This window comes from Tahibacter soli (assembly GCF_025717065.2).
GTDB classification, from domain to species: Bacteria; Pseudomonadota; Gammaproteobacteria; order Xanthomonadales; family Rhodanobacteraceae; genus Tahibacter; species Tahibacter soli.
In genome coordinates, this window is record NZ_JAOVZO020000001.1 from 56586 (window position 1) to 113323 (window position 56738).

The window sequence follows — 56738 nt, forward strand, 5'->3', positions numbered from 1 at the left end:
CGGTCAAGGGCCGGCTCCCGGCCCGAGTCGTCGCTCCCTTCGTTCGCTCCAGCCCGCGCCAGCCGTGGGCCTGCGCCGGCCTGCCGCCGCCGCTCCCTTGACCTCGCCTCGCTCCGGGCGGGGGTTCGCCCATTCCGGGCATCGGGACCCCGATGCCCGGGGACCGAGCCAACCGATAAGGAGCGAAGCATGTTTACCGACGCCGATGTGATTCACACCTACACCCGCCGCGAGGCCCTGGACGACGGAGTGCTCATGGATGCGGGTTCCGCGGCGAGCGAGGCCGGGTTCAAAGTGCCGGTCGCCTTGACCGCGAAAGTCTGGGCGACCTGTGTCAGCTGGAGCACGGACGAGAGAACGCCGCAGGACGAATCGGGCCGACTTTGGGATGTCGTCTGGATGGCTTCGCTGGCCGCCCGAGCGGCAGCCCGCCGGGGCGATTCCGGGCGAGTCGAGTTTCAAGTATTGGTCGTGCCACGAGGCGGTCGCCGCCCTCTTTTAACCCAACTGGCTCTCCTCATCGGTCAGGGCGATCAGGGCGAATGCGTCGCCACCATCTTGACCCCCGACGAAGACTGACTGACGCGGGCGAGGAGGGGTACCGGCGGCCACCTCGCCGCTGGTAGCATCCCGCCCGCTCGCACAAAAGCTCGCACAAACGCCTCGCACAAATGAGGCCGGAAACTGCGACCGCTCAAAGGCTTACGGGTGCAGGGATTCGGACCAAGTACAACTGATCCTAGTCTCCCAGCCAAAACAAAAAGGGGCGCCCCAAAAGGGCGCCCCTTTTTGTTTTGGCGTGGGGAGACCAGGATCGAACCGTCAGGTTCGACGAAATCGGCAGGACAGCCGATTTCGAACAGCGGAGCGAAGCGTAGCTGGCCCCGAAGGGGCGGCGCACATGGATGTGCGCCGTATATCCTGGTCTCCCGAAGCAAGAGCGCCCCTTCCGGGGCGTTCTCGCTTCTAGCGTCAGGTTGCGTCGACGCAGAACGAAGACGAGGCTGGTTCGACGAGTTCGGCAGGAAAGCCGAAATCGAACGGCGGAGCGAAGCGGAGCCGGCCCCCGAAGGGGGCGGCGCACAGGGATGTGCGCCGTATATCCTAGTCTCCCGAAGCAAGAGCGCCCCTTCCGGGGCGTTCTTGCTTCTGGCGTCAGGTTGTGTCGATGCCAAACGAAGACGGGGGCAGGTTCGACGATTTCGGCAGGAAAGCCGAAATCGAATGGCCGAGCGAAGCGTAGCCGGCCCCGAAGGGGCGGAGCACAGGGATGTGCGCCGTATATCTTGGTCACCCAGGAGGCGGAATGCCTCTACCGGGGCGTTCCGGCTCCTGCATCAGGTTGAGTCGACGAACGAAGAATGGCAGGTTCGACGATTTCGCCGGGAAATGCAGTGCCGCTGCTTTTCGTCAGTCTTCGTAAAGTCCATCAAGCAGTTGCTCGTCTTCTGAGAAGTGAAGCAGTTCAGGGCTAGTCAGAGCCAGCGGCTTGAGAATCAAATCCTCAACTGTCCGCGGAAGTGGGGGTCACACCACTTTCGGACGGCGCTAGGGCGTTGCCCCAGACCCCGCCTCTCGGCGCAAACCTGCACAAGGTCAGGCCTGTTGTTGTGCGTATACCAGCAACTGCCAGCGAATTGCCCCCTGGGACACTCCATGCTGCTTGTGGTTTTGGGACGGCAACGGATTTCCGGCGTTCGAGGCGATCTCATCTCCGCAGCCGGTGCAGCGGTAAATACCGGAATGCGGCGTGGCGGTTCCCGGTGTATACGTCGCATCAAAAGCAACATCTTTGGAATGAATCAGATGGTTCCCGTGCTTGTAGAGCGCCATATCTGTCTCCAAAAAAGCCCGGCGATCAGCCGGGCTCTGGTTGCTTACTTTTCCTGGAAGTGGTGGTTGTTCTTGCTCGGCGGGAAGGTTTTGTCCTTTTCGACGTAACGGTCAAATTCCGTGCCGGCGTACTTGTCGTCGGGGTCGTGATACTGACCATAGGTAGCGGACTTGGGGCAGGTGTCGCCAGACCAGTATTTCTTTGCCATGAGGGGTCTCAGAAAATAGTTGCTATGAGCGATATGCAGCATAGCGTTTGTGCCGTTTCATGGCACAAAGTGATAGAAACTATATTCATATGGATTCCGCGTTGCAACTGACCATACAATGGCCTTGAATTTTTCCTCGGAAGTAGCTGATTTCTATGCAAACTGAGCAATTGCGCTGGAGCGTGATCCAACGCCTGGCCTTCATCGAGCAGCGCTTGTATTGGGAAGGCCGCCTTCAGAAGGTGGACTTGATGGAGCACTTTTCGATCTCGCTACCCCAGGCGAGTGCCGACATCGCCCAGTATCAGAAGATGTTTCCGGGAAACATGGGCTATGACTTAGGGGAAAAAGCGTTTACGCCCAGCTCCGCGTTCCAGCCGGCTCTGACCACGCCTGATGCTCGTTCTTACCTGAGCCAGTTGCTGCTGCTCGCGGACGACGCCATGGATGCCAAGAGTTCGTGGCTGGGGTCTGTGCCCCCCATGCAGCCATCCCGAAGGTCCGGCGTCGCCTGAATCCTGAGGTGTTGCGCTCCATCGTAAGAGCGATCCGAACGAAGAAGGCGCTAGAGGTCGTGTACCAATCCTTCAGCTCGCCTGAACCTACGGCGCGTTGGATTGCACCGCACGGACTGGCATTTGATGGGTTTCGTTGGCATGCGCGTGCATGGTGCTACAAAAATTCAAGTTTTATAGATTTGGTTCTTGCGCGATTTATCAGTATTGGATCTTCCCGGGCAGCCGAAATAGATGGTTCTGTTGATCGTCAATGGAACGAGATTGTTGTAGTCAAGTTAGCCCCGCATCCGGATCTTCCAGATGCTCACAAGCGCGCTATTGAACTTGACTATGGAATGGAAAGAAACGGATTCATCGCCGTGCCGATGCGGATCGCCTTGTATTACTACTTTGAGCGTCAACTCTGCCTGGACATTGATGCCCCTCCAGCGCGCAAACAGGTTGTGGTGACCAATCCTGAAGAGGTCCAGGCGGCAATTTCTGGTCAATCTGATTCGACTTGACGGAAAATCAGCAAAGGGCTGCTTGATTCTCGTTTAGTTTCCAATAGCTTGACTCGGCATGCCCGTCTACCGCGCCAGCCTTCGTCCCCTGTCGCGCTCGGATGGCCGGGCACTCCCGGTCGAACGGTCAATACCCCTCAAGCGCTGCCATTCGAAAGTAGAGACTGACGTTCCTGCCAACGCCGTCGTAGCGAAGCGGTGCAGAAATGGGCGAGTACGAACGGTGTTGCGTGGCAATTCATCGAGCCGGGTTGTCCGGCGCAGAACGCGTACGTGGAGCGATTCAACGGCACGTTTCGAGTCGAAGTCCTCGACGCGAACCGCTTCCAGACACTGCGCGATGCGCGAGAACAAATAGCGCATTGGATACCGATCTACAACGAGCAGCGATCACACAAAGCCATCGGCAACCTGCCGCCAATGGTCTTCAAGCAGCGATGGCAGGAACGTCAGTCTCTACTTTCGATTGGTAGCGCTTGAGGGGTATTGACCATCTATAGGCGTTCTCTTCCATGTCATCCTAGAATAAATGCATGATTTTAGAAGTCGCTATTGAACGATACCGACCTACGTTACGCTTGTCGGGAGGCGGTCTCACTTTGTAAGATCGATCGATCGCCTGATTGCTGAAATGCGCTCGTCCGGAGAGGCTTGCGGCAACCTCGAGCATTCCCTCTTCGGCCCTCCTCTTTCGACAGGTTCGACGCTGGCACTAGCGATGTCCGTGGCAAATATAGTGACTTTTGTGGACTGGCCGAATAGTTTCGAAGGCAGCTGCCTAGCGCCATGATCATCCCTGACGCTCGCCTCAAATTCTTTCGACGCGTGAAGTCGATCAGGACCTCCACGGGCGACGATCCTGATGCCGGTAGGATCATTCGAGCGATCCTTCATCTTTGGCAGGCACGCAAGTTCCCTGAATTGAAATCTGCGCGTGTGCCTTGGGGTACAGCAGCTTACGTCGCTGACCCCGCGGTCGAGGAGCTTGCGGATTGGGTTAGTCGCCAATCGTTTGGAGATGCCGCGTACTGGATTGCGACGGCGTACGCACTCTTAGTCGACAAGCATACTCGGTCAGAACGCGCCTTGTTCTTCACGCCTCCAATTCTGGCGGACAGGTTGATAAGCAAATTGGTAAGCGCGGGCGCCGATTTAGTAAAAAAACTTGGCACGATCCCGCTTGCGGAGGTTCCGCGTTTCTTGTTCCACTCGCTCTTCGGATGATGAAGGGACTCGAGGAGACCAAGCTCACGGCCAAGCAAAAACTGATCTCGATCGAGAATGCTCTTAGTGGAAATGACATTGACGCAGAGCTGCTCCATCTATCGGCAGCACTTCTTGAGATGGCGACATTTCCACTCATCAGGGAGTCGGGCTACACGCCGACGTTCAATCTGACGATTGGGGACGGCCTGCTTGCTGCCGGATCAGGACCGTATGACACGGTCATTTGCAATCCCCCCTATCGAAAGTTGAAAGCCAATGAGGTTCATGGCTATCGCGAAGCACATCGCGATGTCATCGGAGGTCAGCCAAATATCTACGGGCTTTTCATAAATCGCTCGTTGACTCTTGCAAATCCGAATGGCTTGATTGGCCTTCTAACACCGACAAGTTTCCTATCTGGTGACTCGTTTTCGAAACTGAGAGCGAAGCTTCTAAGGAAAGCCAATGTACTGAGCGTCGATATGCTTGGAAACAGAAAGTCGATGTTCATCGACGTTCTCCAAGAGACGGCAATCACCCTACTCAGGCCCACGGAGGCTGCTCGCGCCGACGCTACGACTCAGATTGTGATCCTCACGGACGACGGAGAGTACCGAGATATTGGAAGATTTCCCCTGCCAAACTCGGGAGGCCCTTGGCCGATTCCTCGGAGCGCAGACGACGCGGCACTAGTAGCTGCCGCCGAGCGTGGTCAATACACGCTCGCGGACTATGGGTACGTGGCTCGCGTCGGCAGCCTTGTGGCCTACAGAGACAAGCGCCCGCGCTTTGCCAAGCGCCCTATTGATCCGAAAGGGCGCCTCGTTGTTCCGCTTGTCTGGGCCACCGACATTGCTCCGAATGGGGCGTTTGAGCATGGGCGGCAACATCGGTCAAGAAAGAGCAGCCCCTTTGTGCAGATCAATGGACTCAATGAGGCAGGAGTAGTCAAGGTCAGATCGGTTCTCTTGCAGCGGCTTACATCGAGTGATCAGCGCAGTCGACTGATTGCAGCTCCGATTTCACCGACGTGGCACACAGAGAACAAAGCGTACGTTTGCGAGAACCATGTCATCGTACTTGAGCCGTCGGATCAGGCGGCCGTTTCAGTTGAACTCATGGCCGCATTACTCAATACGAACGCCATTGACCGCGTTTTTAGAACGATTTCAAGCGCTACAAATGTTGCTTTGTCGGAGCTAAATGTTCTGCTCCTACCCGCCCCTAAGGCTTGGATTGCGGCAACTAGAGAGACGACAGATTTTGAAGCGGCCGCGAGAGCCGCGTATGAGGGCAGTGTTTCCTCGACGAAGAGCGGGGTGAAGCCGTGAAGGGGGGCGGAGCTCCCCGGGAGGGTCGCAGCTGCAAAGCATTCGCTCGGCCCAAGAGCGAAAGGCAAGGATGGCTGCGAGCCTGCTGGGAAAGGCCAAGAGCCAGGAGTCGCCGACAGAAGAGAGTAGGAAGTTGGAGCCGAAGCAAGAGAAGGCTCCAAAAGTTGCCTACCGGCTTCCCGTCGTTGATCGCGCCAGCCTCGGCTTGAGGCTGAGAACGGACGACGTTGATGTTGAGGTCCGCCCAATAATCGCGATCGAAGGCGTGGCCGGCCATCTAATCAATTCCTCCCGGACACGTCATTCTTCCTTCCTATTGCTTTGGCCTGGCTCGCTGCGTTCCCTAACGTTGGCGCACGCCGTAGGCACTGCGTCGCTGTGGCAATCAGGGAATAAGCAAGGGCTGAGGACGATGATCTATCCGGCGAAGGCCAATTTCCTGCATGCGTTGAACCACGCGCACTTGGACAAGTCTGATCTTGTGAAGTTGGCGCTCGATCTGTACGAAAACGCCCAAAAGGCTAACCCAAGAGTCACTGTTTCCTTCCGGGAGAAGGATGCACTCTGGCTTTCCCTCAATAACATCAAAGCGAGCGATGCGGAGCGAGTTCACCCAAGCCTTGCAGAGCTGATCCCACACTTCTTCGCTGATTCTGGTTTCGAAAAGTGGCAGACCTGCGACGGCGACATGCTGCGGCACGTCAAGAGCAGCCTAAAATCTGTGAAGGACAAGCGTCTGTTGGGGAGTTTGGCGACTCAAAGTCTGAGCGAGCCAGATACGGCACCAGACGCCATATTTGCCCTGAGTTGGAGGGCGACGCGCCAAGACATCAGAAATGCGTTGCGCGCCTTGGAGAGGGCGCGGAGGCCAGACGTACTTCTGGTTGATCTGACGAGGGCACTGCGCAAGAAGAATCCGGGATGGAAGGCCAACGCCGTCATGTTCCTTGAGTGCGCGCGCAAGGCTTGGCCAGTCGACACCCCGCCCGTGGTTTTTGTTTCCGATGAGCCGTGGGTGCGCGGCCAACTGCAGCGTCAACTGCTAAAGGCCTCTGTCAAGAAGAGCGATATCCACACCTGGCTAAGTGATGCGGACGTGCCTCTGTATGGCGAGATATGTACGCTCGGCATGGACGGGCTGCTTGAATCTCGCCTCCCCGAAGCAGACAAGCCCTCGGCTAAGGAAATACAGGTAGCTATTACAGATACGGAGGCAGCGGAACTTGTCGCGCAAATCGAGAAGCTGAGCTCCGAACTTGCAGAGGAGCAGTGGATCAGGGCTATAGAGGCGGCTTCTTCCTACGTGGAAACGCTCACTGCTCTGCCGTCGAGCACGAAAATGCTGGTGGCATGGCTTGGCGAGGCAGATGTTCCAATGGCAATCAGGCAGAACTACGCCTGGCCAGTCTATCGATCTCGCCTGGAACAGATCCTCAATGATCCGACGTTTCGGAAGCGAGCGGCACTGAAGCGGATCATTGACCGTGGAAATGCGCTTTGGGAAAACTACTCCAACGGGACACCACTAGCTCGCAAGTTGGCTGACCTGATCGAAGAGCATACGCGAGGCCATGAGAAGTGCAGAGTGGTATTTACTAGGCCAACTGCGAGGCGTCTGGCGGAGCGGTACTTTGAGGAGTACGACGGCTATCCAGAGGGCGCCGGCTTCGAAGTGCTCCGTGACTGCGTTAAGTTCATGGTTTCCCGGGAGCTGGAAACCGAGCTCAAATACGCATCCGGCGACACGCTTATCTTTGCCGGACTAGACGAGGAGTCGCTTCGAACGCTAATACTTAGTGACCGCATTTCGTCGCCAACCTACGTACTTCTAACCCGCCGCAATGCGGCTTACCTGAAGGCAACTCTTCGAGCAATCGACAAGACGGCCGGATTCGATCTCCTTCGGCCGCGAGTCGGAGCAGTTCTGCGTCAACTGCCCGAGTTTCCAGCGGGCGAAGAGAAGACAATATTCACCCGGGCAGACTTCGTGCTCCCAACGTTCTCGTTCGAGCAGGGACTTGCCGCGACATTTTCTGATTGTGACGAGCAAGACAATTCCGCATGGGAACTAATTCTTGATAGCGGCATTACCGTTCGCCGCAATCCCCACTCAAAGCTTTACCTCTACGACCCCTCCCAATCACATGCCGTAACTCGAGGATTCAGGGCTGTCGACGTCAGCACGTTAGAGGCGGGCGACCACGTATTCGTGATGTCATTCGAGCTCCGCGAGCTGACAGAGTCAGCCCTAAAGGCGGCCGGTGCTCCGATTTCCAACGACAAGCATTTCGAGAACGACCTGCGCAAGTATCACGATCGCGTCGGTGAGCTCGTTGCACAAATCCCCGGTGTCACGCTGACTGACAAGGCGAGAAGCATCCAGCGAGCATTGGAAGAAGCCCTGGGTGACGCGGTGAATATGCCGGCCGAAGGCACGCTTAGAAGTTGGTTGGATGTCGAGAGATTTCGCGGCCGTAGTTTTGAGGACGCTAGACCAAGTGCCCCTCGTGTTGAACCGCACTTCCGAGCCCTCGCCCAAGCCATTGGCCTGGATGCCTTCGAGGCGACGTATTTCTGGAGAGTAGTGATCCAACCGCTGCGCGGCGTCCGAAGAGCCGATGGCCGACGAGTCTCTGACGCATACTCAGATTTGTTGCTTGAACCTGAGTCGATCGAGGTACACGGCCGGCTAAGTCATTCTGTCGTTCAGGATCTCTACGCACGAGCCAAAGACAACGTTCATTTGATCGAGGCGATTAACAAGCCTCAAGGGGGCGTGCCGAGTGACCGGTCCAACAACTAGGGTAGACCCGAACTCAATCGCGATGACCCTGAAAGAAGCGGTCGTTGATTCATTGATCAACGTCACCTATTCGCGAATCAGCGGTCGTGGCTCGGAAGGGGATCAGGTTTTTGGGGCAAGGCCTCGCTCCGTCTTTGTATCGGGATTTCTACTCCCCCACTGCTGGACCAGGGGCCTGGTGACGAGGTTACCCAGCCGATTCGCATCAATGCTCACGGACTCGACTTGCAGTTCCAGCGAGCTGCGCGGGGCACAGTCAAGGTTTGCCCAAGCTTGAGTGTCTACGTTCGAGTTTTTCCTTCCCTGACGGACCTGCAGCGACCCGATTGCGCCCCGAGATTTCGCCTCGATGATACGGTTCGGAATCACCTGAAGGCCGAAACTGACGCAGCGCTCAAGTCGAGATGGGAAATGGAGTTCTCCGGCAGGGCGTACAAGGAGCGCTTCAAGGAGGCGAATTGGCCTGAGATCGAAGATTCAGTGCGGACAGCGGTTCTAGCGAAGCTAGGCCTGCCGCTGAAGATCACAACCATTTTTGCCACCGACGACGATGTCGATGTCGCGGGTGAGGGTGATGGAGCGGCGGAAGGTGTTGTCGCTCGAGGCGACGCCTTTCCACCCCTGAACGATGCGCACTTCCGGCCAATGGACGTGCCGCACAAGTGGCTACGCATTGATCTAAGCCACGAAGAGATTCCTTTTCTCGACTTCGACCCTTCGTTGTCTCAAGCCAACCTAAGTGACGTCGTCGACCAAGCCTCTGCAGGGCTAACACGAGCATTAGGCAGCGCCGTCAAGCGCTGGGCGGAGTCAGAGGTCGGCAAAATGTGGTGCTACCGGAAGGGCGTTCGAGTTCTGCCGTCGCAGTACAAGGGGTGGGAGTCATTTCTCGAAGCGGTTCGAGCAGATCAGACTAAGACGCTGACTCTTCCGGATATTGCACTCCGTTGGCATATAAGAGTTGTTCCGGATTGGTCAGATCCGTCACGGGCCAATCTGCACATCAGCCTGGAGAATGCGTCCGTCGAGCCAAAGCGCAACGGCGATACGGTAGACCAAAGTGTTTTTCAGGTTCATCTAGATGTGTCGATGCCCCTTGCAATGCATCGCTATCTTAGATTAGGTAGGGTTGAGCCGTCGTATCGCTACAACGAGTATCTCGACTATCCCGCCATGGGCTTCAATGGCGGCGTACAACGTGTCCAAAGCGGCACATCCGACGAGCTCAGGATTCGAACCACCTGGGCCCCTCGTTACACTCAGCCGAGAGTCATTCCGCGCCAGTATGCGGGCCTCCAGCCAAACATGCGGATGTTGAGCGGAGAGAACAGCCTTGAGCTGGTTCTACCTCTCGCGAAAGTCCTTGAGGATTGGTTCGCATCACTAGATGAGAGGGTAGATCCTTTTGCCGGACTCGGCGCCGACGATGTGGTCGGAAGAGCGAGAGAAACGAGCGGCTTTGCTAAAGACAAGCGAGGATGGCGAAAAGAAATCGATGCTGTTCGGGCCGGTCTCGAGATTCTCTCGGAATCGGAGCGGATCTGGAAACTGACGCGTAAGCGAGGTCCGCAGTCAGACGAGCGAGCTACTGTGTTCGAAGCTTGGCTATCGATGAACGAGACGATGGCCGACATGCTGCGAAGCCGGTTCAAGAATGATGATGGCGAGTGGCGCTTGTTTCAGCTTGCTTTCGTGATCGCGCACATTCCTGCAATTGCAACTCGCATGGATTCTTTTGCCAGTCGCTTTGAACGCGAGCGTGACGACACCGTCACCTTGCTCTACTTCGCCACTGGAGGTGGAAAGTCTGAGGCTTTCTTTGGCTTGCTGGTTCTTGCCTTGTTTCTGGATCGATTGAGGGGGAAGGCCATCGGCGTGACAGCGATGATTCGTTACCCGTTGCGCCTTCTCACCATTCAACAGGCCCAGCGCTGCTCAAAGGTGCTGGCGAGGGCTGAGCTAGTTCGCAGACGACACGAGATTGGAGGCGAACCATTCTCGATCGGGTTTTGGGTCGGCAGCGGAGGCTCGCCCAACAATCACTCTGCGCCTGGCGTCGCCGACATACCCGACATCAAGGATCAGGGCGCCGATCTAAAGACCGAATCGTTGCTATTGAGCCGCGAAATCAACTATGAACTCCAGAAAGCTGCATGGAACAAGATTCCGTCCTGTCCGTTTTGTGACGAGGATACGGTCCTGCGGCGCTTCTCGGCGTTGGGAGGAACGGTTGCACACGTTTGCTCGAGCCTGGGTTGCGCCGCAAATGAAGGTGTGTTCAAACCCCTTCCATTTTTCATCTGTGACGTAGACATCTACGATATCGCTCCGTCGGTCCTCTTAGGGACCGTCGACAAGCTCGCGCTCATCGGCCAGTCCTCGCGAACGATCCGAAGAATCTACGCAATGTTTGGCGCCGCCCCGTGGCAAGAAGAGACAACAGGACGCCTGAAGATCCCCAACGAACCTCGAGCCTTTGAAGGAGGGCCTGAGGCTGCTGGATGCGTTGGTCTCTTCCCTGCCTATCCAGACGGAAAGCGATTGTTTCATGACCCATTTCCGAGCTTACTCATTCAGGACGAAGCACACCTTCTGGATGAGTCGCTTGGCACCTTTGCGGGCTTGTTTGAGTCTGCGTTGGACGCCGTATACGGAGAACTGTCGAAGCCGCTCAAGGCGCTGGTTGCGCATGAGCCGGACAGTCAAACCCGCCGGAGGTCTAAGGTTGTTGCGGCATCGGCCACTGTTTCGGATCCCGATCGCCAACTAGAGCACCTCTATCAGCGTCCCGTACCGGCGATGCAGTTTCCCTACCCAGGTGAAAGTCTGTACGCCTCGTTCTACGCTGCGCCTGCAGAGCCCGCGGACGTACAGCGTTCCAGCCTCCCCGACATTGAGCAAAGGGCGAACTGGGCGCGCGTCTACGTCGGATTCATGACCAACGGTCGCGCCCACACGGCGACCACAGTGGCGGTCCTTTCAAATTTTCATGCTGCAATTTCCGAGCTAATTCTATCCTTCACCTCTAATGACGAGCGTCGTCATCTGTCGGCAAGAGAAATGCTCGCTAGCGTAGCTAGCGAAGGCCATATGCGGGGCGCCTATTCGGAGGCGCTAAGAAAGGCGACGCCGGCTGAGCTAGCTACGCTCGTGGATCTGCACCGGATCGCACTTACGTACGTCACGAATAAGAAGGGCGGTGACCAGATCATGGCTGCCGAGTTTGAGGAAACGCGAAAGCGTCACGCTGAGCGCAACTTGCCTTTGAAGGATCTGCGTACAGACCTAATTACCGGTTCTGTTTCCCAGGGTGATATCCAGAAGACTGTCCAGGACGCCCAGCAGAGACCGAAACCGGGCCAAGTATTTCCCGACTTGGAGACGGTGCTCCGATCCGTGGTCGCCACTTCGGCCGTATCTCATGGCGTGGACGTTGAAGAGTTCAACTCCATGTTCTTCGCCGGTCTGCCATCGGATATCGCGGAGTACATCCAAGCCTCTTCTCGCGTGGGTCGTACCCATGTTGGCTTTGTGGTCCTAGTACCAACGCCGCAACGAAGGCGCGACCGATACGTGGTGGAGGTATTCGACAGCTACCACAGATTCTTGGAACGCATGGTCTCTCCCGCCGCGATTGATAGGTGGGCGGGTCGCGCTGTGGAGCGCGTGCTCCCAAGCCTCATTCAGGCCTATCTCGCCGGTGTCGCCTACATCAACGAGGTGCACGCGGCACCCGCTGACAAGAAGCAAAGCGTCCGAGACCTCTCGTGGATTCCGAATATTGTCAATCTGTACAACGGACAGGCGACCCGAGGGCCGCTCGTGGCAAATCTCTGCAGCTTTGCCGAGAGGGCAATAGGACTGGATAGCGAAACGTTTGCTCCGGGTGGAAAGCAGCACTACCAGGAGTTGATCAAGGATCGCGTCGAGGCGATGTTGTCCGGGTGGGCGCGCGACATGCTCGGTGAGCAGCGTGGACTCGGAGACTTCTTCCGCGCTCAGAGCAGTGTCATGAAGCGACCAATGACCTCGCTGCGTGACGTCGATGAGGCTGGTTTCATCTCCTTCGGGTACCGCGACCTTGATGGTTCCAGGGGAAAAATTGACGACCACGCGGTGAGAAAGGTCATGAAACTTATCCGTGGCGGAGTTGCTGATGGTGGGAACGACGGAGAGTGATATGGCGTTCAAAAAGAAGTTCCGTAGCCCCGATGATCCGCCTGAGCAATCTGCTGCCAAGATGTCACGCTCACGCGGGCAGCTAGCGACCGTCTATGCCCCAGGGGCGCTCTTCACCTTTGAGGGCGGGCTTGGTGCTTGCCTATCGATCTCGGATCAAAGCCAGCACCCCGCGAAGGCCGACGTGTCGCAGGAGACTGCCATCCAGATCCACCTGCGATTGAGGGAAATTTGGCAGAGCTGGTACACGCGAGCAATGCAAGGGGGAACGCAGAATCATCCCGCCGTCGCAACCTTGTGCCTGGATCAGGCTCTTCTGCGCGACGGGGCGTTTCACGCGCCTGCCGCCTCGCGCTTCGAACTCGTCGATCCGAAGGCGATGTGTTACGTGCCTGCCCCGATGGATTTCGTGTGCAATACGTGTGGACGGTTTCGGAAGTTCGATACAGTGCGACAAGCCTCAACCCATCTTGATGATTTGAAACGCGAGAATTGCGACTCGAGATCCGAGGAGCTGAAAGGGAAGTGTCGTTGGCGCCAGCTTGATGTGATCTTCGTGCATTGGTCAGGGAATTGGGAGGCGCCGACCCCGGGACGCTGGGAATGGAGCGTTGCAGAGCAAAAGCTGCTCCCGCCAATCGGATCGTGTCTAATTTGCCATAGTCGCAAGTTCTACTTAATTGACAAATCGCCGCGGATTGGTGAATGGGTTTTCGAGTGCGAGAGGGGGCACAAGCACGGCGACAGTTGGCTGCAAAATGATCCGACTACCACGAAGCTTCTTGGCGATGACACAACTACGCGGCCTCCCCGTTGGCGGCGCATGGAGCCCATCTCTTACCGAGCTACGCCAGCGTTCTACCCGCACTCCGAGCAGTTCGTTGTTTTCGCCTCTGACCAACGCGACTTGTTGACGATGCTGCAAGAAGGCAACGAGGAGCAGCTTGCAGGGTTTGCCGCTGAGCGCTTTGGTGTGGGCGAGCGGCCGCCCAGCGACGAAGAGATTGTCGAGGTACTGAGGAAGGCGGGTTATTCCACCAAGGTTTCGCAATACGAACGCCTCATCGGAATGAAGGCACGGTTGAACGGGACTGCGATGGCAGAAGAAGTTGACGCGCAACTCAGGGACCTGGTTGTGGATTGGAAGGCGACTCCGGGCCTAGTTCCTCTCCAGCATGAGTCTCCGGCTTGGCTCATGCAGCTAGTCGCCAGAAGAATCGAGTTCGGGAGTCGGTACGATCCTTTGGTTCTGGCGGTTGAGCACGAAGCGCTTTCAAGAAGCAAACTTCGCGCGACCACACCTGTCGACGGCCGCTCCCAATTCGTTAGATTTACCCACCCCGATAAGGACCTCGCACCAAGAACGAGACCGGAGCTCGATACTCAAGTTTCGAGGACCACAGATCTCTTTCGCGCCTTGGGGGTTACAGAAATGGGACTCGTGCGCGAGTTCGACCTTTGTCGCTTCACCCATGGCTTCACTCGAATGTCGACCGACCCGTTGATTGAAAAATCGGATCAGCAAACCCTTCGGCTGCCAGTTCGCCTGAACCTGTTCCAAGAGCTCGGTAATCAGAAGATTCCGATCTACGTCGTCAATCAATCGAACGAGGCGATTTACATACGTCTTCGTCCGGAAACAGTCTACCAGTGGCTTCACAGTGCCGGAGTCGGTGACCTCCCGGAGTGGGATGGAGCAAACTCGCTAGAGCTTGGAGCTCACGTACTGGAATCTGCCGCGCCATTCGGAAAGTTCTTCGCGAATCTGACCCCTGGGCCTGCCAACACGTATCGCTACGTCTACACGCTGCTGCACACCTACGCGCACGCAGTAATGAAGGCTGTTGCCGAGTTTTCAGGGCTAGATCTTGGCAGCTTGGGGAGTACCTCTTTCCTGCGGATCTCGCATTCGTCGTTTACCGAAATGGCACGACAATGGATTTGGGCAACCTCTCCGCTCTCTGGAGAAACTACAACATTATCTTCCTTGAACACCTCTTGGCTCCCAGGACGCTCATGTGTGGCGCCGGAAGTCTGTGTGACTCGTTGTCTGGAGGCGCATGCCCGAGCTGTATCGTCATTCCGGAGACGTCATGCATAGCAGCCAACCAGTTGCTTTCGAGGTCCGTGATGCGTTGTGGGCCGGCCCCACGCGAGGATCTGGATCACCATGGGCAAGTAATTCGTGGCTACCTGGACGTCTCAGCACATGTCGCCAGCAATTGAACGCCTCTTTGTGCGTCTCGTCCCTCACGCTTCAGTGTTGGGCGGCATATTTGAACTTGCGGGCCAAGGGCGCCTAGAAGGCACTCACAGCAGCAAGGACGTCGCAAGGCTGGTTGGTCTCGGAACCGTACGTTTGCCAGAGGTGGTCTTAGCCCTGAGAGCTGCAGAGGGCTGCGACGCCGTGCGGCAGATCGCTGGCGATTGGCGCGTCGCTCTTGAGGTCGTAGAAAGCCATCAACTTGGACTCTTGTTGAAGGGCGCAGCGATGTACCGCGATCGAGTGCACGCGGACGTGGACCGAGTGCGGGTTGTGATGTCCAAGCCACCCCACCCGAGTAGGTTTGTGAGCGCGCTAGAGAGCACCTTGGAGGGTAGTTGGGGACTCTTGGCGACGAGCGAGATTCTGGGAGAAATGGCTGATCGCGCTGAGAATCGGTTTACCATCATGACGCCGTTCGTTGACGCCAATGGAGCTGCTCGGATCGTCCAGTTGTTCGGCGCTTCAAAGGCTAGCGTCGCGCGCGAGCTGATTGTTCGGGACCGGATGCCTGCGGCACTTGCTGAACTGGCCGGACACCTAGGACGTCTGGGAGTGAGGGTGTTTGTCTTCCGATTGCCAAGGAGCGACCGTGGAGAAACCGAGACGTTTCACGCCAAAGTGGTTCGCGTCGACGACTCGGAGTGTTACGTCGGATCGTCGAACATGACGCGGTGGAGCTTCGACTATTCTCTCGAGCTTGGCTTCCACGTGACCGGCCGTGCGGCAACGCAAGTCTCGCGAATTGTGGATGCAGTTATAGAGGTGTCCAACCCTGTAGCAATCTAGCGTGTAGATGTAGGAGATTCATCCGCGAGACATCGACCTAAGCTCCATTTTAGCCGTCGATTGCTGCCCGACGGCTGTAGAGCCCGCGCACTGAAGTTGGCTGCCTTGGTTATAGGATGCCGACAACCGCTTTTAAGGGGCGTGCGTGCTATGGCGAAGCACAAGCGATCGGCCATGGCGGTGAAAGGGGGAGCTAGCTTCATCCAAATCAGCTCGCTATAGGTTAAATCGCTGCGAAGATGATTAAGCCTGATCTTCAACCACTGCGTTCTTAGCCGCCCCCTTCACCGCCGCAATCCCCCCATCCCGCGCCGCCGCGCCGGAGTACATCTCGCTCGTCCCAATCACCTGATTGTTCCCCGCCCGCAGATTGAACATCGGGCTGCCGTTCTTCGCGTCCTTCTTCACGTACCGCGCGTCGTCGCCCGCGTTCTCGCGGACCGACGCGATGCCTTTCTCGGCGCTTGCCTTTGACGTGTACAACTCGCTCGTCAGAATCGTCTCGCCGTTGCTCGCCTTCAGCACGAAGCGGTACTGCCCGTCCGCGGCTTTCTTCAGAATGAACTTTGCGCTCATGTCCGGTTCTCCATTCGGTGGCTGACGCGGCGAAATTACTCCTCCGTCGCGGCCGGCGCCAGAGGCGCCGCCGCGTACTTCAACGTTCGGTCGCACGTTGCCCCATTCGCGTCCGTCGTACGCCGGATTCAATTTGACGACGGGGCGGTTGCTTCCGCCGCCTATACCGCGACTGCATGCATTTAGAACGTGACGTATACGATTTTAAAAGTTGGTTGCGGTTGTTGACTTTCCATACGTACGCGTCGGCCCGTAGCGTCGCCACGCCGATCGACAGGGGCATCGGCGACACCTATGTCTACTACTCGAGGTACGTGCAATGCCGCAGAACTTGATTTCTCTCGCCTGGACCGATGCCGAACTGGCCGAAGTCGATCAGGCGCTCACCACCTTGGAAACCCGTCTTGAAGGTCTCGCTTCCCTGTCGAACGCGCAGGTTCGCGCGTTGAACAAGATGGGCGACAAGTCCGAAGCTTTCGTGCGGCAGACCGTCAACGTGCTGGCGATGAACCCGCAGGTGCTGCCGCCGTCGTTCAGCCTCGCCGAAACCCAGGGGGATCTTCGTGCGCTGGATCAGTTGCGGCCGCGCCTGGCCCGGCTCCGGCGGCTGACCGATCGCGCCGACGATACGACGATCGCGCTCGGCAGCGATCTGATGGCCGCTTCGCTCGAAGGCTATGCGCTGTTGAAGGTATCCGGCCGCAACCAGGGGCTGGATTCGCTGCGCCAGGATCTGGCGGCGCGGTTCCGAAAGACGGGAGCGGCGAGCACGCCGGCCGAGGAGGAAACGCCGTCCGCATAGTCTGAGCAGATGGCAGGGCCGATGCCGCCGCACCGCGCCGGCATCCGCTACTGGCTTGGGTCGACGAGGCCGCCGCAAGGGCGGCCTCGTTCGTTGAGGGCCACTGCCGGGATCGGGCCTCGTTTTCGCGGGCTCTTCCCGCGCCCACAGCCCGCCGCAACACGTTTCGAACGCCAATTTTGCCGCGTGAGTATCCAGCAGTCAGCCGTGAGTGATCATCAGTCAGCGTTGAGTGGCCATCACCCGGCGGTGAGTAAAAATCACTCACGCGTGAGTATCCGCATGCTCGGCGCCGAGTGGCCAGCAGTCACGCGTGAGTGAAAATTACTCGACGTCGAGTGCTTGGCACTCACGGGCGAGTAAAAATCACTCGCGCGTGAGTAGTGAGGTACTCACGCGCGAGTGATTTTTACTCGCGGCCGAGTGATTTTCACTCAAGCGTGACTGCTGGCTACTCATCGCGCTTTCTGGCGGTTCGGCCCGGTTTCCGGCCGCTCGTTTCGGCGCCCGGGATCGGGGGCGAGAGACGATGTAAGGCCTTGATTCTTAGGGGGCTTCCGTACACCGAAACCGCAGAACGCGTCGTCACGACCAGATGATCCAGTACCGCCACGCCCAGTGCGCCCAGGTTCACTTGCAGGTACTCGGTAAGCTCGATGTCGAGCTGCGACGGCTCAGCGTACCCGGACGGATGGTTGTGCGCGAAAACCGCCGCGGCCGCGTTGCACGCGAGCGCCGACTTCACGACCTCGCGAAGATGCACCTCCGTACGGTCAATGGTCCCGGCGAACAGTTCGCGAAACTCGATCAGGCGGTGGCGTACGTCGAGCCACGCTACGGCGAACACTTCGCGTTCATACGCGCCGAGCCGCAGCCGGAACCAGTCCGCGACAAGCGACGGCTTCGCCAACAGCGCGCCGGGATCCCGCGCGCGGCTCTCGATGACGGCCAGTGCGCGCTGTATCAACCGATCGTCGCGCGCTTGCTCTTGCCGTTGCTGCTCGGTCGAGATGTAGCGTTCTGATCTGGCTATGCCACGTGCTTCGCCAGCGTGGCGAAGGGCGGGTTGCATCATGCCTGTGCGCTTCCTGCTCATGCCGGCGATGGTGATGCAATCGCATATTTTCCACAATTGAACCACGGTGGTTCATCTCGTGCCCGACATGCAGCGGGCATAGCTTGCCTTCACCGGCCCAGCGGTTATCGATCGACGCCCGATCTCTCCATCCTCCGTGGTACTGTGTCCATACGTAACCGTCTTCTCGGTCGCCATGGACGCTCCCGCAACGCCAGTCGAACACTCGCCGGAGCCTTCGGGCGCAGCCGAGCCGTTCGCGTCGCGGTTTGCAGTCGGCGGCAGCTACTCGAAGAAAGATATCTACGCGCTTTGCAACGTCCCGCGCGAGAGGCAGGGCGGCCCTTGGCATACGGGTTACGCTGAATTCCAAGGCGTGTGGTTCTTGTTCTGCAACGTCGGCGACGTCGCGCGCACGGGCCACGACTACGGTGATCGGTTCGAGGGCGACGTGCTTCAGTGGTATGGCAAGACAGGTTCTCGCCCGAACCATCCGTCGATCCGCGCGCTACTCGACCCCGCAACCCCAGTCCTCATCTTCTACCGTGCCAACAACCGCGACCCCTTCACCTACCGCGGTCGCGCTCGCGCCGTCAGTAGCGACGGCAGCGATCCGGTTCGCGTCGTCTGGGCGTTCGACGACAGCGCTGTGCCGTCGCTAGAAACGCTCGCACAGGAAGTCGTCGACGACGCCACGTCGTACGTCGAAGGCGCCGTAAAGCAAATCACCGTCAACGCGTACGAGCGCAACCCGCAAGCGCGCCGCGCGTGCATCGCGTGCTACGGCGCTACCTGTACGGTGTGCGGCTTTCGCTTCGATACGGTCTACGGCGATATCGGCGCCGGTTTCATCGAAGTGCATCACCTGAAGCCGCTGTCGCTGGCCGGTGGCGAGTACGTACTCGATCCGATCGAAGACCTGCGCCCCGTTTGCTCGAACTGCCATTCGATGCTGCATCGGCATCGGCCACCACTGTCGATCGAAGATCTCATCGATAGATTGCAGCGCGCGAAGAAATAGCGCTTCGAACCCGCGACGCCGGCACGACTCCGCTCGTCTACTGGCCTGCCACCGCTTCGACGCCTCATCTCATCGCAGCAGGACCACCCATGACCCAAAACAACCTCCGCCACCACCTCGCCACCAACCCCACCGTCCGCACCCAGATCGCCGCCCCCGACGACGGCAGCCCCGAAATCGCCTGGGGCGACACGTTCTTCTACGCCTGCGACGCGAGCGGCCGGCCCGCCAAGATGCCGTTTGCGACCATCGTGATCAAAGACTACGCCGGCTTCGACACCGCCTCGCAACTCGATCGCGGTGGCTTGTTTCGCCTCAACATCGAAGTCGGAAAACACAAATTTGAGGAATTGTTCGGCTTCGCGCCGAAGGCGCTCGACGCGCATCGCGACGCGTTCGATTTCACGGCGCTCGACCGGCTGTTCCCGCATCCGCTGTACGGCGCGCACGGCTGGGCGTCGATCATCAATCCGTCGGATGCGTCGCGGGATGCGGTGCTCGCGCTGCTCGACTTCTCGCTGGCTCGCGCGCTCGGTCGTGTGGCGGCTTGAACCTTCTTCGCCGCGGCGTTCTCAAGCGGTCCTTCGCTCTTCGGCCCACGAGCATGTAAAGATTCCGGCGACGATTCTTCGAGCCGATAGTTGCAACGCGTCGCTCCATAAGCCGCATCGCGGTAGCACATTCCGATTCGCGTCACGATTCGACGACCGGAACCCTATGCTCCGCGCCGGCCGATCTCGTCGATACGGCCGCTCGCTCCGGCTTTAGCTCCGGCGCCGACCGTCGGCCAAGAAGTAGGGGATTGCTCGTACTGCCGCGTCACGAGAGCGCATCCTGCCGAGTGCTCCCATGCCGTCGCTGTCCCAACTCGTCTGCGTTACCGCGCTTCTCGCCATCGCACCGCTTGCGACCGCTCAGGATTCGATACTCAACGCTCTTGACGGTCCGATACTGCGCCTTGCCCCAGGCGAATCCGGCACGTTGCGCCTGCGTGTGCAATCCGCAACGCCCGTGTGGACGAAAATGCTCGCGTCCGAAACGACGGACGACGAGTACGAATTCGTGCCGATCGGCGCCGCGGAAGGCTGCGCCGACCTCGAGCCGCAGGATTTCGGCCGCTTCGTCACGTTCGATCCGACCGTCGCCGGCGGCGATATCGAATGTGTCTATGCGGTGCATCGCGCAGTCGATTCGATCAACGATCTGTCAATGGACCTCATGCCGTCGAACGGCAGCGGCTTTCCTATTTCCGGTGGTGTCGCGCTGCGCTTCGGCGTCGTTCCCGACCTGCGGTTCGACGTGCGGCAGGAGTCCGTCGCGTTGCTGCCGGACGGGCGTGCGCAAAGCGTGGTGTCGCTGGTCGTGCGGCAATCGTCCGACGTCGCGTTGACCGGCGTCACTGCCGGGTTCTGCTGGCTCGGGAATGTCCCGGGGTTTCTGATGGACGGCAACTTCCGCGGTGGTTGTCCCGGGCCCGCGCCCGGCGGCGGTTTCTGCTTCAACGGCGGCTACGGGTTTGCGCTGCCGACGTTCGCGCCGCACGAAGCGACGACCTGCCGCGTGCGGCTGACGAGCCTCGAAGCCTATACGACGCCGTTGTCCTATCCGATCCAGTTGATCACGTGGTTGATGCGCGATGCCGCGACGGGCGGCAGTGTCATCGCGTCGTCGGGGACCCTCCGTTTTCTCACGATCGACATGGACGCGATCTTCCGCGACCCGTTCGAATAGCGGCGATCGATCGAAACCCCGCTGTCCCGCCGCGGTGCATCACACCATCCCGGTAGCGACCGTCAGCGCAACAACGCCGCATAGCGACAAGCCACGACGCCCTCGAAGTTGTCGTGAAAAACGACTTCACCAGGCCCCGACGGCGCGCCGTATTCGTACGCGCCCAGGTCCGGCGTATCGGGCCAGACGCGCGCCAGGCCGCGCTGGTCGGTCGCGGGCTGGGCGCTGGCGCAGCCCACGCCCGCATCGATCGCCGCGCTGCCCGCGGGCAGCGCCAGGGTCGGCGTGTCGCCGCCGTTGTCGGCCAGCGCGCCCAGCGTGATCGCGTCCGCCAGCGGCACGGGGCCCTGGGCGTCGTCGTTGTTGTTGACCGAACCGATCAGGTTCGCGCCGACGTAGCGCAGCTGCGCGGCGTTGGTATTGCTGCCGCTGCCGCGAAAGTTGACGACCTGATTCGCGCTCGCGCCGTTGGCGGCGGTATTGCCGGTCACCAGGGAATTGCTCAGGGTCAGCAGGGCGACGCTGGCTGCGCCGTCGGCGATGCGATTGCCGATCGCCACCGAATAGATGCCTGCGCCGTCACCCGGCCCCTGGTCGGCATTGGTCCGGACGATGCTGTTATTGGCAATCGTGGAAAAGTTGACGCTTACCGTGCCGTTGAGGTTGAAGATCGCGCCGCCCAGGCCCGAGCCGTCGCGGCCCGGGTTGGATGAGCCGGCGCCCGCGCCGCCGTTGGCGCTGTTGCCGCTCAAGGTGGTGTTGACCAAGCTCAGCGTGCCGGCGTGATTGAAGATCGCCCCGCCCATGCCCGCGCCGCCGCCGCCGTTGCCGCTGGGGCTTCTGCCCGCGCCGCCGCCGAAACCGCCGCGGCCTTGCGGCGAGCTGCTGAACCCGCCGCCGCCGCCGCCGCCGAAACCGCCGAAACCGCCCGTCACGCCGGAAGGCGCGCCGCACCAGCCGCCGCCGCCGCCGAAACCGCCGCCGCCGCCCGCGCCCACGCTGGACAGGCCACCGTTGCCGAACGCGCCGCCCGCGCCGTTGCCGGAACCGGCACCGGAACCGCCGCCGCCGCCCACGCCGCCGCCGCCCGCGCCGGCGCCTTGTCCCACGTCGCCGCCGCTGCCGCCGTCGCCGGGCGGGATCGAGCCCAGGCGTCCCAGTCCGCCGCCGACGCCGCCGGCGGCAGCGTTGCCGTTGGCGCCGTCGGCGCCGGCCAGGAATCCGCCGCCGCCACCGCCGCCGCCGGAACCGGCCACGCCGCCGTTCCCGCCGTAGCTCGCGCCGAGGGGGCCGCCGAAACCGCCGCCGGTATAGAACTGGCCGTCCTGGCCCATGCCGGCGCCGCCGTAGATGTTGCCTGACGTGTTGCCGCCGCCGCCTTGGGCGACGTTGCCGGTCAACGTCACGCTGTCGAGCGCCAGCGTGCCCTGATTGAAGACCGCGCCGCCCATGCCGGCGCCGCTGCCGCCGAAGCTGCTGTCGCCGCCGCGGGCATAGCCGTCGGCGATGGTCAGGTGATCCAGGCGCAGTTCTCCGGCCGGCAATTGCATGCCGCCGGAAACATAGAAAAAGCGAAAGCCGTTCGCCGCCGTGGTATCGGCGTGCGTGGCCTGCAGGCGCGCGCCGTGGCCGCGGATCGTGATGGTCGAGGCGATCGGCGGCAAGGCATTCGGCCCGTACCAGAAGTTGTTCGCCGCGCCGAAACCGTAGACGCAGCCCGCGCCCAGATCCAGCGTGTCGCCGCCGTTGGCGTTGGCCGCGTCGATGGCGGCGATCAGGGCCGCGCTGTCGCCGACGCCGTCGGTGCAGCCGATCGTCGTGGCGTGCGCGTTCGGCAGCAGTGCGGGCGCGATCAGGATCAGAGCGCCCAGGCGCGCCGGCCATGCGGCGCGCGGCGAGGTGAGGCGAACAACGCGAAAAACCGGGACGATGGCCGACATGCGACAGACTCACGGGAGGCGAGGAATTCTGCTGTGTCTATCGGAATTCGCAGGCCCGAACTGTCGTCGTTTCTCTACCGGTCGCGCGCTATGCCAAAGCCCGCGCGCGGTTGCTCGCCTGCTCCTCACCGGACCAGTCCACGCCGCAACGAGGTTACGAACGCCGATGAAACCACTGGAACTCGCTCGACTTTCTCTCGAAGGCCTGTCGGTCGGCGATGCGTTCGGCCAGTGCTTCTTTGCGCTCGACGATGCGGAGGCCGCGATCGCGTCGCGCCGCCTGCCGGACGCGCCGTGGTACTACACCGACGATACCGAGATGACGTTGTCCGTCATCGCCTCGCTCGCGCGCTACGGTCGAATCGAGCAAGACACACTTGCCGCCGACTTCGCGTCGCGCTACTCGTACGAACGCGCCTACGGTCCGTCCATGCATCGCACGCTGGCCCGTATCCGCGAGGGAGAAGATTGGCGCAATGTTGCCAATGCTGCGTTCGGCGGGCAGGGTTCGTGGGGCAACGGTGCAGCGATGCGCGCTGCGCCGATCGGCGCATTCTTTGCGCACGATCTCGACGTCGTTCGAGAGGAAGCGCGCAGGTCGGCAGTGGTCACGCACGCGCATGACGAAGCCGTTGCCGGCGCTATCGCGGTCGCTCTCGGTGCGGCGCTCTGGGCGCGATGCGGCGTCGACGGTCGCTGCCCGAAGGGTGACGAGTTCCTGGGCGAGGTTGCGTCGCGAGTCCCCGAGAGCGAGGTGAGGTCGCGGTTGCAGCGGGCGATATCGATAGGCTCGAGCGCAACGCCAGGTTTCGCCGTATCCGCACTCGGCAACGGCACCGACATGTCGGCACCCGATACCGTGCCGTTCGCCTTGTGGTGTTGCGCTCATGCAGGCGACAGTTATCCGGGCGCGATGTGGCTTGCGGTCAGCGCGGGCGGCGACCGCGATACGCTCTGCGCCATCGTCGGCGGTATCGTTGCGCTGCGAGTGGGCGTCGCCGGCATACCCTCGTCGTGGATCGCCTGTCGGGAATCGCTGCCGGTCGTTTGATCAATCAGGTTCCGTGAGATGGCGGCACCGATGTTATGGCGACGCCGACCGCGCCGACACGCGCAACTTCCATGCACATCGCTTGACCCGACCCAAAACCTGCGTCGACAGGCGGCCCGGAGCTCTTGTGCGTGTAACGATTCCTGAAACGATTCTTTCGGCCCTGGAATCTGCAACGCGTTGTTCCATAAGGCCGCATCGCCGTAGCGCGTTACGATTCGTGTAACGATTCGACGACTGGAACCTTGTGCTCCGCGCCGGCCGATCTCGTCGATACGGCCTCTCGCTCCGGCTTCGGCTCCAGCACCGACTGGCGGCAAAGAAGTAGGGGCTTGCTCGTGCTGCCGCGTCACGAGAGCGCATCCTGCCGAGCGCTCCCATGTTGTCGCTGCCTCATCTCGTCTGCGTTACCGCACTTCTCGCCATCGCGCCCGTTACGAACGCCCAGGATTCAGTGCTCAGCGCTCCGGACGGTCCGATACTGCGCCTTGCCCCAGGCGAATCCGGCACGTTGCGCCTGCGTGTGCAATCCGCAACGCCCGTGTGGACGAAGATGCTCGCGTCCGAAGCGACGGACGACGAGTACGAATTCGTGCCGATCGGCGCCGCGGAAGGCTGCGCCGATCTCGAGCCGCAGGATTTCGGCCGCTTCGTCACGTTCGATCCGACCGTCGCCGGCGGCGATATCGAATGCGTTTATGCGGTGCATCGCGCAATCGATTCGATCAACGATCTGTCGATGGACCTCATGCCGTCGAACGGCAGCGGCTTTCCGATTTCCGGCGGTGTCGCGCTGCGCTTCGGCGTCGTTCCCGATTTGCGGTTCGATGTGCGGCAGGAGTCCGTCGCGTTGCTGCCGGACGGGCGTGCGCAAAGCGTGGTGTCGCTGGTCGTGTGGCAATCGTCCGACGTCGCGTTGACCGGCGTCACTGCCGGGTTCTGCTGGATCGGGAATGTCCCGGGGTTTCTGATGGACGGCAACTTCCGGGGCGGTTGTCCCGGGCCCGCGCCCGGCGGCGGTTTCTGCTTCGACGGCGGCTACGGTTTTGCGCTGCCGACGTTCGCGCCGCACGAAGCGACGACCTGCCGCGTGCGGCTGACGAGCCTCGAAGCCTATACGACCCCGTTGTCCTATCCGATCCAGTTGATCACGTGGTTGATGCGCGATGCCGCGACGGGCGGCAGTGTCATCGCGTCGTCGGGGGCCATCCATTTTCTCACGATCGACCTGGACGCGATCTTCCGCGACCGGTTCGAATAGCGGCGATCGATTTCGGCCGTTGACTTGCGAGGCACATCCCCGTTCGCGCAACCGAATAGGGCGTTCGATAGCCATGTGGTCGGCACAGCGCCGAAATCCGCGTACAAATCGTGACGCGCTCACTCCGCCAACCGAAACGCCGCAGCCATCCGCGCCTTCTCGCCGGCGTGTAGACCCAGCCGATCGGCGATCGTGCGCCATTGCCGCACAACGCCCCGACTGTTCTCGATGATCCCTTCAGCATCCTTCTTGGACACCCGAAAATGCGACACGACTGATCGTGCGACGTCGAGATCCAGCGCAAGCGTCGAAGTATCGAACTCGAACAGTTCGCGCGTCGCGCCTCGCGTGCAGCCATTCAGACGCGGCGGTTGCGCACGCACGATCCCGTGCGCGCAGTCGGCGATTGCTACCCTCGTCGCACCTTCTTATTCGACGGCACCGTCGGTTTGATCAGCGCGGCCAGCGCGTCGGCACTGATGAAGTCGCCTTGCACGGTCCAGTCTTCGCTGTCCGTCAAAGGCGCCGGTGACTTTTCGATCTTCTTGCCGGTCTGGGCTGCGACGGCATTGCGTTGCTGCTCCTGCGCGGCGGTGCGCGCGGGGCCAGTCAGTCGCGCGTCCTGCAACTCGCGTCCGACGGGATCGGCTTGCGCGAGCAGATCGATGTCTTTTTCGATACCCAACACCTGCATGACCGCGAGATACGCGCCGATCGTGACCCCCGAACCGCCGCGTTCAAGATTGCGCAACGTCATCGGCGTCATGCCTGCCCGCTCGGCCACCTGGCTTGCTGGAAGCCGCCTGCGCAAACGCGCGAGGCGCAGACGGTCGCCGAATCGGCGAAGCCGTTCCTCGGCGATCGGAAGCAAGGGTGCGGTTTTTCTGCCCATGTCAGCAATTATTCTGTCCGAATTGGTTGAAAAGCTGACAGAATATTAACAGCTTGGTCTGCCGTCTATCGGGTGCGCGCTGCCCGATCCCGAAGCGAGTGGAAACCCCCGGTCGCCGAAACCGGAAGAACTATTGCAGCAATACTGCTCAGGAGGAGCGACGATGCATATCAACTCGATTTCCAGCAGCGACTTCGATCGAGATGTCGAGCGAGCGAAGCGGTCTGCCGAAGCGGGGCCGATACTCATCACGGACCGGGGGCGGCCCACTCATGTCTTGCTGACCATGGCGGAGTACCGACGACTGGCGGGTCGGAAGACGATGGCCGAGCTACTTTGGCTGCCGGACGCCGATCTGCCGGACATCACTGCGACGGCGACAGGGGATGAGGTCAGAGCGGCCGAGTTCGATTGACGATGGCCGAGGACAATCTGTCCGCCTCGATGTATCAAGCCGCCATGTCGCGCTTCGCGTATCTACGCTGCGCAGGAGGTGCACCTGCGGAACTGCGCGCGGGTGCCGCTCGGGCTGTCCGAAGCAGCCGGTATCTCCTGCTGCCCGCGCGTCGAATGACAACGCTCACTTGAACGTCCCTCGCGAGCCCTCCAGCATGCTACGTCCGCCCCACGCCAGGCTCGCACGCCAACTATGAAACTTCTGGCTTTTGTTCTATCCGCGCTCACCGCCGCCTCCGCCGCGCACGCCCAATCCTGCCCCGACCTCACCCCCTACGCCAAAGCCCGCGAAACCATCGCCGACCTCGGCCGTATCGTCGCGCCCGAAGGCGTGCAGGAGCAGTACAAGACGCGCATCGGCGGCGTCGAGCAGTGGGTCAACGTGCGCGGGCAGGATCGCGCCAATCCGATCATTCTCTTCGTACACGGCGGCCCCGCGTCGCCGCTGATTCCGCGCCTGTGGCAGTTCCAGCGGCCGATCGAGGAATACTTCACCGTCGTCAACTACGACCAGCGCGCCTCCGGCAAAACCTTTCGCGAGGATTCGAGCGACGCCCTCGGCGAAACGCTGAAGGTCGAGCGCTACGCCGACGACGCGATCGAGCTCGCGCAGTACGTGCTCAAGCGCTACGGCAAGAAGAAGGTCGTGCTGATGGGCCACAGCTGGGGCACGATCGTCGCGATTCGCGCGGCGTTGAAGCGTCCGGACCTGTTCTACGCGTACGTCGGCATAGGGCAGGTGATCAACGTGCGCACGAACGAGAAGGTCAGCTACGACTTCGCCGTCGCCGAGGCCACGCGCCGCGGCAATACCGAGGCGGTCGAGGAGCTCAAAAAGATCGCGCCGTATCCCGGCGACACGCCGATCACGCGCGAGCGCATCATCGCGGCGCGCAAGTGGGCGCAGTTCTACGGCGGCCTCACGGCGTATCGCGAGTCGTCGCAGTATTTCTACGACGCGCCGCTCTTGTCGTCCGACTACGACGCGCAAGACGCCTGCGCGATCGACAAGAGCAACGTGTTCACGCTCGGCCGCGTGCTGCCGGAATTTCTCGAAGTGGATTATTCCAAAGTGACGGCGTTTCCGATTCCCGTGTTCATGTTCATGGGGCGCCACGACTACACGACGCCGTCGGTGCCGACCGAAGCGTGGCTGAAAACCGTCAAGGCGCCGCGCAAGCAGGGCGTGTGGTTCGAGCACTCGTCGCACATGATTCCGTGGGAAGAGCCCGGCAAGCTGCTCGTGAGCCTGCTGCAGTACGTGCGGCCGTTGGCGGTCGACAAGAAGACGGACAAGTAACGCGCGACCGGCGAGAGCGGCGCATCCTCGCGCCGCTCTCGCCCGTCTTTACGCCTTGAACGTGCGCCACGGCCGCAGCTTCACCGCCGCGCGCAGCAGGCCCGCTTCTTCCTGCGCCGCGACCACCGGGCCGATGGGCTTGTACGCCTCGGGCGCTTCTTCGAGCCGGCGTTCCTCGCGCAACGCGATGCAGCGCCACGTCGGCGCTTCGCCGCTCGCATCGACCTGGCTGCGTCGCACCGCTTGCCGCCGCACCGCGCGGCCGGCGCCGTGGCTGCACGACCACAGCCAGTCGGGATGTCCCAGGCCTGTGACGAGATACGACGCGTCGCCCATCGATCCGGGCAGCAGCGCCCACTGGCCCGCGTGCGCCGGCGTCGCGCCCTTGCGGTGCAGGTTCATGCCGTGTTCGCGCGTCACCACGTTGTGCGGCACGTCTACGACGAGGCGCGACTGCGACGCGCCGACCGTCGCCTCCAGCGCTTCGCGCACCCACTCGGCGAGCACCACGCGGTTGAGCCACGCGTAACGCGCGGCGGTGCCCATGGCTTCGAGAAACGCGTCGGCTTCGGCGCCTCGCAGCGCGTACAGGCCGCTCGCCGGATGCCGCCGATCGCGCGGCCACGCGTCGCGCGCGCGATCGATCCAGCGCTGGCCGACATGAAAGCCCATGCCGCGCGATCCGCTGTGGATCATCGCCACGACTTCGCCGACGCGCAGCCCCGCCGCGTGCGCGGCATGACGATCGATCACGGCGTCGACCACCTGCAGTTCGACGAAGTGATTGCCCGAGCCGACGGTGCCGAGGTCCGGCGCGCGCACGCGTTCGCGCCCGGTGACCCACGCGTCGGGCGCGTGGTCGGGCGCACCGCCGAAGCTGTCGAGCGCGACGCAGTCGTCGATCTCCGCGCGCAGGCGAGTGCGATCGGCGCCGGCCCACACGCCTTCCGGCGCGAGTGCGTCGACGAACGCGTGCGCGCCGTCGGCGAACAGCGCGCGGAACGCGGCGCTCGGCACCGGCGCGTCGGTTTCGCCGTGCAAGAGCCGGCGCGTGAGGTGCGCGGTCCAGCGCGCTTCGTGCGCGGCGAGCAGTTCCTGCCGCACGCCGGTGGTGACGAGGCGCATGCCGCAGTTGATGTCGGTGCCGATCGCCGCGGGCACGACGACGTCGGGATCGGTCGCGACGATGCTGCCGACGGGTGCGAGGCTGCCGGGATGAAAATCCGGGGTCGCGCACGCGCACCGCACCGGGTGCGGGCGGTCGGGCCAGCCGACGCTCGCGAAGTCGAGCAGTTGCGCGACGCCTTTCGCCTCGAGCGGAAATTCGGCGGGCAACAGGATGTGTGCCGACGCGTCGCCGCGCCGCACGCGGTACACGCCGTTTTCGCACGACACGGCAATGCCGCGCCGGGCGAACGCCTTGAGCAGGCGAGGCCAGGAAGAAACGGAGGAATTCATGAGAGTGATCTGCTGAAAGAGGGACGCACGGACGCGCGCTCCGGATGGAGAGGCGCGACAACGAGGTTTTCAGCAGCCACGAGGGCGGCGCGGATTCGACCACGGCGCCGGTGTTTGGGTCAAGGGCGGTGCGCGAATGGATTTGATGCGTGGCGTGCCCGGACTTGTTCTGACGCCGCAAACGGCGAAAACCGGTACTCGACGCGATCGTCGGCGGCGCCCCATCCCGACCTTCTCCCCCAACGCAGTTGGGGGAGAAGGAGTTGAAGGTTCCAGCGCTTCGCCGCTGTAGAGAATGTATCGACGATTTCAACGCCGCGTTGCTCAAAGCCCTCTCCCCCAAGCTTGCTTGGGGGAGAGGGTTGGGTGAGGGGGGCGACGCCGAGGTCTTCATTGCGGCAACGAAAGTGTTCGCCCGTCGCGATCGGTTTCGGCGCGCGCTCGGTTATGCTCGATACGTTCGACTGGCAGGTCGAGGGTTTCTATCTCAAGCGCGGCTATCGCGAGTTCGGCCGTCTCGACGATTTCCCCGTCGGCCACTCGCGCGTGTTTCTGCAAGACGCCCGTCACTGAATCAGATTCGCCTGCAGCACCGACGTGAACCACAACAGTTGATAGTGGTAATAGGCAAACGTATAACTCGACGTCTCGCCGGCGATCGACGAGCTGTGCACGCCGTAGACGATGCACGCGCCGGTCGAGCAGACGATTTCGTCGATCCACGATTTGATCGAATACGTCTTCGTCGCGAGCTTCTTGTTGTAGATGCCGTTGAGCAGCGGGCTGCCGACCGACAGGCCCTGCGCGCCGCACGTCGACGTGACGACATTGAACGGATACACGCCGCAGCTGAGCAGGCCGCGGTACGCGCCGGCGATGCCGACGAACGTGTCCACCTTCGCCGCGAGATTGAGTTTGACGATTTCGCGCGCGAGCAGGGTCACGCCCATCGAATGGCCGATCACGTCGATCTTGCCGGTGCACGACGCCGCGATCGCGGCGTTCAGCGCGTTGGCGACCGGCGTTTCCTCGCTGCCGCTGTGGTCGTTGCAGGCGGGGCACGTCTTGCTGCCCCAGCTCGGCTGGAAGATCTGCGCGTCGGTGTAGCCGCGCGCGCGCAGTTCGACGTAGGTGTTGTCGAAGTCGTCGGGGTAGCCCGAGTTGCCGTGGACGAGAACGACGTTGTCGACGCATGCCGCGTGGGCGGCGCCGAGCGAGGCGAGTGCGAGTGCGACGATTCCTGCAAAGCGCGCGAACGGATGCATGGCGAACCCTCCCGAGGTTGCCGCGCAGCGTAGCGCCGCGTTGTTCGCGGTAAACGTGTACCAAAGTACAGCGGCGGCGGGCGTTGTCCCGCGACAGGGCTTGTTCGTCCGCGGGCAACGCTCGAAAATCCGCCGGACCGACGAGACGGGTTCATCGATGCCGCACGCTTGCCGTCATTCCATCGCACGTCCGCCCGCATGAGTCCCGTCGATTCGACGCGCCCGGCCGCGAGCCGCGTGCTCGGCTATCGCTTCGCCGGCGTCGTGCTCGATCTGAACCGGCATGCGCTGACGGTCGACGACGCGGAAGTCCCGGCGACGCCGCAGATGCTGCAGCTGTTGCAACTGCTGTGCGAAGCCGACGGCCGCCTGCTCAAGCGCCAGGAAGTGTTCGACCGTCTCTGGCCCGGCGGACAGGAGGTGTCCGACGCTTCGCTGTCGCAGCTCGTGTGGCGCCTGCGCGGCGCGCTCGGGCCGTATGCCGAATCGGTCGCGACGGTGCGGCGCAGCGGCCTGCGGCTCGATGCGCCGGTGACCACCGAGTTCGATTTCCAGCGCACGCCGCGCCGGCCGAACGTCGTCGAGCCGCCGGCCGTGCAGCCGCCGTTGCGCGATGTCGACCTCATGCAGGCGCAGCCGCCGCCGCTGCCGCCGGCACCGCCGCCGAAGCGCCGGTCGTGGCGACTGCGCTACGGCCTGCCGGGCGCCGTGATCGTCGTCGTGCTCGCGATCGTCGTGATGCTGTTGCCGCGCAACACCGTCGTCAGCGCCGGCTACGCGCTGTACGCCGACGACCTGCAGGCGAGCCGCGCCGACACGCCCGCGCTGATCGCCACCGCGATCTCGGCCGACAACGCCGGCGAGCGCGTGCGCGCCGAGGCGCTGCTGCGCAGCGTGCACGATGCCGACGCGACGACGCCGGTGCCGGCGCTGATTCTCTCGTGGTGGTCGTCGTTCTCGTCGCCGATCGAGGCCGAGCGCTGGACGCAGGCCGCGCGGCAGCGATTGGGCGCCGACGCCACGCCTTATCTGCGCCTGTTCGCCGACTACTTCACGGCGCGCGCGCTCGATCGGCCGACGAGCGGGCCGCTCAACGCGCTGCTCGATCTGCGACCGCAGGCGTGGTTCCTGCAGTATTCGCGCGCGCACAGCCAGCTCGCGAACCGCGAACTCGCCGGCGCGCTGCGTTCGCTGCAGCAGATTCCGCTCGACATTCCCGATGCGCGCCAGCTCGCCGAAGTGCTCGGCGACCGCGTCGCGCTCGGCGATGCGGCCGCGGCCGACGAGGCGTTGCGCGCGAAGGCGATCGCGGCCGATCCGGTCTTGTCGGCGTATCTGCAGGGCCGCATCGCGTACAGCCGCGGCGATCTTCCGGCCGCGATCGCCGCGTTCGACCGCAGCGCCGGCGTGGCCGAGGAGCACCGCGTCTACGAATACCGGCTGCGCGCGTCGAACTTCGCGGTGCTCGCCGCGCTCGACGCCGGCGCGGCCGACGCGGCGGCGCGCATCGACGCCGCCGTGCGCCTCGCGCGCGAGCAGGATCGCGCCGACATCGCGGCCGAGCTGCGCGGGTTCGAGGCGTTTCTGGCCGCGCGCGCCGGACAGCCCGAGCGTGCCGAAACGGCGCTGGCCGATGCGCGACAGGGCAATTCGTCCGAGTGGTTTCGCGTACCGCTGACGCTGCTCGCGTTGGAAAACGGCCTGGCGCCGCCGTACGACCCGGCCGCGCTCGCGCCGGGCGTGCCGGCGATTCCGGTCTATGGCGGCGTCGCCGAAATCGTGCTCGGCTGGCACGCGTTCGCGCGCGGCGACAAGGCGGAGGCGGGCCGTCAGCTCGACCTCGCGCGCGAACGCGGCATCGCGCGCACGTACCACGCCGAGGATGCCGCGCTGCTCGCGGCGCGCCTCGGACGGAAGGCGGTGCCGTGCCGTCTCGATCCGCCGTATCCCAACAGCCTGCGCCTCACCGCGTGCATCGCGTTGCGCGGCGAAAAACCGTGAGCGCTCAGGCGTCTGCGGCGTCGAGAGATTGCCGAGAGATCGCGTAGAGACAACCGCGAAGCATGAGAGGAACGCCGCTGCGATCGTCGCGGCACCAGACGGCGTTCAGCCGAATGCCGAGTCGCCCCGGCATCGCCGGCGCCGTCTGCGTCCCCACGCAGGAGCTTCCCCATGTCTCATCGGTTCGTATTCGCGCGTCTCGCGCTGTTGCTTTCCACGCTGGCCGGCACCGCCGCGACGCACGCCGCCGGTCTCGTCGACCCACTGTTCGCCGGCAACGGCGTCGCGCGCATCACCGGCACCAACGCACAGGGGCCGCAGTCGCTCGTCGTGAAACCCGACGGCCGTCTCGTGTTCGCCGGGCGGCGGCAGGACGGCAGCGGCATCGTCATCGCCGCACGCAAGCGCAACGGCGCCGTCGACGGCGCGTTCAACGGCGGCAACGTGCTCGCCACTGCGCCGCTCGGCACGGCCTACGGCCCGCGCCTGGCCAACGATGTCACCGGCGACGCGACGATCCTCGCGTACACCGACTTCCAGGCCGGCGTCTATCGCCTCGTGCTGTGCCGCGTTCTTGGCAACGGCACGTTCGACCCGGCGTTCACGATCAGCGGCTATTCCGGTCAGGCCGGCTGCGTGCGTACGAATCCGCCGGCCGGCGCGCCGAACGGCGTCATCGTCGCCGGCGTCGAATTATGGCCGAACGGGAAGATCGCCGTCGGCGGCACCGCCTACAACTACTCGGTGGCGGCGATCGGCAAGCCGTTCGAAGGTTCGCTGTATGCGGGATCGACGCTGAGTCTTTCGACGATTCCGATTCCGCACGACTACGTGATCAACGCGTTCGCGTCGGAGCCGTTCACCGACGTCGTGTATTTCGGCGGCACGATCCGCACCGGCTCGGCCGACACGGCGGGCGTCGTGCTGCGCGTGACGTCAGCGTCGTACCTGACCGCGACGTTCAACCCGAACGTCGTCGCGGACGGCATCGACGACGTGCGCGCGTTCGCGCGGCGGCCCGACGGACGGCTCGTCGCCGCGGTGACCGCCGATGCGCCGAACGCGTCGACGACATGCGTGGCGTACGCGATGGACGGCGGCAATCTCGCGCCGGACCTCGGGTTCGGCCCGAACGGCAACGGCCGGCGTGACGTCGACTTCGGCGCGGGCGTCAGCGTGCGCTGCGACGCGATCGCGGCCGACGCCGGCAACAACGTGTTCGTCGTCGGCACGGCGAGCCTATCGAGCTACGACGCGATGGCCGTGGCGCGGCTGTCGCCGATCGGGCAGAACGATCCCGGCTACGGCGCCGGTGGCAACGTACTGGTGAACACGATCGGCATCGCGCCGACGATGGTTGACGAGCGCGGACTCGCCGCCGGCGTGCAGGAAGGCCGGCTGATCCTCGGGGGATACAGCGAGGCGGCGACGTCGCCGACGCCGGCGACGAGCAGCATGCTCGTCGTGCGGCTGACCGACGACGATCATCTGTTCGTCAGCGATTTCGAATAGAGAAAACCTGTCGTCGAGCAGCGGCGACGAACGTCAATCCCACAGCGGCACGGTGCGCACGGCGACGCGCACCGGCGCCGCCTCGTCGCCGAGTGCGATGTCGAACGTCGGCGGCGCGGCGCGCAGCGCGCGGTCGGGCTCGGGATAGACGAGTTCGATGCGGCGACAGCGATAGCGCACCGCGTACGCGAGCATCTGGTGCACGTCGTCGCGCGACACGCCCCAGTTCCGCGCGTCCGGGTCGAGCCGCTTCCACTTCGCGTCGACGATGCGGGCGACGTCGTCGGGTGGGTCCGCGTGCGACACCGCGACATCGGGTTGCAGCGCGAACGCCTCCTCGCCGCCGCGTACGGCCAGCGCGCGACGGTGGCCGTGCGTTCGCACGACCTCGTTTTCGCCGGCGTTCTTGCGTTCTAGCCGGCCGACGTACGACTCGAACAACCGGTTCATGTCGAACAGCAGTGCCGGCGTCGGCGTATCGCCGGTGGCGAGCGCGGGACTGTGGAGCGACAACAGCAGCTCGCACCAGCGCAGCGCGGGCGCGTAGTGACGCGTCGTGCGGTCGCGCGGCAGGCGCGCGACGTCGCCCGCGCGCATCGGCACAGGGGCGGCGCCCGCGTAGCGCGCGAACGTTTCGAGCCAGCGCGTCTGCAGCGACGGCTGCCGGATCCAGTCGCGGCATGCGTCGAGCGCCGCGCGGATCGCGCGGTTGTACGGGTTGTCGGCGTCGAAGTCGTCGTATTCGCAATGCGCGAGGTGCGGCCGTGCGATGCGGCGCAGCGCGTCGCGGCGCGCGAGGTAGCGGCCGCGAATCACGCGCAGGTCGTCGACGCGGCCGACGTAGCGCGCGAGCAGTCCGCGCCGCGCGCGTTCGAGCGCGGCGTCGAGAAACGCGTCGATGAACACGTCCAGCAGCGGTGCGCGAGCGGTGCGCTGGGCAGCGTCGCCGACGCGCGCGATCGTCACGGCGCGCGCGCCGTGCAGCATGCGCAGAAGCACGGCGCGGGCTCGCGCGACGTCGTCGTCGCCGACGCGTTCGGCCATGCCGATCTTCGGCAGCACTTCGACCACGCAGGATTTCAGCCGCACGATGCCGCAGTACTGCGCGAACCTGACGCCGCCGACGGTACGCACGCAGATGCCCGGGCGCCGTGCGTTGACGGCGAGCAGCGCGTTCGCGTCGGCGTCGGTGAGTGGCGCGCCGCTGGCCGGGTCGCCGACCGCGACCGTTTCGTGCTCGAGCGCGACGACGGTCCGCGGCGCGGTCACGGTGGCGCGTCGTCCGGTGTCGCGCCGTACAGCGCCATGATGTCGCGCTCGGTCCACGCCGCGGGGTCGCCGGCGACGAAGCCGCGCCGCGGCTCGTCGCCGACGTCGAGCCGCGCGTTCGCGAACAGCCGCGCCGGGTGCAGCGTGCGCACGCGGAAGAACGGCGAATCCTTCGCGTCGCCGGTCAGCGCGAGGCTGACTTTGTCGAGATCTTCAAAAAAGTACTCGTGCAGCAGCGGAATCACGCGCTCGGCGAGCACTTTGCGCAGATCGTCGATCGTCTCGACGCCGATGAAATACGCGTGGCCGATCGCGTGGTCGCGGTCGCGCAGGAATTCCAGGCGTTCGTTGATCCGCGCGAGCAGCGCCGCGAGGTCGATGCGGCCGACGAAGCGCGGCTTTATCAGCGCCGGGTCGGGCGCGCATTCGACGAACGCGAAACGGCGGCGCAGCGCGACGTCCATCATCGCGATCGAGCGGTCGGCGGTGTTCATCGTCGCGACGATGTTGAGATTGTCCGGCACGCCGAGCGGTTCGTCGGTGTTCGGCAGCGTCAGCCAGACGCCGTTCTTCTCCGGTTCGCTGCCGGCCGGAACGCGTTTGGACGGTTCGATCGCGGTGATGAGTTCGCCGAACACCTTGGCGACGTTCGCGCGGTTGATCTCGTCGATGAACAGCCAGAATTGCCGGCCCGGTTGCGCGTGCGCCTTCTCGCACAGCTTCAGGAACGGCCCCTTCTCGTAACGCACGCGCACGTGGCCGTCGCTGCCGCCGACCGGCCGCAGGCCGCCGACGAAGTCCTCGTACGCGTAGCTCGGGTGGAATGCGACGAACGCCCATTCCTCGTTTCTTTCGGCCGCGTCGTCGCGGTATTCCTGCAATTGCCAGGTCTTGCCGGTGCCGGGCGGGCCGTACAGGATCACGTTCGTCGTCGGCCGGATCGACGGAATCTGGTCGGTCGCGTCGTAGGCGACCGCGCGAGGATCGTCGACGAGGCCGGTCGTCGGCGGCACTTCGAGCAGTTCCGGCCGCAGCGTCGCGACCGGGGCATCGTAGTGGTCGACCTTGCCGGGATGCCGTGCTTCCAGTTCGGCGCGCAGATCGGCGAGCGCGCGATCGAGCGCGACGCGGTCGTCGTAGTAGGCGTCGTTCCAGCGCTTACTCTCGCGCATGACGGCATGCTTGTCGGTCTGGCTGAAAATGCGCTCGAACTGATCCGGAAACAGTACGTGGTTGAGCACGTGATAGAACTGCCTGCCGGTGTTCGACGGTACCTTGACGAGCCACGCCGCGAAGGCCCAGCTGTCACGGAGCAGCGCCTCGCGTTCGTCGCGCGGTTTGGCGACGAACTCCGCGAACGCCTCGACCGCGAAAACGATCTCTCTCCACAAGTGGTTGTTGTAGCCTTGTCCGGCGCCGCCGAGCCCGGACAGCACATCGTCGGCGAGGAAAGGCGACGCATCGGGGAACGGCCGCGGCGGATTGAAGTTCCAGATTCGCCGTATGCGGTCGATCTTCGTTTCCGGCCGCGGATTGCCGGGGCCGCCGCCGGTGCCGAGCTGCACGATCCAGAACACCTCGCACATCAGCGCGATGTCGAGCGGCGCGCAGTCCGCGAGCTGCGACTTGAGTTTCTCAAAAAAATTGCCGGTGCCGACGTCGAGCCGGTTGACGTAGTTCTCGATCAGCGCCTTGAAGTGCGGCGGCGTCCACAGGTTCGTGCCGTCGAGAAACAGCGACGCCTGGTCGACGAGGCAACGCTGCTTGAAGCGCTCGGCCGCGTCGAAAACCGCCGGCGCGTTCGGGTAGTGCGGGTTGTATCGGCTCATGCCGGCCTCGCTGCTCGGGAACGGCAGTCTCCCGAAAACCGGCACGGCGCGCTACATGTCACATATCAAACTTCTTCAACTCGAAGCCTGCGTGCTTGTACGTCTTCCACCGCTCACGCGACCCGAGCCGCTGCGATTCGTCGGCCGGCACCACTTCGAGCACGCGTTCGAACAGGCCCGGCGCGCAGTCGTCGCGCAGGTTGATCACGAGGGGGCGGTCGGCGGCCGGCGTTTCGGGCGAGGCGATCAGCACCGGCGTGATGTCGTCGTCGTCGTCGCCGGCGATCTGGTGCGGAATGAACGCGTCGTCGTCGAACTCCCACAGCTTGCCGTCGATCTCCTCGGCCTGTTCGAGCGACCGCGCGAGGATCAGCGTCGGCTGCCCGCTTGCGTGCGCGCGCTTGGCGAGCTCGCACACGAGCAGCAGCGGATCTTCGCGAAAGCGCGGCTTGTCGATCAGGTAGAAATCGGCGCGGGGCATCGACGACTTACGCGCAGCGATCGACGAGATACTGCACGAGCAGCGGCACCGGGCGGCCGGTCGCGAGGCCCTTGCGGCCCTCGTCCCATGCCGTGCCGGCGATGTCCAGATGCGCCCAGCGCTGGCCTTCGGTGAAGCGCGCGAGGAAGCAGCCCGCCGTGATCGCGCCGGCGTTCTTGCCGCCGATGTTGGCGACGTCGGCGAAGCCGGAGTCGAGCTGGCTCTGGTAGTCGTCCCACAGCGGCAGGCGCCACGCGCGGTCGAGCGTCGCGTTGCCGGCGTCGAGCAGCTGCGCGGCGAGTTCGTCGTCCTTCGTCATGAGGCCCGAGGCGTGCTTGCCGAGCGCGATCACGCAAGCGCCGGTCAGCGTCGCGGCGTCGATGATCACCTGCGGTTGAAATTTCTGCGCGTAGGTCAACGCGTCGCAAAGAATGAGGCGGCCTTCGGCGTCGGTGTTGAGCACTTCGATCGTCAGGCCCGACATGCTCGTGAGCACGTCGCTCGGACGATACGCGTTGCCGTCCGGCATGTTCTCGACCGCGGCGAGGATGCATACGATGTTCAGCGGCAGCTTGAGCTTCACCGCCGCGAGGAACGTACCGAGCATGCCGGCCGCGCCGCACATGTCGAACTTCATTTCCTCCATGCCCGGGCCGGGCTTGAGCGAGATGCCGCCGGTGTCGAACGTGATGCCCTTGCCGACGAGCGCGAACGGACGCGCGTCGCCGCCGCCGTTCCAGCGCAGCACCACGAGCTTGGGCGGATTGGCCGAACCCTGCGCGACGCCGAGCAGCGAGCCCATGCCGAGTTCGCGCATCTGTTCGCGTTCGAGCACTTCGACGACGACGCCGGGATGCTGCTCAGCGATCTTGACCGCTTCGCTCGCGATGTACGCCGGATTGCAGATGTTCGGCGGCAGGTTGCCGAGTTCGCGCGCGCAGCGCACGCCGGCGGCGATCGCGGCGGCGGCGTCGAGCGCGGCCTGCGCGTCGCCGTTCGCGGCGAACGCGAGCGCGCCGAAGCTGTCGCCCTTGGGCTTTTCCTTCGGCTTGAACGTGGCGGTGTAGCGGTACGCGACGTAGTCGGTCGCGAGCGCGGCGACGCGCAGCTTCCACGCCATGTCGCGGCCCGGCACGTCCACTTCGGCGAGATACGAGACGGCCGAGACGATCGGCAGCGTCTTGAGCGTGCGCGCCGCTTCGCTCGCGACCCGCGCGTAACGCGCGCCGTCGAATTTCTTCTGTTCGCCGAGGCCGACCACGACGACGCGCGGCGCGGCGATGCCGGCCAGCGCGAACAGCACGTGCGAGGTGCCGAGCTTGCCGCTGACGTCGCCCGAGTCGATCAGGCGCCGGATCGCGCCGCCGCTCGCCTCGTCGATGCGCGCGGCGGCGCCGGTGAGCATCTTTTCTTCGTACACGCCGACGACGACGCAAGGCGCGCCGGTGGTTTCGGAGGGCGTATCGGTGGCGGAAAACTGAATCGTCATGAACTTTGGACCGTCGGCGGTGGCCGGCCGGAGCGCGCAGTTGCCGCGCCGCTGCGGAAGGCCGGTTAAACTTGAGGGGCTTTGGGCTTGTGCGGCGAGCGGCACAAGTCGCCCGATTATTGCACAGCGCAGGCGCGGGATCGGCACGCGACCGCGACCAAGGTCGCATGCCCGCGACGTTTGCCGCCATCCGATGAGTCGAAGGAACCGAACGATGCACGACCCGAGGCCGCATGCTCCGCATCATTGATCGATATCTCCTGCGCGAGCTGGCCTTCGGCTTCCTGGCGACCGCCGCGGTGCTGCTGGTCGTGACGCTCGGCGGCACGATCGCCGACATCCTCAACAAGGTGGCGCGCGGCCGACTGCCGCCGAACGTGATGTTCGAGCTTTTGGGCCTGCGCACGCTCGACGCGATGACCGTGCTGCTGCCCGTCGCGATCTTCCTCGGCACGCTGCTCGCCTACGGCCGGCTCTGGCGCGACAGCGAAATGGCCGTGCTGCAGGGCGCCGGCCTGCCGCTGTCGGGCCTGCTGCGCCCGCTCGCGCTGCTCGCCGTGCCGGTGACCGTGCTGCTCGCGCTGGTGTCGTTCTGGCTCGGTCCGGCGGCGGTGCGGCTGTCGTACACGCTGGTCGAGGAAGCGAACCGCTCGATGGTCGTCGCGGGGCTCGAACCGGGCCGCTTCGTCGAACTGCCCGGCCGCGGTGCGGGCGTCATCTTCGTCGGGCAGATGAGCACGAACGGCACGAAATTCGAGCGCATGTTCGTCGAAACCGAGCGCCAGGACGGCGAGGACGTGCGCATGGACGTGATCACCGCCGAACACGGCGAGCTCAAGCACGAGAGCGACAACGAAGGCCGCTACCTCGCGCTCACCGACGGCTTTCGCGTCGAAGGCCGCATCGGCCACGACGATTTCCGCCTGCTGCGCTTCAAGGGCAACGACGTCGCGCTCGCGGCGAACGAATCGGATACGACGCCCGACAACGTCAAGCGCGCGGCGCCCACCGGCGATCTCGTCGGCAGCACCGATCTCGTGCAGAAGGCCGAGCTGCACTGGCGCCTGTCCGCGCCGGTGTCGGCGCTCGTGCTGGCCCTGCTCGCGCTGCCGCTGTCGCGCTCGAGTCCGCGCGAATCGCGGTACGGTAGCCTGCTCGTCGCGGTGCTGTGCTATCTCATCTTCGCCAACTGCCTGGCGCTCAGCCGCACGTGGATCGCCACCGGCAAGCTCGCGCCGTTCGTCGGCATGTGGTGGGTGTACGTGCCGACGGCGCTGATCGCCGCGTGGCTGATCTGGCGCGGCGAGCGCGTGCGCCGGCCGTCCGGCCGACCCGTCGCCGCCGCGAAGCCGGCGAAGGTGGCCCGATGATCCGCCTCAAGAAAGTCGATCGCCTGATCGCGATCTCGGTGCTGTCGGCCGTGCTGATGACGTGGGTGCTGCTCGTCGGCCTCGATGCGTTCTTCACGTTCGTCGGCAATCTCGGCGACATCGGCAAGGGCAACTACGGGCTGACGTCGGCGGTGATCCAGGTGTTGCTGACGGTGCCGCGGCGCGCGTACGAATCGTTCATCCACGCGGCATTGATCGGTTCGCTGCTGGGCCTCGGCACGCTCGCGGCCACCGGCGAACTCACGGCCCTGCGCGCGGCCGGCATGTCGAAGCTGCGCATCTGCGCGTCGGTCGCGACGGCGCTCGGCGCGATGATCCTCTTCGTCGCGCTGATGGGCGAAACCGCGGCGCCGGCCGGCGACCAGCGCGCGCAGCAGCTCGAAATGCAGGCGAAGTCGAACGACATCTCGATCGCGAAGGGCTCGGGCCTGTGGGCGCGTGACGGCGAGACGTTCATCAACGCCAAGCAGGGCACCACGCGCCAGACGCCCGAAGGCCGCCTCGTGCAGCTCTCCGACGTGCGCGTATTCGACTTCGCGCCGGGCGGCCTGTTGCGTTCGATCGCGATCGCCAAGCGCGCCGAGCATCGCCAGGGCGCGTGGACGATGCACGACGTGCGCCGCACGGTGTTCGAAGGCACGTCGGCGAAGAGCACGGAAGAAAAGACGGCGCAGTGGTCGTCGGGGCTCGATCCGCGGATGCTCGCGCTGTCGATCGTGCATCCGGAGTATCTGTCGACGCGCGATTTGTCCAGAAGTATCAACTATCTCAAACGCAACAACCAGGAAGCGCAGACGTTCGAGATCGCGTACTGGGCGCGCGTGTTCTGGCCGCTCAACGTGCTGCTGCTGGTGCTGTGCGCGCTGCCGTTCGCGTTCGGCACACTGCGCACGGGCGGGCTCGGCAAGCGCATCTTCATCGGCATCGTCGTGGCGATGATCTGGTACTTCATGCAGCGCGCGCTGGTGAATCTCGGCGCGGTGTACGGCATCAATCTCGCGGTGGCGAACCTGATACCGGCGCTGGTGCTGGTGGCCGGCGCGACGCTGTACTTCCGGCGCGCTACCTAGCGGCGCGCTACTTGGCCTTGGGCGGCTTCGGATAGCGCACGAGGCGCGTCTTCGCCGCGATGTCGTGCCACGCGCGGCGGTCGGGATCGTAGAGGCACCACAGAAAGCCGATGCACGCGGCGGCGAACGACACGATCGCGACGCCGAAGCGCAGCGTACTCGCCGCATACGTCGGCGAGGCGCCGTTCGCGTCGACGACGCGCAGGCGCCACGCGCGCATGCCGATCGTCTGCCCGCCGTTGCGCCACGACAGCACGAAGTAGCCGCCGATGACCACGAGCAGCGAGAGCCGGTACCACCACGCGTGATAGTCGAGCGTGCCTTGCGTGGCGAGCATCGCGAGCGCGCCGGTGGCGAGCAGCAGGGCGAGCACGGGAAAGAGATCGTACAAGGCGGCGGCGATGCGCCAGCCGAGCGGCGCGGGGTAGGGCTGCGGCGTATCCATGGGCATAAAGGCGACGATGACGGCGCGCAGCCTCGCGGTTTACGCTGCACACTGCAAGTACCGCTGGCGAAAATCCCTGATGTCGACGATTCCCTCCGCTCCGATCACGCCCGCCGACCGAACCGCGATCGACAGTTTTCTCGAACGCGCCTGGTCGGAGTTCGGCCTGTCGGACAACACGCTGTCGAGTTATCGCAGCGATCTCGAAGGCTTCGCGCGCTGGCTCGCGTCGCAGGGCGGCACGCTCGCGACGTGCACGCGCGAGACGCTGTTCCGCTATCTCGCGGTGCGCAGCGAAGCGAAATACACGGCGCGGTCGAACGCGCGGCTGCTCTCGAGCCTACGGCGCTACTACAAGCTGATGCAGCGCATCGGCAGCGTGAAGGACGATCCCACGCTGCTGCTCGACGCGCCGAAACTGCCGCGCGCGCTGCCGAAGGCGCTGAGCGAGGGGCAGGTGGAAGCGCTGATCCGCGCGCCGAACATCGAAACCCCGCTGGGCCTGCGCGACCGCGCGATGCTGGAACTCTTGTACGCCACGGGCCTGCGCGTGACCGAACTCGTCACGTTGCGTGCCGACCAGGTGAACCTGCGGCAAGGCGTGCTGCGCGTGACGGGCAAGGGCGGCAAGGACCGGCTGGTGCCGATCGGCGAGGAAGCGCAGGACTGGCTCGAACGCTACGTCGCGCAGGCGAGGCCGCAACTGGCGCGCGGCAAGGTGGCCGAAGCGATCTTCCTGTCGAATCGCAGCGATGCGATGACGCGCCAGATGTTCTGGACGATGGTGAAGAAGCACGGGATGGTCGCCGGCATCGACAGCCGCAAGATTTCGCCGCACGTGCTGCGCCATTCGTTCGCGACGCACCTCTTGAACCACGGCGCCGACCTGCGCGCGCTGCAGCTCTTGCTGGGCCACAGTTCGCTGTCGACGACGCAGATCTACACGTACGTCGCGAAGGAAGGCCTGAAGCGGCTGCATGCGCAGCACCATCCGCGGGGCTGAACGCGGCGCGGCGGTTTGCCGCGGCGGGGCGGGGCCGCCTACAATCGCGGCCGGGCCGGCATAGCTCAGCTGGTAGAGCAACTGATTTGTAATCAGTAGGTCACGGGTTCGATTCCTGTTGCCGGCACCATTCCTTTCAACGGGTTACGCCGTCCCTGGCGCTGCGCGAAGCACCACCCCGTAAAATTCCTCGAAAAATTCCCGCCGGTTTCCTGCAGCTTCGACGGGTCGACAGCGGCACGCTCAGGTCGTACACATCTAGCATTGCCGCCGAGCGGTGGCCGCTGGCCTCCTGCTTGTCGGCACGGTTGCCGGGCGTGTCAGTGATACCCCGGCGCTTGAGGCTGGCGTCGATCTCGGAATAAACGAAGCCCGCCGATTGACGGGCTTCAGAATTCGATGGTGTTACGCGATCTTGTAGATGGGTTCGACGTGTTCCTTGAACTCTCTTTCGGCATGCCAGATGTCGTACTGAGCCTGCATCGAAAGCCAGAATCCAGGAGTCGTTCCCAATGCCTTGCTAAGCCGAATATCCATTTCTGCGCTGACGCTAGCTCGTCCGTTGACGACGCGTGACAGCGCCGGCCTGGTGACGCCAAGCCTTTCGGCCGCGTCAACGAGAGTGGTTTCGCTCAGCCACTCGGCGAGAATCTCGCCCGGGTGGGGCGGATTGTGCATGCGGCTCATAGTCCTCTCTTCTCTCTGCTTCATCTTCTAGTAGTGGGATCGATCGGAAGGTTCGCTGGGTTAGTGATAGTCCTGATAGTCGACGAGGATGGCGTCTGTTCCTTCAAACCTGAACGTAAGTCGCCAGTTTCCATTGACTGTTACGGACCAGTGGTCGGCGAGCTTTCCCTTGAGCTTGTGGAGCTTCCAATTCGGGACATCCATGTCGTTTGGACCGGAAGCGTTGTCGAGAGCGGCCAATTGCCTCCGAAGCTTCGTCGCGTGCGCCGGTTGAATCTTGGCGGTGCTTCCAGTCTGGAAGAACTGGCGCAGTCCTTTGTGTTCCCAGCTCTTGATCATCTGTATAGCGTATAGTTACGGTATACGAATCATGGCGTGCATATGCACAGATTGCAAGAACTGGCGGTAAGTTCGCTTGTTGCTCGCTCAGACAATCCCGCGCGAGATAGACGAGCATGCGAAATCTTCCGTGAGATGTGGCTCACGGAACGAGACGAATCGAAGTTGCAGAAGAAGCTGGAGCCATCTACGCAGCGGGCTTTTTTGCGAGGGGCTATCGCGACTGCGCGACAAGGGTCGCGACGAGCGGTGTAGAACAATCCGAACGACCGATCCACGAACCCCGCCCTGAGCGGCGGAAATTGGACACCCGGAATTTGCCTGAGCCGCGGGGACCAAGACTCGCGGAGGTAAAACGACTGGCGAAACTGGCGGATTCTGCCCGTCCGCGACTGCCACGAACCCACCGGTCGGCAGCTGCGCCAGATCGGTGTACTTCGCCGGCATCGGCCTGAGCCGACACTCGTGCGACTTCACCGGCTGCCGGCCACGAGGCCGGTCGATACCCAACCTTGGGCAGTGGCAGCTCACCGGCCGAAAGGGCCGCGTTTCGAACGCGACCCATGGCAGCATTCCCGCCCGTTTGTCGTTCGACCTGTCAGGCCCATTCGCCTCTCGAGAGCGCCGGGCTTCAATCCATCGTCGGGAGAAATCTGCATGCGTTGCGCTGTTCGTCTTTTGCTGGGAATGCCGTTGCTGTCGGAGTCGGCAGTGCGCTGGCCGCGATTGTGCCGTCGCCGGCCCAGGTGGATTTCCGGGACCAAGCCGTCAACACCACCAGTGAGCCGATGGCGACGACGTTCACGAACACGGGCAGCCAGGCTGAGACCGTAACGGCCGTGTCGGCGGTCACCCTGGACGCCTTTGCGCGCGTCGGCGGCACCTGCGGCGAGCCGCCCTTTTGCCCTCGCGCCGCAAGCCAGCTGCACGATCGAGCACACCTTCACGCCCTACTCGGTCCAGGCCTACTACGGTTATGCCCACCTCACGCTGGCCGGGGGGCGCGTCGACTACGGGCTGGCCGGTCAAGGCAACGTGGCATACCTGGAAATCGTGCCGTCGAGCCTGAGTTTCTTTCCCGTGCCGGCGGGCGCGATCTCGGACGAGCTGACGGTCTATCTGAGAAACACCCGGCCCGTGGGAATGGTGGTCACGCGAATCCTCGTGCTCGGCCCGGATGTCGACGCCTTCGTGCGCACGGGCGGCAGCTGCCCTGACCAGACGCCGTTCCCCTGGGCTGCCATCGCGTCGTGCACGATGACCTACCGGTTCGTGCCCGATCACGTCGGACCGCACTCGATGAGCGTGAGCATCTACGGCTCCGGCAGCTTTGGCTTTGGGCTGAGCGGTGACGGTTTGCCGGAAGTACCCCTGTTCGTCGACGGCTTCGAGTAGCTGTTGACTGTGTGTGCATCTGCCGCTCCATGAAGCGCGGGGCAAACGGCGGATGACTTTGGAGGTATCTTCTCTGTCGCATCCCGCGGTATCGCCCGGCAGCTCGCGACGGGCGAAGAATTCCGTTGCCGCGGCGAGCAACGGAACGAATGCGAGTTTTTCGCAAGCTTCTCGCCCGGTAACTTTTGCCGAAAGTATACATATCTTGACGCCTTCCCCTGTTCCCACCGCCGGCGCCGAGATCGGCGTTCGTGGTCCGGGGACGCACATGCGCTGAACGCGGGCGACTTTTTCAACGCTACGACGCCTGCGCGGCACGCAGTGGACGACCCTGGTTCGTCGGCCGGCGAGCGCAGCAAGATCCGAAAAGCGGGTGCGAGGAATGTCCCGATGACGACAGTTGGATCGGCGACTGCGACAACTCCGGAGATTCCTATGCGCTGGGCTCTGATTCTCTTCATTTCTATGGCGCTGGTTGCGTCGACCGGCTGTGGACCCGCGATTCGTGGCGGCCCTCCCTCGACGCTCGATGCACCGATCGACGATGGCGGCGGCACCCCATCCGAAATGCAGCTGTCGGCGGCAGGCAGCGAACTCCTGGCCGCGGACACAGATGCCGAGCGCAACGACGTGCTCGCGAGGCGTCTCGTCCTGATCGATCAGGTGTACGAGGTCTATATCTCGGACCTCCGCAGAGACAAGGCCGTAATGGACTTGGCAACGGGTCTGGCGGGACTCGCCATCGGAGTCGCCGGTACCCTGACCGACGGCGTTACGGCGAAGACCAACTATGCGGCGGCCGGCACGTTGTTGTCTGGAGGGGTTGCGATAGTCGACCAGACGCTCTTCTACGAGCAGACGGTGCTTGCGCTGGTTTCTGCGATGGATGCGAATCGCGCACAGGTGCGGCTGTCCATCGAAAAGAGCATGGCCAAAAGTATCGTCGAGTATCCCGGCCGCAACGCTTTTCGCGACCTCCAGGCATACGAGCGTGCGGGCACGCTGCTCGCGGCCATCGCCTATGTGGGTGCGACGGCGAGCGGCATTCAGTCGGATGCCGAGGCGGAGCTGAAGAACGTTCGCGACATCGTGAAGCTGACCCCGCAGCAAATCGACCTCAAGGCGTGTTCGACGCGAAGCCTGTTCGCAACGAACCCGAAACGGACGGCGCCGGCGCTTCTGCAAGTTGCCGAGGCGCTTGGCGTGGACGTTCCAGACGCGGACAAGTCGGACGCCACCAAGATCGCCGCTCAACTGCGTTCGTGGAATCGCGATACCGATGCTGCAGGCGTCGCGAGGCTCAACAAGGCACTCGCCGATGCCAGTGTCCTCATCGATTGCACGGCACGGTGAAAGACGATCTTTCTCATAGGAGACGACGATGTACTATCGAACCATTCCGACAAATCTCAACGTCGCCGACATCACGCTGTTGATAACCGGCGAAGAGGCGGGCGGATCGAAGTTCGTTGAAAACAAAGTGACGTTCCTCAAGACATCGGCCAGCAAGAGCGGCGCCGTCAAAAACATGGCCAAGTTCATCGAGCTCGATGACAGCATTCCGCCGCCGCCGGTGGTCATCGTCAACGGCGATGCGGCGCCCGCCGGCAAGGCGCTGCAATGGACCGGTCCCATGCTCGTGAAGGGCACGATGACTATCGTCGAGCTCTACCGCTGAAGACGTCAGGTTTGCGAGAGGGTGCCGCGCGGTGAATCGCGCTTCGCCCTCTTTGCGACGGCTCGACAAGGTGCGCCTCATTTTCCGCCGCGAACAGACGAAACCGATGTACGGGCCCACTTCTTTACCTCGTCGTCGAGACGGGCGAGATCTTGCGTCGCGGCTTTGAGTGCCTTCGAGTCACGTGCCTCCCGCGTGCCTTCGAGATCCCGGATCTCGGCCTGCATGGCCGCATACGCCAGCTTTGCAAAAAAGTACCGGGGCGCGGCCGAATCATGCGCAAGACACCGGGTGCCGAGCGTACGGATTCGACGCGATTAACTTCCTGTTTACACCGGAAATCCGTACTTTTCTTCTCCCGGGCGCCTCGAAGCCGGCAGCCCTCGGAGAATTGCGTGAAGGTAACCCCGTGCCGTTGCCGGCTGTTCCTCGCGCTGGCGTTCGCCTGCGCCTGCGCGCGGGCGCAAGTCGGCGTCTCGCCGCGCTTTGACGCCGACTACGTGCTGTCGCCGCGCGGCGCGCAGCCCGACGGCGGCGTGCGCGTATACGACTACGGCGCATTCGCCCTGTGGCGTCTCGACGCGGCCGGCCGCAAGCGCTCGCCTGGCGCCGAGCGTCGCATCGACCTGCCGTCCGGCTGGTTCGTGCCGCGCGCGGACGATGCGAAGCGCTCGGCGACGCCGGTCGGAACTGGCGTCTACGTCGTGCAATTCGTCGGTCCGATCGTCGACGAGTGGCTCGCCGACCTGCGTCGCGCCGGTGCCCAACCGTTGCAGTACGTCGGCGAAGACGCCTATCTCGTCGTCGCCGACGCGAAGGCCGGGGTCGCACTCGCGCAGGCGGCCGAACGCGGCGAGCCGATGCGCTACAGCGCGCCGCTCGCGGCCGATCGCAAGATCGCGCCGAATGCAGCGCAATATGCCGGAGCGCATCCGCAGGCGCGCCTGCGCGTGACCGTCGTCGTCGCCGACCACGCCAACGCCGCCGCAACGCGCGACCGCATCCGCGCGATGGACGCGACGGCGGGCGAGCGCCGATGGAGCGACCTGCGCGGCATGCACGCGCTCGACATCGACGTTCCGGCATCGCGCGTCGCCGACATCGCCGCCCTCGCCGACGTCGTCACGATCGGCCTGCACACGCAGCGGCGCGCGTTCGACGAGAAGCAGACACAGATCATGGCCGGCGCGTTCAACGCGGCGCGCACCGCACCGGCGGCGCCCGGTTATCGCGAGTGGCTCGAGTCGCTCGGCTTTTCGACGAATCCGGCCGACTATCCGATTCTGGCCGTCGTCGACGACGGCATCGGCGACGGCACGACCGTCGCCGGTGCGGGTGATCCGAACTTCACCACGAACGGCGCCGGCATCGAGTCGCGCATCGTCTACGCGCGCAGCTGTTATGGCCACGTGCCCGCCAGCCGGCGCGGCCACGGCCATCTCAATGCATCGATCGCGGCGGGTTACGACGACCGCAGCGGCTTTCCGTATCGCGACCCCGACGGCTTTCGCCGCGCCGAAGGCGTCAATCCGTGGGCGCGTCTGGCGAACATCCAGATACTCGAGCCCGGCTACAACACGTGTACCGAGGAGGACGGCGAGATCGGCGTGCAGGCGGCCCAGGGCGTGCGCATCTCGACGAATTCGTGGGGCTCGGCCGAGATGGCGCCGGACCTGTGGCAAGCGTACGACGACCGTTCGCGCGCCTACGACATCGCCACGCGCGACGCCACGCCTTCGACCGCGGGCCATCAGCCGATCACGTTCGTGTTCGCCGCCGGCAACCATGGCCCCGGACCGCACTCGGTCGCATCGCCCGCGAACGCGAAGAACGTCGTCGCGGTGGGCGCGTCGGAGAACGTCCGCCCGGCCGACGAGGACGGTCCGTGGATCGATCCGCGCTGCACCGACGGCCCGTTCGTCGCCGACAACGCGATGGACATCTGGGCGCTGTCGTCGCGCGGCCCGGCGATCGGCGGCCGCGTGAAGCCCGAGCTCGTCGTACCGGGCGTGCGCATCCAGGGCAGTGCGAGCACGTCGCCGGAGTACGACGGACAGAGCGTCTGCCAGAAATACCATCCGGACCACCAGACCGAACTGACCGTCGCGAACGGCACGAGCCTCGCGGCGCCGGCGGTCGCGGGCGCCGCGACGCTGCTGTACCGGTTTCTCGAGACGAGGCTCCTGCGCGCCGAACCGAGCCCGGCGCTGATCAAGGCGTACCTCGTCGCCCACACGACCTACCTCACCGGCGAGGCCGCGAACGACACGCTGCCGTCGCCGACCCAGGGCTACGGCATGCCCAATCTCGGTGCCGCGTTCGCAGTCACGACAGCGCGCCTGCTGATCGACCAGACGCAGGTTTTCGGCGCGCCCGGCGAAACATACGTACTGCAGGGCGCGATCGCGGACGACACGCAGCCCGTGCGCGTGGTGCTGACGTGGACCGACGCGCCGGGCGCCGTCAATGCGCAGTCGCCGTCGGTCAACGACCTCGATCTCGTGGTGCAGGCAGGCGGCGCCGAGTACCGCGGCAACCGGTTCGCCGGGCGCTGGAGCGTATCCGGCGGCGCCGCCGACGCGGTGAACAACACCGAGGCGGTCTTTCTGCTGCCCGGGACCCGCGGGCCGATCCGCGTCACCGTGGCGAGCCGCAGCGTTGCCGGCGACGGCGTTCCGGGCAACGCCGACGCGACCGACCAGGACTTCGCGCTCGTCTGCACCAACTGCACGCCGTCAACGCGCGCGAACGGTCCCGCGCCGGCGCTACGGCCGGTGCCGGCCTTGCCGCGCGCAACGGGGCCCGCGCCAATCGCCGGCGCGGCGATCGGCGAACCCGCGCGGTAGCGAATCGTTGTAAACAAAGAATCATTCCGCATCGAACAGCATTCTCGAACGGTTCGATGCGGTGAATTTTTGCATAGATCTTCATCGGAGGCATCCCGCGGCGTTGACCCGCACGCCTCTCCCCACCGCCGCCGCCACACGTCGAATCCGTCGGAAGGCGCGCATCTGAAATGCGTTCCTTTCGGCCGCCGCCGCCTTTGCAGAACTGCCCGGGGCCGACCGGCGCACTTCTGCGTTGGTCTACCGACGAAAAAGCGCCACGCAGTGTCTGCGTGTCAGCCATCGGTGGTAGATTCGCGCGTTTTCGGGGGAGTACCGATCCGTGCGTTTTCCGATTCTTGCTATTTGCGCCGGACTGCTGGCGCTCGGCACCGCCGCGCGCGCCGACCTGCCGCGCGTGTTCATCACCTCGACGCAGGGTTCGGCAAACCTGTCGACCTGGCCCGATGCCCACGGGCTGACCGGCCTCGAGGCCGCCGACGAAATCTGCCGCACCGCCGCCGCGCGGGGCAACCTCGCCGATCCCGCCGAATACGTCGCGTGGCTGTCGGACGACACGCGCGACGCCTACTGCCGCATCCACGGCGCGACCGGCAAGCGCGAGCACCTGTGCGAACTCGCCGCACTGCCGACCGGCGCGGGTCCGTGGTATCGCATGGACGGACTGCCGGCGCTCGATCGCGCCGAGTTCGGGTTTCCGGCGGCGCCGGCACCGGCCTACATGCCGCGGCACGTGCTGTACGACGAAACCGGCGCCGCGGTCGACGGCGAGGAGCGCTTCGCGTTCACCTCGACGCGCAGCGACGGCTCGCTGAGCCACTTCCAGCAGAGCTGCACCAACTGGACCAGCGAATCGACCAATCTCTGGGTCGATTGGATCAGCGCTTACGATGTCGCTGCCGACATCGCGCCGTCGTCGGGCATGTGCGCCTGGCCGTCACGGCTGACCTGCCTCAAGCGCGGCGCACACGGCGATCCGCTGCCGCGCCGGCACGCCTCGACCGCGCGCATGGCGTTCATCTCGTCGATCAAGGGCTCGGGCTATTTCGCGTCGTGGCCGGCGTCGAACGGTACGCCGGGTATCGCCGGCGGCGATCAGATCTGCCGCCGGCTCGCCGCCGACGCGTCGCTGCCGCTGCCCGACACGTACAAGGCGTTCCTGGCCGGCCTCGACGGACACGACCCGCTGCACCGCTTCGTCCACGACGGCCCGTGGTATCGCACCGACGGCGTGCTGCTCGCGACGTCGAAAGCCGCGCTCGTCGCCGGTCCGCTGGCCTCGCCGCTGCAGATCGACGAGCACCGCAATCCCACGACCGGCTTCGTGCATCGCCCGTGGACCGGCAGCACGAGCAACGGCACCGGGAGTCCTCTGCATTGCAACGAATGGACGCAGACGCCGAACGGCACGGTCACCGGTCGGATCGGCAACAACTGGACCGCCGACGCGTCGTGGTCCGGCACCACGTTGAGCGCCTACTGCGCCAGCACCGACGCTCCGGTGTTTTGCTTCGCCGACAACGACTCGCTGTTCGTGGACGGCCTGGAGTAAGGCGGCGGGCGGGTGCGGAACGCACCTGGACACCCCGAAAGCAACCTGCCCGGAAACCGCGACCGACGCGAATGCGTGGACGTCCTGGGCGGGCGGATGCCCCGGATTGATCCATTCGCCCACGCTCCGTGCGGGAAATCCGATGGCAGTGTTCGCGCGTCTTCGTCGTTCAAACCATAAGGCCGGTCCATTCGAGCGCCGGCCTTCTACGTCGCCGCGAGGAATCGGTATGCGTCACACCCTGCGTCTGTTGCTCGGAATGCTGCTATTGACCGGCGCCGCGAGCGCCAGCGCCGCGCTCGTTCCGTCGCCGGGGCAGCTGGATTTCAGGTATCAGGCCGTCTTTACCACCAGCGATCCGAAAGCGACGACACTCACGAACACCGGCAACCAGGCATTGAGCGTGGTTTCGGTGACGCAGGCCAGCGGCGTCTATGCGCGCGCCGGCGGCACCTGCGGCGCAGCGCCGTTCACCATCCCCGCACAGGCGAGCTGCACGATCGCGCACACGTTCACGCCGAGCAGAGTCGATCTGTTCTACCAGACGCTCACGGTCACGCTGGCCGGGGGAGAGCGCGTCGATTTCGGGCTGGCCGGCGAGGGCAGCGAGGGATATCTGGAAATCACGCCGCCATCGCTGTGGTTCTCCTCGACGCCGGTCGGCACGATCGGCATCGAGCAGTCGGCCAACCTGTTCAACAATCGGCCGGTGCCGATGCAGATCGTCCAAATCGGATCGACGAGCGTGCCGGGAGCCGCCGCCTTCGTGCGCAGCGGCGGCACCTGTCCCCAGCCGCCGTTTCAGCAAGGCGCGTACGCTTCGTGCACGCTGGCGTACACCTTCGCGCCGACCGAGGTCGGCAATGTGTGGATGACCGTGGATATCATGGCTTCATCGGGGACGTTCGTTCTGCATCTCAGCGGCGACGGTGCGCCGGAGATTTCGCTTTTCGGGGACGGGTTCGAAGGGCCTGCGCTTGCACCGATTCAGTGAGCCTGGACGGTTCACGTTGGTGCGTAAAAATGGACGCCGAGAATTTGTGAACAGCGGGAATCCCGGCCGGGCGACGCCAACCCGTGCAGATCGGCCGTTTTCCGGGAACCAACCTCCCCGGACGTTCGAAATACTCGGCGATGCGCGCGTCGTCGTCGACTGCGGCTTGTGCCCGCGTCTCAGCCGCACCATTGATGCTCGCAAGGCACGCCGTCCGCGTCGCCGTCCATTTCCGTATTCGGGCAATGCGCGAGAAAGTATTTCGCCTCGGCGCATGAACGCATCTGGGAACAGTGCGTACGGCCGTCGCATTCGAACGACGCACGCGGCGACGCTGCTTCAGGCCGCGCGGCGATGCCGCGCGCGGTCGACGGTGCGCGCAGTTCGATGTCGGGCGACGTCAAAGGAGCGGTATCGCCCGGCAGCTCGCGACGGGCGAAGAGGTATGTCACCGTGACAAGCAACAGAGCGAATGCGAGTTTTCGCACGGTTTCCGTCCGAAGATTTTCCGGCGCCAGTATATGTGTGCCGTCGCTTGTCGGCAGTCTCCTCGCCGGCTCGGTGCTTGGTGCTCAACGCAGCGGAACCTTGCGGATCAACGACGAGTTTGCAGGCGGTCGTCATAGACGCGAGTGTTGACCGATCGCGTTTCGGTCGGTCGCCAAGACACCGTCTTCAGCGCTTCGAAATGGCCGTCGAGGGTGGCAATTTTGCGACAGAACGTTTGCCTGTTTTTGCGTGTTGTGTATGATACACATCGTCGGCGATGGCTAGCGAAATGAACAGTAGAGAGCTGATAAAGCGACTGAAAGACGATGGCTGGGAGCTGAAGAACGTGAAGGGAAGCCACCATGTGTTCAGGCACCCGACGAAACCCGGCCATATCTCCGTCCCGCACCCCGAGAAAGACCTCGGCACGGGGCTTGTGAAGAAGCTGATGAAGATCGCCGGTCTTTGAGGGGTCGGCCCGACGTCAAGGATGATTGATATTCTTTACAAATTTGGAAATATTGCATAATGAAATACGTCATTGCGATCGAGCCGGGTACCGACGATCAGGCTTTCGGCGTCGCAGTTCCCGACCTCCCGGGATGTTTTTCCGCAGGCGACACGGTCGAAGCGGCGATCGACAACGCTCGTGAAGCCATCGAGGCGTGGGCCGAAGCCGTTCTGGACGACGGCGGCGAGATTCCCGCACAACGCTCCATCGACGCGCTGCGCAACGATCCGGAGTACGACGGATGGATCTGGGCGATCATCGAAGCGCCCACCGAACGTCTCCAGGGGCCGTCCGAGCGCGTCAATATCTCGCTGCCGAAACGTGTCCTCGTCAAAATCGACGAGTACGCCACTGCGCACGGTGAAACGCGTAGCGCCTTTCTCGCAAAGGCGGCGCTCGACAAGATCGCCGCGGGTTGAGGCGCAAGCGCGCCGAACGCCGGCCGAGGGCGAGGCCGTCATAGCGCGTCGCACTACCAGGAATGCCAATCCCCGCACGTTCTCGCATAGTCACAACACACCCGCGTCAACGCCGCCGCACCTGTCGCGTTCTCCCCGTGCACACCACGGAGGAAAACCCCATGCGCCGATGCCTCATCTTCGCAGCCGCGTTGCTGTGCCTGCCCGCCGCCGATGCCGCGACGTGCGACTTCTCCGCCGTCGACGCGCGCGTGCAACAACTGCTCGATGCGGCGGCTTTCACCGACGCCGGCATCGCGCTCGGCACGCCGCGCGGCATTCTGTACAAGCGTTACTTTGGTACTTACGGCGACGCGAGCGTCGTACCGATCGCCTCGGCGTCGAAGCTGCTGTCGGCCGTGCGCGTGATGCAGCTCGTCGACCGCGGCGCGATCGATCTCGACACGCCGGTGTCGACGTACCTGCCCGCGTTCACCGGCGACAAGGGCGCGATGACCGTGCGCCGCATGTTTTCGCACACGGCCGGCTACGGCAACGACGAGGACGCGCTCATTCTCGCGGCGCAGAACCTTACGCTCGAGCAGTCGGTGAACTACGTCGCGTGCTGCATGGCGATGCCTTACGGGCCGCCCGGTTCCGCGTTCGCGTACGGCGGCATTTCGATGCAGGTCGCCGGTTACGTCGCGCAGGTGCGCGGCGGCGAGGATTGGGAGCAGGGCTGGAAGAACCATGTCGGCGCGCCGCTCGGCGTCACGACGATCGACTGGCAGGGCCTCGGCGCGACGGCGAACTACCGCATCTCCGGCAGCGCGCGCGCGAGCCTGGCGGACTATTCGCGCGTCGTCGCGATGCTGTCGAACGACGGCGTCGGCAACGGGCGGCGTATCTTGAGTACCACGGCCATCGCGACGCTCAATCGCGACCAGACCGGCGGCGCGCCGCTCGCCTACGCGCCGCCCGCGGCGAACGGCAGCACGGCGTACGGCATCGGCAACTGGATCGAACCGTTTTCGATCAGCGCCGACGCGCCGACGATATCGAGCACCGGCGCGTTCGGCTTTACGCCGTGGGTCGATTTCGGCGCGCGCTACTGGGGCGTGCTGATGGTGCAGCAGCCGAGCGGCGGCTCTCCGACGATCGGCCAGCGCAGCCACGAAGCGGTGGCCGATATCTCGGCGATCGTACGTCCGCTGCTCGCGCAGGGCTGCGATGTTGCCGAGACATTCGACGCGATCTTCCGCGACGGCGCCGAGGTGCCGTGACGCGCTCGCGCGGCTACGCCGCGTACGCGTCGTCGACGGCGTGCGCGACGGCAAGATCCGGCGCGATGCTCGCGAGGAAATGCGCCGCGTCGTAGCTGCATCGGCCGCGCTTGGGCGACTGCCGCGTATACGTGTCGAAATCGATGCGCCGCGCGTCGACGTGCGCCACGACCATCATGCAATGGCCGCCGCCGGCGGGGTCGCGAAACACGTCGCCGGCCACGGGGTTCGTTCTGGGATCGCGCATCTGTCTCTCCTTGACGGGATCGCCGCGCGACGGCGCGGCATGGCGTCGATCATCGTCATCGGCGTCGCACGGAGGGAGACGCGGGCGGTCCGGCCGGTCATCGCCGCTCCGAACGACGAGCGCGTCGGTCCGTCATGGCGAGCGGGGCATACCGATATCGCGCACACGCATCGGCGCTTGAGCGACGGCTTTTCGCCGGCGATATGCTCGACGACCGGGAGCCGCCTTGCCGAATCAGGAGAAAGCCATGACGTTCGATATCGAAGAGAGCCGCATCGACAGCGCGGCGCTCGTGATCATGCACTATCAGGTCGACGTCTTCGCCATCCTCTTCGGCGATCGGCCGTCGCCGCTGCTGGACAGCTGCAATGCGCTGATCCGGCGCTGGCGCGCAACCGGCCGCCCGTTGTTCTTTCCCAACTTCTTTCTCGGCGAAGCGTACGAACTCGCCTCGAAGAACAATCGCCTGATGTCGTCGATCGTGCCGAGCGGCTACTTCCGCAGCGCAGTGCCGATGCACGGGCTCACGATCGAACCCGGCGACCGCTTCTACGCTTGTCCGCGGGCCAGCGTCTTCCACGGCACGACGCTCGACGCCGACCTTCGGGCGCGCGGCGTCGATACGCTCGTGATGGCCGGCATCAGCACCACCGGCGTCGTTCTGTCGAGCGTCGCCCAGGCCAGCGATGCGGATTACGACGTGCGCCTGGTCCGCGACTGCTGCTACGACCCGGACCGCGACGCCCACGAAGCGCTGTTTCGTTCGGGTTTCGGCGGTCGTGTACAGGTGGTGTGACGTTCGCGATCCGGCACTGTGGATCGTTCGGCTTGGCCGCCGTCGTGTAGCGCGTTGGCCCTCGGCGAACGTCGTGTATACGTATTGAAATAAATACTTCGCACGCCGAGCTGCGTCTGCGCTTTTTTCGGACGACCGGTGCAGCGCGGCCGGTCAGCGCACGCCCGCGCAGCGGCATTTCGCGTAAGCTCGCGCATTCGACGGGGAACCGATCATGCCGAACGTTGCTTGCGCCGCACACCGGGTGTTCTCCGCAAGCTGCGGATTCGTGGCGATGTGCCTGTTGCTGGGCGCGGCGCCGGCGATGGCCGCTACCGTCGTGGCCACCGTGCCGGTCGGCAACAATCCCTATGGCGTCGCCGTCCTGCCGGACGGCACCCGGGCCTACGTCACCAACTACAGTACCGACAATGTGTCGGTGATCGACACGGCCACGAACACGGTGACGGCGACGATCGCCGTCGGCAGCCACGCGTACGGGGTCGGCGCCCATCCGAACGGCACTCGCGTCTACGCCACCAATGCCGGTTCCGACACGGTATCGGTGATCGACACGGCCACGAACACGGTG

Annotated in this window: 53 protein-coding genes and 1 tRNA gene (1 of these 54 only partly in view); 35 read left to right on the forward strand and 19 right to left on the reverse strand. The window is 64.0% G+C overall.

Features of this window, described 5'->3' with window-relative positions; translation table 11 throughout:
* The first annotated feature begins 189 nt into the window (after positions 1–189).
* Complete coding sequence (locus OD750_RS00290; RefSeq protein WP_263544399.1) at positions 190–579, forward strand: DUF6573 family protein; 390 nt, start codon at positions 190–192, stop codon at positions 577–579.
* Between the two features lie 1017 nt (positions 580–1596).
* Here the strand turns inward: OD750_RS00290 and OD750_RS00295 are convergent.
* A complete protein-coding gene (locus tag OD750_RS00295) occupies positions 1597–1833 on the reverse strand; it encodes an immunoglobulin domain-containing protein (RefSeq protein ID WP_263544400.1) in 237 nt (78 codons plus the stop codon).
* 44 nt (positions 1834–1877) lie between these two features.
* On the reverse strand, positions 1878–2042 hold the full coding sequence (locus OD750_RS00300) for a hypothetical protein (RefSeq protein WP_263544401.1): 165 nt from the start codon (positions 2040–2042) through the stop codon (positions 1878–1880).
* Between the two features lie 155 nt (positions 2043–2197).
* On the opposite strand from OD750_RS00300, the gene OD750_RS00305 reads away from it, so the two are divergent.
* The 8 genes from OD750_RS00305 to OD750_RS00340 all read left to right on the forward strand — a co-directional run bounded on the left by OD750_RS00305 (position 2198) and on the right by OD750_RS00340 (position 15634).
* Entirely contained in the window at positions 2198–2557 is a 360-nt protein-coding gene (locus OD750_RS00305) for a BrxR family helix-turn-helix transcriptional regulator (protein ID WP_272841715.1), read from the forward strand.
* Between the two features lie 8 nt (positions 2558–2565).
* Positions 2566–3063, forward strand: a complete 498-nt coding sequence (locus OD750_RS00310) for a BrxR family transcriptional regulator (RefSeq protein WP_272841716.1) — start codon at positions 2566–2568, stop codon at positions 3061–3063.
* A gap of 198 nt (positions 3064–3261) precedes the next feature.
* Positions 3262–3543: an integrase core domain-containing protein gene (locus OD750_RS00315; protein WP_263544403.1), complete on the forward strand. Its 282-nt coding sequence runs from the start codon at positions 3262–3264 to the stop codon at positions 3541–3543.
* Between the two features lie 740 nt (positions 3544–4283).
* A complete protein-coding gene (locus OD750_RS00320; RefSeq protein WP_272841717.1) occupies positions 4284–5600 on the forward strand; it encodes an Eco57I restriction-modification methylase domain-containing protein in 1317 nt (438 codons plus the stop codon).
* 70 nt (positions 5601–5670) lie between these two features.
* The gene (locus OD750_RS00325; protein ID WP_263544406.1) at positions 5671–8403 is read left to right on the forward strand and encodes a hypothetical protein; all 2733 of its coding nucleotides are present in this window, start codon (positions 5671–5673) and stop codon (positions 8401–8403) included.
* Positions 8404–8814: 411 nt separating this feature from the next.
* Positions 8815–12582 (forward strand): helicase-related protein, encoded by a 3768-nt coding sequence (locus OD750_RS00330; RefSeq protein ID WP_263544407.1) that lies wholly within the window; start codon positions 8815–8817, stop codon positions 12580–12582.
* A 1-nt stretch (position 12583) separates the two neighbouring features.
* Entirely contained in the window at positions 12584–14683 is a 2100-nt protein-coding gene (locus tag OD750_RS00335) for a hypothetical protein (RefSeq protein WP_263544408.1), read from the forward strand.
* Positions 14684–15220: 537 nt separating this feature from the next.
* Entirely contained in the window at positions 15221–15634 is a 414-nt protein-coding gene (locus OD750_RS00340; protein ID WP_263544591.1) for a phospholipase D-like domain-containing protein, read from the forward strand.
* Between the two features lie 243 nt (positions 15635–15877).
* On the opposite strand, the gene OD750_RS00345 is transcribed toward OD750_RS00340, so the two are convergent.
* Complete coding sequence (locus tag OD750_RS00345; protein WP_263544409.1) at positions 15878–16210, reverse strand: YegP family protein; 333 nt, start codon at positions 16208–16210, stop codon at positions 15878–15880.
* A 319-nt stretch (positions 16211–16529) separates the two neighbouring features.
* Here OD750_RS00345 and OD750_RS00350 point away from each other — a divergent pair, with 319 nt between their 5' ends.
* A complete protein-coding gene (locus tag OD750_RS00350) occupies positions 16530–17012 on the forward strand; it encodes a hypothetical protein (protein WP_263544410.1) in 483 nt (160 codons plus the stop codon).
* A gap of 451 nt (positions 17013–17463) precedes the next feature.
* On the opposite strand, the gene OD750_RS00355 is transcribed toward OD750_RS00350, so the two are convergent.
* On the reverse strand, positions 17464–18153 hold the full coding sequence (locus OD750_RS00355) for a JAB domain-containing protein (RefSeq protein WP_263544411.1): 690 nt from the start codon (positions 18151–18153) through the stop codon (positions 17464–17466).
* A gap of 130 nt (positions 18154–18283) precedes the next feature.
* On the opposite strand from OD750_RS00355, the gene OD750_RS00360 reads away from it, so the two are divergent.
* The 3 genes from OD750_RS00360 (at position 18284) to OD750_RS00370 (ending at position 20839) form a co-directional block, all read left to right on the forward strand.
* Positions 18284–19108: a DUF3427 domain-containing protein gene (locus OD750_RS00360; RefSeq protein ID WP_263544412.1), complete on the forward strand. Its 825-nt coding sequence runs from the start codon at positions 18284–18286 to the stop codon at positions 19106–19108.
* 89 nt (positions 19109–19197) lie between these two features.
* Positions 19198–19659 (forward strand): DUF6194 family protein, encoded by a 462-nt coding sequence (locus tag OD750_RS00365; protein WP_263544413.1) that lies wholly within the window; start codon positions 19198–19200, stop codon positions 19657–19659.
* Positions 19660–20131: 472 nt separating this feature from the next.
* Positions 20132–20839, forward strand: a complete 708-nt coding sequence (locus tag OD750_RS00370) for a hypothetical protein (RefSeq protein WP_263544414.1) — start codon at positions 20132–20134, stop codon at positions 20837–20839.
* A 62-nt stretch (positions 20840–20901) separates the two neighbouring features.
* Here OD750_RS00370 and OD750_RS00375 read toward each other — a convergent pair whose 3' ends face one another.
* The gene (locus tag OD750_RS00375) at positions 20902–22779 is read right to left on the reverse strand and encodes a choice-of-anchor Q domain-containing protein (RefSeq protein WP_263544415.1); all 1878 of its coding nucleotides are present in this window, start codon (positions 22777–22779) and stop codon (positions 20902–20904) included.
* Positions 22780–22945: 166 nt separating this feature from the next.
* On the opposite strand from OD750_RS00375, the gene OD750_RS00380 reads away from it, so the two are divergent.
* Entirely contained in the window at positions 22946–23830 is an 885-nt protein-coding gene (locus tag OD750_RS00380) for an ADP-ribosylglycohydrolase family protein (RefSeq protein WP_263544416.1), read from the forward strand.
* A gap of 379 nt (positions 23831–24209) precedes the next feature.
* The gene (locus OD750_RS00385) at positions 24210–25091 is read left to right on the forward strand and encodes a hypothetical protein (protein ID WP_263544417.1); all 882 of its coding nucleotides are present in this window, start codon (positions 24210–24212) and stop codon (positions 25089–25091) included.
* A 119-nt stretch (positions 25092–25210) separates the two neighbouring features.
* Here OD750_RS00385 and OD750_RS00390 read toward each other — a convergent pair whose 3' ends face one another.
* Together OD750_RS00390 and OD750_RS00395 are read right to left on the reverse strand one after the other, a co-directional pair.
* Positions 25211–25474, reverse strand: coding sequence for a hypothetical protein (locus OD750_RS00390; protein ID WP_263544418.1), 264 nt, complete (start codon positions 25472–25474; stop codon positions 25211–25213).
* 26 nt (positions 25475–25500) lie between these two features.
* Positions 25501–25983: a helix-turn-helix domain-containing protein gene (locus tag OD750_RS00395; RefSeq protein ID WP_263544419.1), complete on the reverse strand. Its 483-nt coding sequence runs from the start codon at positions 25981–25983 to the stop codon at positions 25501–25503.
* A 163-nt stretch (positions 25984–26146) separates the two neighbouring features.
* On the opposite strand from OD750_RS00395, the gene OD750_RS00400 reads away from it, so the two are divergent.
* A complete protein-coding gene (locus tag OD750_RS00400) occupies positions 26147–26398 on the forward strand; it encodes a type II toxin-antitoxin system prevent-host-death family antitoxin (RefSeq protein ID WP_263544420.1) in 252 nt (83 codons plus the stop codon).
* Between the two features lie 234 nt (positions 26399–26632).
* Positions 26633–27739, forward strand: a complete 1107-nt coding sequence (locus OD750_RS00405; RefSeq protein WP_263544421.1) for an alpha/beta fold hydrolase — start codon at positions 26633–26635, stop codon at positions 27737–27739.
* 48 nt (positions 27740–27787) lie between these two features.
* On the opposite strand, the gene OD750_RS00410 is transcribed toward OD750_RS00405, so the two are convergent.
* Positions 27788–29197: an RtcB family protein gene (locus OD750_RS00410; protein WP_263544422.1), complete on the reverse strand. Its 1410-nt coding sequence runs from the start codon at positions 29195–29197 to the stop codon at positions 27788–27790.
* 447 nt (positions 29198–29644) lie between these two features.
* Between OD750_RS00410 and OD750_RS00415 the strand changes: the two genes are divergently transcribed.
* A complete protein-coding gene (locus OD750_RS00415; RefSeq protein WP_263544423.1) occupies positions 29645–29770 on the forward strand; it encodes a hypothetical protein in 126 nt (41 codons plus the stop codon).
* Here OD750_RS00415 and OD750_RS00420 read toward each other — a convergent pair.
* A complete protein-coding gene (locus OD750_RS00420; RefSeq protein WP_263544424.1) occupies positions 29764–30462 on the reverse strand; it encodes an alpha/beta hydrolase family protein in 699 nt (232 codons plus the stop codon). The two genes, OD750_RS00415 and OD750_RS00420, sit on opposite strands and share 7 nt — an antisense overlap.
* 198 nt (positions 30463–30660) lie before the next feature.
* On the opposite strand from OD750_RS00420, the gene OD750_RS00425 reads away from it, so the two are divergent.
* Together OD750_RS00425 and OD750_RS00430 are read left to right on the forward strand one after the other, a co-directional pair.
* On the forward strand, positions 30661–32463 hold the full coding sequence (locus OD750_RS00425; protein ID WP_263544425.1) for a winged helix-turn-helix domain-containing protein: 1803 nt from the start codon (positions 30661–30663) through the stop codon (positions 32461–32463).
* 171 nt (positions 32464–32634) lie between these two features.
* Positions 32635–33975 (forward strand): hypothetical protein, encoded by a 1341-nt coding sequence (locus OD750_RS00430; protein WP_263544426.1) that lies wholly within the window; start codon positions 32635–32637, stop codon positions 33973–33975.
* A 33-nt stretch (positions 33976–34008) separates the two neighbouring features.
* Here OD750_RS00430 and OD750_RS00435 read toward each other — a convergent pair whose 3' ends face one another.
* Genes OD750_RS00435 through OD750_RS00450 form a run of 4 tightly spaced genes read right to left on the reverse strand, consistent with a single transcriptional unit; the run spans position 34009 to position 39043 of the window.
* The gene (locus OD750_RS00435; RefSeq protein ID WP_263544427.1) at positions 34009–35244 is read right to left on the reverse strand and encodes an McrC family protein; all 1236 of its coding nucleotides are present in this window, start codon (positions 35242–35244) and stop codon (positions 34009–34011) included.
* Entirely contained in the window at positions 35241–37073 is a 1833-nt protein-coding gene (locus tag OD750_RS00440) for an McrB family protein (protein WP_263544428.1), read from the reverse strand. The genes OD750_RS00435 and OD750_RS00440 overlap by 4 nt, the downstream gene beginning before the upstream one ends.
* A gap of 58 nt (positions 37074–37131) precedes the next feature.
* Positions 37132–37554: a DNA polymerase III subunit chi gene (locus tag OD750_RS00445; protein ID WP_263544429.1), complete on the reverse strand. Its 423-nt coding sequence runs from the start codon at positions 37552–37554 to the stop codon at positions 37132–37134.
* Between the two features lie 7 nt (positions 37555–37561).
* A complete protein-coding gene (locus OD750_RS00450; protein WP_263544430.1) occupies positions 37562–39043 on the reverse strand; it encodes a leucyl aminopeptidase in 1482 nt (493 codons plus the stop codon).
* A 233-nt stretch (positions 39044–39276) separates the two neighbouring features.
* Between OD750_RS00450 and lptF the strand changes: the two genes are divergently transcribed.
* Positions 39277–40413, forward strand: a complete 1137-nt coding sequence (gene lptF, locus OD750_RS00455; protein WP_263544431.1) for an LPS export ABC transporter permease LptF — start codon at positions 39277–39279, stop codon at positions 40411–40413.
* Positions 40410–41504, forward strand: a complete 1095-nt coding sequence (gene lptG / locus OD750_RS00460; RefSeq protein WP_263544432.1) for an LPS export ABC transporter permease LptG — start codon at positions 40410–40412, stop codon at positions 41502–41504. The genes lptF and lptG overlap by 4 nt, the downstream gene beginning before the upstream one ends.
* Before the next feature lie 7 nt (positions 41505–41511).
* Here the strand turns inward: lptG and OD750_RS00465 are convergent, their stop codons facing one another.
* On the reverse strand, positions 41512–41949 hold the full coding sequence (locus OD750_RS00465; RefSeq protein WP_263544433.1) for an RDD family protein: 438 nt from the start codon (positions 41947–41949) through the stop codon (positions 41512–41514).
* Between the two features lie 79 nt (positions 41950–42028).
* On the opposite strand from OD750_RS00465, the gene xerD reads away from it, so the two are divergent.
* Both xerD and OD750_RS00475 read left to right on the forward strand, forming a co-directional pair.
* Positions 42029–42952, forward strand: a complete 924-nt coding sequence (gene xerD, locus OD750_RS00470) for a site-specific tyrosine recombinase XerD (RefSeq protein WP_263544434.1) — start codon at positions 42029–42031, stop codon at positions 42950–42952.
* A 54-nt stretch (positions 42953–43006) separates the two neighbouring features.
* Positions 43007–43082 (forward strand) — tRNA-Thr (locus tag OD750_RS00475).
* Positions 43083–43357: 275 nt separating this feature from the next.
* On the opposite strand, the gene OD750_RS00480 is transcribed toward OD750_RS00475, so the two are convergent.
* From OD750_RS00480 to OD750_RS00490, 3 genes are all read right to left on the reverse strand, one after another.
* Positions 43358–43639, reverse strand: a complete 282-nt coding sequence (locus OD750_RS00480; RefSeq protein WP_263544435.1) for a HigA family addiction module antitoxin — start codon at positions 43637–43639, stop codon at positions 43358–43360.
* Positions 43640–43699: 60 nt separating this feature from the next.
* Entirely contained in the window at positions 43700–43978 is a 279-nt protein-coding gene (locus OD750_RS00485; RefSeq protein ID WP_263544436.1) for a type II toxin-antitoxin system RelE/ParE family toxin, read from the reverse strand.
* Positions 43979–44609: 631 nt separating this feature from the next.
* On the reverse strand, positions 44610–44831 hold the full coding sequence (locus OD750_RS00490) for a hypothetical protein (protein WP_272841719.1): 222 nt from the start codon (positions 44829–44831) through the stop codon (positions 44610–44612).
* Positions 44832–44842: 11 nt separating this feature from the next.
* On the opposite strand from OD750_RS00490, the gene OD750_RS00495 reads away from it, so the two are divergent.
* From OD750_RS00495 to OD750_RS00520, 6 genes are all read left to right on the forward strand, one after another.
* On the forward strand, positions 44843–45373 hold the full coding sequence (locus OD750_RS00495; RefSeq protein ID WP_272841720.1) for a hypothetical protein: 531 nt from the start codon (positions 44843–44845) through the stop codon (positions 45371–45373).
* A gap of 435 nt (positions 45374–45808) precedes the next feature.
* Positions 45809–46726 carry a hypothetical protein gene (locus tag OD750_RS00500; protein ID WP_263544438.1) on the forward strand — a complete coding sequence of 306 codons (918 nt, stop codon included), beginning with the start codon at positions 45809–45811 and terminating at the stop codon, positions 46724–46726.
* 28 nt (positions 46727–46754) lie between these two features.
* The gene (locus tag OD750_RS00505; RefSeq protein WP_263544439.1) at positions 46755–47051 is read left to right on the forward strand and encodes a hypothetical protein; all 297 of its coding nucleotides are present in this window, start codon (positions 46755–46757) and stop codon (positions 47049–47051) included.
* A gap of 395 nt (positions 47052–47446) precedes the next feature.
* Complete coding sequence (locus tag OD750_RS00510) at positions 47447–49897, forward strand: S8 family serine peptidase (protein ID WP_263544440.1); 2451 nt, start codon at positions 47447–47449, stop codon at positions 49895–49897.
* A 322-nt stretch (positions 49898–50219) separates the two neighbouring features.
* Positions 50220–51449: a DUF1554 domain-containing protein gene (locus OD750_RS00515; protein WP_263544441.1), complete on the forward strand. Its 1230-nt coding sequence runs from the start codon at positions 50220–50222 to the stop codon at positions 51447–51449.
* A 229-nt stretch (positions 51450–51678) separates the two neighbouring features.
* On the forward strand, positions 51679–52443 hold the full coding sequence (locus tag OD750_RS00520; RefSeq protein WP_263544442.1) for a choice-of-anchor D domain-containing protein: 765 nt from the start codon (positions 51679–51681) through the stop codon (positions 52441–52443).
* 179 nt (positions 52444–52622) lie between these two features.
* On the opposite strand, the gene OD750_RS27430 is transcribed toward OD750_RS00520, so the two are convergent.
* The gene (locus OD750_RS27430) at positions 52623–52931 is read right to left on the reverse strand and encodes an excalibur calcium-binding domain-containing protein (RefSeq protein WP_336407541.1); all 309 of its coding nucleotides are present in this window, start codon (positions 52929–52931) and stop codon (positions 52623–52625) included.
* Positions 52932–53221: 290 nt separating this feature from the next.
* On the opposite strand from OD750_RS27430, the gene OD750_RS00530 reads away from it, so the two are divergent.
* From OD750_RS00530 to OD750_RS00540, 3 genes are all read left to right on the forward strand, one after another.
* Positions 53222–53401: a type II toxin-antitoxin system HicA family toxin gene (locus OD750_RS00530; protein WP_263544443.1), complete on the forward strand. Its 180-nt coding sequence runs from the start codon at positions 53222–53224 to the stop codon at positions 53399–53401.
* A 59-nt stretch (positions 53402–53460) separates the two neighbouring features.
* A complete protein-coding gene (locus tag OD750_RS00535; protein WP_263544444.1) occupies positions 53461–53862 on the forward strand; it encodes a type II toxin-antitoxin system HicB family antitoxin in 402 nt (133 codons plus the stop codon).
* Positions 53863–54023: 161 nt separating this feature from the next.
* On the forward strand, positions 54024–55124 hold the full coding sequence (locus OD750_RS00540; protein WP_263544445.1) for a serine hydrolase domain-containing protein: 1101 nt from the start codon (positions 54024–54026) through the stop codon (positions 55122–55124).
* A gap of 13 nt (positions 55125–55137) precedes the next feature.
* Here the strand turns inward: OD750_RS00540 and OD750_RS00545 are convergent, their stop codons facing one another.
* Positions 55138–55371 (reverse strand): hypothetical protein, encoded by a 234-nt coding sequence (locus tag OD750_RS00545; protein ID WP_263544446.1) that lies wholly within the window; start codon positions 55369–55371, stop codon positions 55138–55140.
* A 247-nt stretch (positions 55372–55618) separates the two neighbouring features.
* On the opposite strand from OD750_RS00545, the gene OD750_RS00550 reads away from it, so the two are divergent.
* Both OD750_RS00550 and OD750_RS00555 read left to right on the forward strand, forming a co-directional pair.
* The gene (locus tag OD750_RS00550; protein WP_263544447.1) at positions 55619–56167 is read left to right on the forward strand and encodes a cysteine hydrolase family protein; all 549 of its coding nucleotides are present in this window, start codon (positions 55619–55621) and stop codon (positions 56165–56167) included.
* Between the two features lie 214 nt (positions 56168–56381).
* Positions 56382–56738, forward strand: partial view of a YncE family protein gene (locus OD750_RS00555; protein ID WP_263544448.1) — the 5' portion only. It continues 228 nt past the right edge of the window; only the first 357 of its 585 coding nucleotides appear in the window; its start codon is at positions 56382–56384; its stop codon lies beyond the right edge, outside the window.

Bases quoted from the DNA above. Each gene is read 5' to 3' on its own strand.
- OD750_RS00350 (WP_263544410.1), top strand. From the start codon at position 16,530: ATGCCGCAGAACTTGATTTCTCTCGCCTGGACCGATGCCGAACTGGCC.
- OD750_RS00540 (WP_263544445.1), top strand. From the start codon at position 54,024: ATGCGCCGATGCCTCATCTTCGCAGCCGCGTTGCTGTGCCTGCCCGCC.
- OD750_RS00440 (WP_263544428.1), bottom strand. From the start codon at position 37,073: ATGAGCCGATACAACCCGCACTACCCGAACGCGCCGGCGGTTTTCGAC.
- OD750_RS00330 (WP_263544407.1), top strand. From the start codon at position 8,815: ATGGAGTTCTCCGGCAGGGCGTACAAGGAGCGCTTCAAGGAGGCGAAT.
- OD750_RS00385 (WP_263544417.1), top strand. From the start codon at position 24,210: ATGTTGTCGCTGCCTCATCTCGTCTGCGTTACCGCACTTCTCGCCATC.
- OD750_RS00375 (WP_263544415.1), bottom strand. From the start codon at position 22,779: ATGTCGGCCATCGTCCCGGTTTTTCGCGTTGTTCGCCTCACCTCGCCG.
- OD750_RS00410 (WP_263544422.1), bottom strand. From the start codon at position 29,197: ATGAATTCCTCCGTTTCTTCCTGGCCTCGCCTGCTCAAGGCGTTCGCC.
- OD750_RS00465 (WP_263544433.1), bottom strand. From the start codon at position 41,949: ATGGATACGCCGCAGCCCTACCCCGCGCCGCTCGGCTGGCGCATCGCC.
- OD750_RS00335 (WP_263544408.1), top strand. From the start codon at position 12,584: ATGGCGTTCAAAAAGAAGTTCCGTAGCCCCGATGATCCGCCTGAGCAA.
- OD750_RS00505 (WP_263544439.1), top strand. From the start codon at position 46,755: ATGTACTATCGAACCATTCCGACAAATCTCAACGTCGCCGACATCACG.
- OD750_RS00345 (WP_263544409.1), bottom strand. From the start codon at position 16,210: ATGAGCGCAAAGTTCATTCTGAAGAAAGCCGCGGACGGGCAGTACCGC.
- OD750_RS00430 (WP_263544426.1), top strand. From the start codon at position 32,635: ATGTCTCATCGGTTCGTATTCGCGCGTCTCGCGCTGTTGCTTTCCACG.
- OD750_RS00545 (WP_263544446.1), bottom strand. From the start codon at position 55,371: ATGCGCGATCCCAGAACGAACCCCGTGGCCGGCGACGTGTTTCGCGAC.
- OD750_RS00290 (WP_263544399.1), top strand. From the start codon at position 190: ATGTTTACCGACGCCGATGTGATTCACACCTACACCCGCCGCGAGGCC.
- lptF (WP_263544431.1), top strand. From the start codon at position 39,277: ATGCTCCGCATCATTGATCGATATCTCCTGCGCGAGCTGGCCTTCGGC.
- OD750_RS00395 (WP_263544419.1), bottom strand. From the start codon at position 25,983: ATGGGCAGAAAAACCGCACCCTTGCTTCCGATCGCCGAGGAACGGCTT.
- OD750_RS00325 (WP_263544406.1), top strand. From the start codon at position 5,671: ATGGCTGCGAGCCTGCTGGGAAAGGCCAAGAGCCAGGAGTCGCCGACA.
- OD750_RS00450 (WP_263544430.1), bottom strand. From the start codon at position 39,043: ATGACGATTCAGTTTTCCGCCACCGATACGCCCTCCGAAACCACCGGC.
- OD750_RS00295 (WP_263544400.1), bottom strand. From the start codon at position 1,833: ATGGCGCTCTACAAGCACGGGAACCATCTGATTCATTCCAAAGATGTT.
- OD750_RS00360 (WP_263544412.1), top strand. From the start codon at position 18,284: ATGGACGCTCCCGCAACGCCAGTCGAACACTCGCCGGAGCCTTCGGGC.
- OD750_RS00500 (WP_263544438.1), top strand. From the start codon at position 45,809: ATGCGCTGGGCTCTGATTCTCTTCATTTCTATGGCGCTGGTTGCGTCG.
- OD750_RS00535 (WP_263544444.1), top strand. From the start codon at position 53,461: ATGAAATACGTCATTGCGATCGAGCCGGGTACCGACGATCAGGCTTTC.
- OD750_RS00550 (WP_263544447.1), top strand. From the start codon at position 55,619: ATGACGTTCGATATCGAAGAGAGCCGCATCGACAGCGCGGCGCTCGTG.
- OD750_RS00485 (WP_263544436.1), bottom strand. From the start codon at position 43,978: ATGATCAAGAGCTGGGAACACAAAGGACTGCGCCAGTTCTTCCAGACT.
- OD750_RS00370 (WP_263544414.1), top strand. From the start codon at position 20,132: ATGCTCGCGTCCGAAACGACGGACGACGAGTACGAATTCGTGCCGATC.
- OD750_RS00365 (WP_263544413.1), top strand. From the start codon at position 19,198: ATGACCCAAAACAACCTCCGCCACCACCTCGCCACCAACCCCACCGTC.
- OD750_RS00425 (WP_263544425.1), top strand. From the start codon at position 30,661: ATGAGTCCCGTCGATTCGACGCGCCCGGCCGCGAGCCGCGTGCTCGGC.
- OD750_RS00420 (WP_263544424.1), bottom strand. From the start codon at position 30,462: ATGCATCCGTTCGCGCGCTTTGCAGGAATCGTCGCACTCGCACTCGCC.
- OD750_RS00530 (WP_263544443.1), top strand. From the start codon at position 53,222: ATGAACAGTAGAGAGCTGATAAAGCGACTGAAAGACGATGGCTGGGAG.
- OD750_RS00445 (WP_263544429.1), bottom strand. From the start codon at position 37,554: ATGCCCCGCGCCGATTTCTACCTGATCGACAAGCCGCGCTTTCGCGAA.
- OD750_RS00400 (WP_263544420.1), top strand. From the start codon at position 26,147: ATGCATATCAACTCGATTTCCAGCAGCGACTTCGATCGAGATGTCGAG.
- lptG (WP_263544432.1), top strand. From the start codon at position 40,410: ATGATCCGCCTCAAGAAAGTCGATCGCCTGATCGCGATCTCGGTGCTG.
- xerD (WP_263544434.1), top strand. From the start codon at position 42,029: ATGTCGACGATTCCCTCCGCTCCGATCACGCCCGCCGACCGAACCGCG.
- OD750_RS00380 (WP_263544416.1), top strand. From the start codon at position 22,946: ATGAAACCACTGGAACTCGCTCGACTTTCTCTCGAAGGCCTGTCGGTC.
- OD750_RS00480 (WP_263544435.1), bottom strand. From the start codon at position 43,639: ATGAGCCGCATGCACAATCCGCCCCACCCGGGCGAGATTCTCGCCGAG.
- OD750_RS00340 (WP_263544591.1), top strand. From the start codon at position 15,221: ATGGCTGATCGCGCTGAGAATCGGTTTACCATCATGACGCCGTTCGTT.
- OD750_RS00415 (WP_263544423.1), top strand. From the start codon at position 29,645: ATGCTCGATACGTTCGACTGGCAGGTCGAGGGTTTCTATCTCAAGCGC.
- OD750_RS00300 (WP_263544401.1), bottom strand. From the start codon at position 2,042: ATGGCAAAGAAATACTGGTCTGGCGACACCTGCCCCAAGTCCGCTACC.
- OD750_RS00520 (WP_263544442.1), top strand. From the start codon at position 51,679: ATGCGTCACACCCTGCGTCTGTTGCTCGGAATGCTGCTATTGACCGGC.
- OD750_RS00305 (WP_272841715.1), top strand. From the start codon at position 2,198: ATGCAAACTGAGCAATTGCGCTGGAGCGTGATCCAACGCCTGGCCTTC.
- OD750_RS00405 (WP_263544421.1), top strand. From the start codon at position 26,633: ATGAAACTTCTGGCTTTTGTTCTATCCGCGCTCACCGCCGCCTCCGCC.
- OD750_RS00320 (WP_272841717.1), top strand. From the start codon at position 4,284: ATGATGAAGGGACTCGAGGAGACCAAGCTCACGGCCAAGCAAAAACTG.